This is a genomic window from Mesorhizobium sp. B2-3-7, assembly GCF_006442695.1.
In the GTDB taxonomy this organism is placed as follows: Bacteria; Pseudomonadota; Alphaproteobacteria; order Rhizobiales; family Rhizobiaceae; genus Mesorhizobium.
The window spans coordinates 221,160-278,830 of sequence record NZ_VFVV01000008.1 but is presented as its reverse complement, the minus strand read 5'-3'; the positions used below and the strand labels follow the sequence as shown (position 1 = coordinate 278,830).

Annotated in this window: 47 protein-coding genes and 1 tRNA gene (2 of these 48 cut by a window edge); 31 read left to right on the top strand and 17 right to left on the bottom strand. The window is 62.2% G+C overall.

Annotation, left to right across the window (positions count from 1 at the left end):
• Window positions 1-41 carry the 5' end (the start) of a GNAT family protein gene (locus FJ940_RS18010; protein ID WP_140657381.1) on the bottom strand. Its footprint begins 646 nt before the window's first position, so only the first 41 of its 687 coding nucleotides appear in the window; its start codon is at window positions 39-41; the stop codon falls past the left edge of the window.
• Window positions 42-124: 83 nt separating this feature from the next.
• On the opposite strand from FJ940_RS18010, the gene FJ940_RS18005 reads away from it, so the two are divergent.
• Window positions 125-1,309, top strand: coding sequence for a pyridoxal phosphate-dependent aminotransferase (locus FJ940_RS18005; RefSeq protein ID WP_140657379.1), 1,185 nt, complete (start codon window positions 125-127; stop codon window positions 1,307-1,309).
• A 148-nt stretch (window positions 1,310-1,457) separates the two neighbouring features.
• Window positions 1,458-1,832, top strand: a complete 375-nt coding sequence (locus tag FJ940_RS18000; RefSeq protein WP_140566217.1) for a YciI family protein — start codon at window positions 1,458-1,460, stop codon at window positions 1,830-1,832.
• An 83-nt stretch (window positions 1,833-1,915) separates the two neighbouring features.
• Here the strand turns inward: FJ940_RS18000 and FJ940_RS17995 are convergent, their stop codons facing one another.
• From FJ940_RS17995 to FJ940_RS17985, 3 genes are all read right to left on the bottom strand, one after another.
• A complete protein-coding gene (locus tag FJ940_RS17995; protein WP_140513668.1) occupies window positions 1,916-2,668 on the bottom strand; it encodes an SDR family oxidoreductase in 753 nt (250 codons plus the stop codon).
• 483 nt (window positions 2,669-3,151) lie between these two features.
• Complete coding sequence (locus tag FJ940_RS17990) at window positions 3,152-3,892, bottom strand: tellurite resistance TerB family protein (RefSeq protein ID WP_140650205.1); 741 nt, start codon at window positions 3,890-3,892, stop codon at window positions 3,152-3,154.
• A 116-nt stretch (window positions 3,893-4,008) separates the two neighbouring features.
• The gene (locus tag FJ940_RS17985) at window positions 4,009-4,938 is read right to left on the bottom strand and encodes a rhodanese-related sulfurtransferase (protein WP_140657377.1); all 930 of its coding nucleotides are present in this window, start codon (window positions 4,936-4,938) and stop codon (window positions 4,009-4,011) included.
• Window positions 4,939-5,125: 187 nt separating this feature from the next.
• Between FJ940_RS17985 and FJ940_RS17980 the strand changes: the two genes are divergently transcribed.
• Window positions 5,126-5,764, top strand: a complete 639-nt coding sequence (locus FJ940_RS17980) for a 2-dehydro-3-deoxy-phosphogluconate aldolase (protein WP_140657375.1) — start codon at window positions 5,126-5,128, stop codon at window positions 5,762-5,764.
• A 12-nt stretch (window positions 5,765-5,776) separates the two neighbouring features.
• Here FJ940_RS17980 and FJ940_RS17975 read toward each other — a convergent pair whose 3' ends face one another.
• Window positions 5,777-6,535, bottom strand: a complete 759-nt coding sequence (locus FJ940_RS17975; RefSeq protein ID WP_140657373.1) for an SDR family oxidoreductase — start codon at window positions 6,533-6,535, stop codon at window positions 5,777-5,779.
• Between the two features lie 219 nt (window positions 6,536-6,754).
• Between FJ940_RS17975 and FJ940_RS17970 the strand changes: the two genes are divergently transcribed.
• Complete coding sequence (locus FJ940_RS17970; protein ID WP_140556570.1) at window positions 6,755-7,648, top strand: AraC family transcriptional regulator; 894 nt, start codon at window positions 6,755-6,757, stop codon at window positions 7,646-7,648.
• A gap of 86 nt (window positions 7,649-7,734) precedes the next feature.
• Here the strand turns inward: FJ940_RS17970 and FJ940_RS28505 are convergent, their stop codons facing one another.
• From FJ940_RS28505 to FJ940_RS17960, 3 genes are all read right to left on the bottom strand, one after another.
• Window positions 7,735-7,911, bottom strand: coding sequence for a hypothetical protein (locus tag FJ940_RS28505; protein WP_181165230.1), 177 nt, complete (start codon window positions 7,909-7,911; stop codon window positions 7,735-7,737).
• A 195-nt stretch (window positions 7,912-8,106) separates the two neighbouring features.
• Window positions 8,107-9,930 carry a DUF882 domain-containing protein gene (locus tag FJ940_RS17965; protein WP_181167712.1) on the bottom strand — a complete coding sequence of 608 codons (1,824 nt, stop codon included), beginning with the start codon at window positions 9,928-9,930 and terminating at the stop codon, window positions 8,107-8,109.
• A 469-nt stretch (window positions 9,931-10,399) separates the two neighbouring features.
• Window positions 10,400-11,935: a sigma-54 dependent transcriptional regulator gene (locus tag FJ940_RS17960; protein ID WP_140657371.1), complete on the bottom strand. Its 1,536-nt coding sequence runs from the start codon at window positions 11,933-11,935 to the stop codon at window positions 10,400-10,402.
• 169 nt (window positions 11,936-12,104) lie between these two features.
• Between FJ940_RS17960 and FJ940_RS17955 the strand changes: the two genes are divergently transcribed.
• From FJ940_RS17955 to FJ940_RS17900, 12 genes are all read left to right on the top strand, one after another.
• On the top strand, window positions 12,105-13,943 hold the full coding sequence (locus tag FJ940_RS17955) for a M3 family oligoendopeptidase (RefSeq protein WP_181167290.1): 1,839 nt from the start codon (window positions 12,105-12,107) through the stop codon (window positions 13,941-13,943).
• 374 nt (window positions 13,944-14,317) lie between these two features.
• Window positions 14,318-15,043: a proton-conducting membrane transporter gene (locus FJ940_RS17950; RefSeq protein WP_140657369.1), complete on the top strand. Its 726-nt coding sequence runs from the start codon at window positions 14,318-14,320 to the stop codon at window positions 15,041-15,043.
• Window positions 15,044-15,237: 194 nt separating this feature from the next.
• On the top strand, window positions 15,238-16,383 hold the full coding sequence (locus FJ940_RS17945; RefSeq protein ID WP_140657367.1) for an aminodeoxychorismate synthase component I: 1,146 nt from the start codon (window positions 15,238-15,240) through the stop codon (window positions 16,381-16,383).
• Window positions 16,332-16,994: an aminotransferase class IV family protein gene (locus tag FJ940_RS17940; RefSeq protein ID WP_140513677.1), complete on the top strand. Its 663-nt coding sequence runs from the start codon at window positions 16,332-16,334 to the stop codon at window positions 16,992-16,994. Before FJ940_RS17945 ends, FJ940_RS17940 begins: the two co-directional genes overlap by 52 nt.
• Window positions 16,995-16,997: 3 nt before the next feature.
• A complete protein-coding gene (locus FJ940_RS17935) occupies window positions 16,998-17,921 on the top strand; it encodes a DUF3445 domain-containing protein (protein WP_140657365.1) in 924 nt (307 codons plus the stop codon).
• Window positions 17,922-18,030: 109 nt separating this feature from the next.
• Window positions 18,031-19,476, top strand: coding sequence for a homospermidine synthase (locus FJ940_RS17930; protein ID WP_140522394.1), 1,446 nt, complete (start codon window positions 18,031-18,033; stop codon window positions 19,474-19,476).
• 186 nt (window positions 19,477-19,662) lie between these two features.
• On the top strand, window positions 19,663-20,040 hold the full coding sequence (locus FJ940_RS17925) for a hypothetical protein (RefSeq protein WP_140496275.1): 378 nt from the start codon (window positions 19,663-19,665) through the stop codon (window positions 20,038-20,040).
• Between the two features lie 204 nt (window positions 20,041-20,244).
• Complete coding sequence (locus FJ940_RS17920; RefSeq protein ID WP_140657363.1) at window positions 20,245-22,269, top strand: bifunctional metallophosphatase/5'-nucleotidase; 2,025 nt, start codon at window positions 20,245-20,247, stop codon at window positions 22,267-22,269.
• A 134-nt stretch (window positions 22,270-22,403) separates the two neighbouring features.
• Window positions 22,404-23,468, top strand: coding sequence for a ferrochelatase (gene hemH, locus FJ940_RS17915; protein ID WP_140657361.1), 1,065 nt, complete (start codon window positions 22,404-22,406; stop codon window positions 23,466-23,468).
• A 55-nt stretch (window positions 23,469-23,523) separates the two neighbouring features.
• The gene (locus tag FJ940_RS17910; protein ID WP_140657359.1) at window positions 23,524-24,768 is read left to right on the top strand and encodes an FAD-binding oxidoreductase; all 1,245 of its coding nucleotides are present in this window, start codon (window positions 23,524-23,526) and stop codon (window positions 24,766-24,768) included.
• 89 nt (window positions 24,769-24,857) lie between these two features.
• Window positions 24,858-25,808 carry an SPFH domain-containing protein gene (locus FJ940_RS17905; protein ID WP_140624323.1) on the top strand — a complete coding sequence of 317 codons (951 nt, stop codon included), beginning with the start codon at window positions 24,858-24,860 and terminating at the stop codon, window positions 25,806-25,808.
• Between the two features lie 24 nt (window positions 25,809-25,832).
• Window positions 25,833-26,297 (top strand): NfeD family protein, encoded by a 465-nt coding sequence (locus FJ940_RS17900; protein WP_140496280.1) that lies wholly within the window; start codon window positions 25,833-25,835, stop codon window positions 26,295-26,297.
• Window positions 26,298-26,411: 114 nt separating this feature from the next.
• On the opposite strand, the gene FJ940_RS17895 is transcribed toward FJ940_RS17900, so the two are convergent.
• Window positions 26,412-27,413 carry a KpsF/GutQ family sugar-phosphate isomerase gene (locus FJ940_RS17895; RefSeq protein ID WP_140496281.1) on the bottom strand — a complete coding sequence of 334 codons (1,002 nt, stop codon included), beginning with the start codon at window positions 27,411-27,413 and terminating at the stop codon, window positions 26,412-26,414.
• A gap of 227 nt (window positions 27,414-27,640) precedes the next feature.
• On the opposite strand from FJ940_RS17895, the gene FJ940_RS17890 reads away from it, so the two are divergent.
• Window positions 27,641-29,416, top strand: coding sequence for an outer membrane beta-barrel protein (locus tag FJ940_RS17890; protein WP_181171780.1), 1,776 nt, complete (start codon window positions 27,641-27,643; stop codon window positions 29,414-29,416).
• Between the two features lie 56 nt (window positions 29,417-29,472).
• On the opposite strand, the gene galU is transcribed toward FJ940_RS17890, so the two are convergent.
• On the bottom strand, window positions 29,473-30,387 hold the full coding sequence (gene galU, locus FJ940_RS17885) for a UTP--glucose-1-phosphate uridylyltransferase GalU (protein ID WP_181168598.1): 915 nt from the start codon (window positions 30,385-30,387) through the stop codon (window positions 29,473-29,475).
• 201 nt (window positions 30,388-30,588) lie between these two features.
• Here galU and FJ940_RS17880 point away from each other — a divergent pair, with 201 nt between their 5' ends.
• Together FJ940_RS17880 and FJ940_RS17875 are read left to right on the top strand one after the other, a co-directional pair.
• Window positions 30,589-31,812 carry a lytic murein transglycosylase gene (locus FJ940_RS17880; RefSeq protein WP_140496283.1) on the top strand — a complete coding sequence of 408 codons (1,224 nt, stop codon included), beginning with the start codon at window positions 30,589-30,591 and terminating at the stop codon, window positions 31,810-31,812.
• Window positions 31,813-31,839: 27 nt separating this feature from the next.
• A complete protein-coding gene (locus tag FJ940_RS17875; RefSeq protein ID WP_140657357.1) occupies window positions 31,840-33,069 on the top strand; it encodes a DUF459 domain-containing protein in 1,230 nt (409 codons plus the stop codon).
• A 154-nt stretch (window positions 33,070-33,223) separates the two neighbouring features.
• Here the strand turns inward: FJ940_RS17875 and FJ940_RS17870 are convergent, their stop codons facing one another.
• Window positions 33,224-34,678, bottom strand: a complete 1,455-nt coding sequence (locus FJ940_RS17870; protein WP_140522407.1) for a glutamate synthase subunit beta — start codon at window positions 34,676-34,678, stop codon at window positions 33,224-33,226.
• A 142-nt stretch (window positions 34,679-34,820) separates the two neighbouring features.
• Entirely contained in the window at window positions 34,821-39,545 is a 4,725-nt protein-coding gene (gene gltB / locus FJ940_RS17865; protein WP_140657355.1) for a glutamate synthase large subunit, read from the bottom strand.
• Window positions 39,546-40,018: 473 nt separating this feature from the next.
• Between gltB and FJ940_RS17860 the strand changes: the two genes are divergently transcribed.
• A complete protein-coding gene (locus tag FJ940_RS17860; protein WP_140513688.1) occupies window positions 40,019-41,071 on the top strand; it encodes a low specificity L-threonine aldolase in 1,053 nt (350 codons plus the stop codon).
• 73 nt (window positions 41,072-41,144) lie between these two features.
• Here FJ940_RS17860 and FJ940_RS17855 read toward each other — a convergent pair whose 3' ends face one another.
• Window positions 41,145-41,612: an Hsp20 family protein gene (locus tag FJ940_RS17855; protein ID WP_140496288.1), complete on the bottom strand. Its 468-nt coding sequence runs from the start codon at window positions 41,610-41,612 to the stop codon at window positions 41,145-41,147.
• 469 nt (window positions 41,613-42,081) lie between these two features.
• Here FJ940_RS17855 and FJ940_RS17850 point away from each other — a divergent pair, with 469 nt between their 5' ends.
• Both FJ940_RS17850 and FJ940_RS17845 read left to right on the top strand, forming a co-directional pair.
• A complete protein-coding gene (locus FJ940_RS17850; protein WP_140566186.1) occupies window positions 42,082-43,062 on the top strand; it encodes an alpha/beta hydrolase in 981 nt (326 codons plus the stop codon).
• Window positions 43,063-43,367: 305 nt separating this feature from the next.
• On the top strand, window positions 43,368-43,811 hold the full coding sequence (locus FJ940_RS17845) for a hypothetical protein (RefSeq protein WP_140513690.1): 444 nt from the start codon (window positions 43,368-43,370) through the stop codon (window positions 43,809-43,811).
• A 24-nt stretch (window positions 43,812-43,835) separates the two neighbouring features.
• Here FJ940_RS17845 and hisN read toward each other — a convergent pair whose 3' ends face one another.
• Window positions 43,836-44,609, bottom strand: coding sequence for a histidinol-phosphatase (hisN, locus tag FJ940_RS17840; RefSeq protein WP_140513691.1), 774 nt, complete (start codon window positions 44,607-44,609; stop codon window positions 43,836-43,838).
• Between the two features lie 382 nt (window positions 44,610-44,991).
• A complete protein-coding gene (locus FJ940_RS17835; protein ID WP_140556542.1) occupies window positions 44,992-45,933 on the bottom strand; it encodes an N-formylglutamate amidohydrolase in 942 nt (313 codons plus the stop codon).
• A gap of 164 nt (window positions 45,934-46,097) precedes the next feature.
• Here FJ940_RS17835 and FJ940_RS17830 point away from each other — a divergent pair, with 164 nt between their 5' ends.
• The 4 genes from FJ940_RS17830 (at window position 46,098) to FJ940_RS28815 (ending at window position 47,756) form a co-directional block, all read left to right on the top strand.
• The gene (locus FJ940_RS17830; RefSeq protein ID WP_006199474.1) at window positions 46,098-46,460 is read left to right on the top strand and encodes a response regulator; all 363 of its coding nucleotides are present in this window, start codon (window positions 46,098-46,100) and stop codon (window positions 46,458-46,460) included.
• Window positions 46,461-46,576: 116 nt separating this feature from the next.
• Window positions 46,577-46,651, top strand: a tRNA-Val gene (locus FJ940_RS17825).
• Between the two features lie 100 nt (window positions 46,652-46,751).
• Window positions 46,752-47,132: a hypothetical protein gene (locus FJ940_RS28820; protein WP_246671032.1), complete on the top strand. Its 381-nt coding sequence runs from the start codon at window positions 46,752-46,754 to the stop codon at window positions 47,130-47,132.
• Window positions 47,133-47,147: 15 nt separating this feature from the next.
• Entirely contained in the window at window positions 47,148-47,756 is a 609-nt protein-coding gene (locus tag FJ940_RS28815; protein WP_246671043.1) for a site-specific integrase, read from the top strand.
• A 193-nt stretch (window positions 47,757-47,949) separates the two neighbouring features.
• On the opposite strand, the gene FJ940_RS17815 is transcribed toward FJ940_RS28815, so the two are convergent.
• The gene (locus tag FJ940_RS17815; RefSeq protein WP_140657354.1) at window positions 47,950-49,866 is read right to left on the bottom strand and encodes a hypothetical protein; all 1,917 of its coding nucleotides are present in this window, start codon (window positions 49,864-49,866) and stop codon (window positions 47,950-47,952) included.
• A 102-nt stretch (window positions 49,867-49,968) separates the two neighbouring features.
• A complete protein-coding gene (locus FJ940_RS17810) occupies window positions 49,969-50,685 on the bottom strand; it encodes a hypothetical protein (RefSeq protein WP_140657352.1) in 717 nt (238 codons plus the stop codon).
• 172 nt (window positions 50,686-50,857) lie between these two features.
• Between FJ940_RS17810 and FJ940_RS17805 the strand changes: the two genes are divergently transcribed.
• The 5 genes from FJ940_RS17805 to FJ940_RS17785 form a co-directional block, all read left to right on the top strand.
• Window positions 50,858-51,415 carry a recombinase family protein gene (locus tag FJ940_RS17805; protein WP_140657350.1) on the top strand — a complete coding sequence of 186 codons (558 nt, stop codon included), beginning with the start codon at window positions 50,858-50,860 and terminating at the stop codon, window positions 51,413-51,415.
• A gap of 155 nt (window positions 51,416-51,570) precedes the next feature.
• Window positions 51,571-53,202: a radical SAM protein gene (locus tag FJ940_RS17800; RefSeq protein WP_140657348.1), complete on the top strand. Its 1,632-nt coding sequence runs from the start codon at window positions 51,571-51,573 to the stop codon at window positions 53,200-53,202.
• Between the two features lie 449 nt (window positions 53,203-53,651).
• A complete protein-coding gene (locus FJ940_RS17795; protein WP_246671034.1) occupies window positions 53,652-54,695 on the top strand; it encodes a hypothetical protein in 1,044 nt (347 codons plus the stop codon).
• Between the two features lie 108 nt (window positions 54,696-54,803).
• Window positions 54,804-55,826: a ParB N-terminal domain-containing protein gene (locus FJ940_RS17790; protein ID WP_140657343.1), complete on the top strand. Its 1,023-nt coding sequence runs from the start codon at window positions 54,804-54,806 to the stop codon at window positions 55,824-55,826.
• A 422-nt stretch (window positions 55,827-56,248) separates the two neighbouring features.
• Window positions 56,249-57,671, top strand: partial view of a DEAD/DEAH box helicase gene (locus tag FJ940_RS17785; protein WP_140657341.1) — the 5' portion only. It continues 74 nt past the right edge of the window; the window shows 1,423 of its 1,497 coding nt (coding positions 1-1,423); its start codon is at window positions 56,249-56,251; its stop codon lies off the right edge, out of view.

Sequence of the window (57,671 nt, the reverse complement as noted above, 5' to 3'; positions counted from 1 at the left end):
GGGCGCGGACGCGGTTGCCAGTCCTTGAGATTTTCCGACACCGAAAGCTCCAATCCGTTTGACTTTTGCGGGCCGAAGCTCACAAAAACGCAACCGCATAGCAAGAACCACACGGACGGGAAAAATGCTCCACACGATTTCGGCCTTCGATCGTCTCGGCGAGGAAAACGCCTTCGCCGTGCTCGCGAGGGCCACGGCACTCGCCCAACAAGGCCGCGACATCGTCAATCTCGGCATCGGCCAGCCCGACTTCAAGACGCCGCAGCACATTGTCGAGGCGGCGATCAAGGCGCTGCGCGACGGCCACCACGGCTACACGCCGGCGAACGGCCTGTTGGCGACGCGCGAGGCGGTGGTGCGCCGCACGCTGACCACGACCGGGGTCGAGGTATCGCCCGAGGCGGTGATGATCCTGCCCGGCGGCAAGCCGACCATGTTCGCCGCCATCCTGATGTTCGGCGAGCCCGGCGCCGAGATCCTCTATCCCGATCCCGGCTTTCCCATCTATCGCTCTATGATCGAGTTCACCGGTGCGGCACCCATCCCCGTGCCGATGCGCGAGGAGAACGGCTTTGCCTTCTCGGCCGAGGAGACGCTGGCGCTGATCACCTCTAAGACGCGGCTCCTGATCCTCAACTCGCCGGCCAACCCGACCGGCGGCGTCACACCGCGCGCCGAGATCGAGAAGTTGGTCAAGGGACTGGAGGCACATCCGCGGGTGGCCATCCTTTCCGACGAAATCTACGACGTGATGACCTATGACGGCGAAAAACACTGCTCGCTGCTCGGGTTTCCCGAAATCCGCGACCGGCTGATCGTGCTCAACGGCTGGTCGAAGACCTGGGCGATGACCGGTTGGCGCATGGGCTGGTCGATCTGGCCGAACGGCGACAAGGGCGCCCATCTCTACGACAAGGTGCGCAAGCTGGCGGTCAATTGCTGGTCCTGCGTTAACGCGCCGAGCCAGTTTGCCGGCATCGCGGCCATCGACGGCCCGCAGGACGACGTCGACAAGATGATGCGCGCCTTCGATCGCCGCAGGAAGATCGTGGTCGAGGGACTGAACGCCCTGCCAAACATATCCTGCATCACGCCCAAGGGCGCCTTCTATGCCTTCCCCAACGTGTCGAAGACCGGCTGGAAGGCGAAGCAACTGGCCTCGGCCCTGCTCGATGACGCCGGCGTGGCGTTGATCGGCGGCCCCGATTTCGGCATTCTCGGCGAGGGCTATGTCAGGCTCTCCTACGCCAATTCCGAGGAGAACATTTTGCGCGCGCTGGACAGGATCGGAGCGTTCCTGGCCAAGTGAGGCCTCCGGCGTTCGCCGCGAGTCCGCATCGATTGCCGCTGGCGGCATGGCAATGTCATGATGCGTCGGGAGGCGCATGGCCAAAGACTGTGCCTGCGTGCGGGGAGCCGCTACGATCGTTGGATCAGGATCGAAATGGGGTGCCTCGATGTTTTATGCAATTCTTGCCTATCACGTGGAAGACGCGATCAAGGCACTGACGCCGCAGGAAGATGCGGCACTGATGACCGACCTGCTCAATATCCACGACGGGCTCTATGCGAACGGCAGCCTCGGCCCCTCGGCGCGGCTTGGAGCGACCCAGTCGGCCTGCACCTTGCGCGGACCCGGCGACGGGATCGTCATCGACGGCCCCTTCGCCGAGACCAAGGAACAGCTTCTCGGCCTCTATGTCGTCGATTGCGCCAAGCGCGATGACGCGATCGCCATCGCGCGCGATCTGCGCCGCGTCAACCCGACCGCCGTCTACGAGATCCGCCCGATCGCGCTCTATCTGCCGGGCGTGGCGCTGGCAGGCACCTAAAGCAACTCCAGAAAGCGCGTAGAGGTTTCCGGGAAAAGCGCGTAGCGCTTTCCCTTGGGAATTGCGCAAAAATAAAGGCTTGGTCAGCCTCTGCCCACGAACGGCATCTTGGTCGCCATCACGGTCATGAACAGCACATTGGCCTCGAGCGGCAGGCTGGCCATGTGGACGACGGCGTCGGCCACGTGCTGGACGTCCATCACCGCTTCGGCGGCAATGGAGCCGTTGGCCTGTGGCACGCCGACCGTCATCGGTTGCGCCATGTCGGTCAGCGCATTGCCGATGTCGATCTGGCCGCAGGCGATGTCGTAGGGGCGGCCGTCGAGCGCCAGCGTCTTGGTCAGCCCGGTGATGGCATGCTTGGTCGCGGTATAGGGCACCGATCCCGGGCGCGGCGCGTAGGCCGAGATGGAGCCGTTGTTGATGATGCGGCCGCCCATCGGTTTCTGCTTGCGCATGGCGCGGAAGGCCGCGCGGGCGCACAGGAACGAACCGGTGAGGTTTACGCCCACAATATCGTTCCACACCTCGACCGGGATCTCGTCGATCGGCGCCGACTTGTAGCCCATGCCGGCATTGTTGAAGAGCAGGTCGACGCGGCCGAACGCCTCCGCCACCGTCTCGAACAAATCATCGACCTCGCCGGGCTTGCTGATGTCGCAGGCGACAGCCAGTGCCTTGGCATCCGTCTGCTCGGCCGCGGCGATCGCCTCGTCCAGCAGCGCCTTCCGGCGTCCGCAGAACACGGTGTTCCAGCCGGCTTTGAGCAGCGCGGTGGCGACGCTCTTGCCGATGCCCGTGCCGGCGCCGGTGACGATGGCGGTTTTTTCGGTCATGGCAGATATCCTCCGGCTGCGCCGCGTTTTGCTCGACTGATTTTCAGGTGGTCCAGGGACAAAAGGCATCGCAAATGACGGCGGCGATGGCAAGCGGGACACTGGTATCCAGGGCAACGAATCCAAGCTGACAGGTCTCTTCGGGCCTTCGACCGCGCGCTGTCGAGGGAGCATTGAACGGAAAACCCGCCTGTGCGGCGGGTCCCTGGCGCAACTCAGCACCATAACCAAATATCTACCATAGTTGCCTTCACCCAGTCAAGGAAAAAATTCCTATCAAAGGTTCGGAGCCTGGCCGGGTGCCGAAAAGTACAATTCATTTTGGGAGAAGCCCGGAGGGCCGACAAAAAGGGCGGTCATTGGCGACCGCCCTGATCTGGACCGGACTTGGGAGGAGGAAAGCCGATCCGACTGTCTAGAATCATGCGCTTCCTGGGTTAACGAGAGGTTAACGCCACGAAGGCCCGCCTGTTCCGTTTTGGCCTACCAGCGTGGATTGGGTGAGGTCCCGGCCTTGGCAGCCGGCACTTTGGCCGCCGAAACCGTTGCCTCGACATGGTCGATCAGCGCATCCGGCAGGCCGAGCCGGCCCGCGAGCAGATCGAGATAGCCGCGCTCGGCGCGTGTGTCGGGATCGATTGTAAGGCGCGACGCGGTGTAGAGCTCAAGCTTCTGCGCGTCGGTCTTGGCGCCGGCCACCAGCGTGTCGAGGTCGAGCGGGTTCTCCAGCTCCGCCATCAGGAATTTTTCCGCATCGGAACCGATCCCCGCGAGGCTCAGCTTGCCGGCGATCTTCTTGCGCTCCTCATCGTCGACATGGCCGTCGGCCTTGGCCGCCGAGATCATCGCCCGCACCAGGGTCAGCGTGAATTCGTCCTCGCCCTGCGGCGCTTGCGACGGGTGGAACGCAGTGTCCTTCGGCGGCGGCAGCAATTCCGGTTCGCCGGCCGCCGGCGCCTGCTCGGGTGCATTGCCGGCCTTGTAGTTCTGGTAGGCCTTGTAGGCGAGGCCGCCGATCGCTGCCAACCCACCGAGCTTGACGGCGGCACCGGTGACCTGGCGCCCGGCGCCGGTTCCAAGCAGCACCGCGGCCAGCGCGCCCGCCGCAAGAGGATTGTCCTTGGCCATCTGCACCGCCTGTCCGGCCTTGTCGCGGACCGTGCCGCCGGTGCCGGGAATTTGCGAGCCGAGCAGATCGTCGAGAAGCTTCTTGGGATCGAACATCAATGCCTCCAGGATTGCCCGGCCGAACGGGCAGGTTTCGAACGCCGAAGACGTAGGTCCCGAAACCTGGCATTGCAATGACGGGCGGCCGCTTTGCCCCGGCCCAGGCGCCTTGATCAGGACCCGATATGCGGTCCCCTGCCCCGCGCCTGCGCCAGCTCGACCTGCCGCTGGCGCTCGGCATAGCGCTGGCGGTCGTCGTCCGACCGAGCGTCGAAACAACGCGGGCAGGAGACGCCGGCGGCAAATTTCGGCGATGTCAGCTCGTCCAAGGTCAGTGGATGCCGGCAGGCGCGGCACAGCTCGGCGTCGCCCTCGGCGAGGCCGTGCGACACCGAAACCCGTTCGTCGAAGACGAAGCATTCGCCTTGCCACAGGCTGTCTTCGGCCGGCACCTCTTCGAGGTATTTCAGGATGCCGCCCTTGAGATGGAACACCTCCTCGAGACCGAGCGACCTGACATAGGCCGTCGCCTTCTCGCAGCGTATGCCGCCAGTGCAGAACATGGCGACCTTGCGGCCTTCCAGTTCCGCGCGGTGCTCTTCCACCCAGGCCGGGAATTCGCGAAAGCTCGCGGTCGCCGGATCGATGGCGCCCTTGAAGGTGCCGATCGACACTTCGTAGGCGTTGCGCGTGTCGATGACGATCGTGTCGGGTTGGGAAATCAGCGCGTTCCAGTCGGCCGGCGCGACATAGGTGCCGGCACTCTTCGCCGGGTCAATGTCTTCGACACCCATGGTGACGATCTCGCGTTTCAGCCGCACCTTCATGCGGTGGAAGGGCATTTGCGCGGCGCTGCTGTATTTCACCTCGAGGCCGGACAGCCCGTCGATGGTTTCGAGATGTTCGATCAGTTCGGCAATCGCCGCATCGCTGCCGGCGACCGTGCCGTTGATGCCTTCATGCGCCAGAAGCAGCGTACCCCTGATGCCGCGCCCACAGCAGAAGGCAGCCAGTGGCGCCCGCAGCGCCTGGAAGGCGTCGAGCCGGGCAAATTTGTAGAGCGCGGCGACGCGGACAGGCTGGGATGGCGCGGACGGTGTCATTGCCAGAGCAACTAGACGCTCGTAAAAGCCGTTTCAAGGTGAAACGGGTTTGACGGCCTGTCATGGTCCTGTTCCGGAAGAGCCCGTAAGCTACCCGGCGTGCGTGACATCACGACACGCCCGGTTGCGTGGACAGGAAAATATCAGTCTGCTAATCGGTTGAATTGACAACGATATGGAGAAGAAGATGCCTAGCAAGACCGAAAAACTCCTGTCGCTGCTCAATGGCCAGCCGGTCATCCCGGTGCTGAAGATCGCTGAAGTTGCCAATGCCGTGCCCTTGGCCCGCGCTTTGGCGCGCGGCGGCCTGCCGGCGATCGAGATCACGCTCAGGACCGCGGATGCGCTGGAAGCGATCCGACGCGTGGCGGGCGAGGTCGAGGAAGCCATCGTCGGTGCCGGCACCATTCTGGATGCGCGCCAGTTTGACGAGGCGGCCGCCGCCGGCTCGCAATTCATCGTCAGCCCGGGCATAACCCGCGAGCTTCTGGCCGGCGCCGCCGACAGCGAGGTTCCGCTGCTGCCCGGCGCCATCACCCCCGGCGAGATCATGGCCGCGCGCGAAGCAGGCTTGCGCTTCCTGAAGTTCTTCCCGGCCGAGCAGTCGGGCGGCATCGCCTCGCTGAAGGCATTCGCCTCGCCGCTCGCCGATGTGAAATTCTGCCCGACCGGCGGCATCACCGGCAAGAACGCGGCCGACTATCTCAGCCTGCCCAATGTTATCTGCGTCGGCGGCTCCTGGGTTGCCCCCGACGACATGGTCAAGGCCGGCAGGTGGGACGAGATCGAAGCTCTCGCACGCGCCGCGAGCAAGCTCACCGGATAAGCGCTTTCGCGTTCACCAGCGCAGCGGGCCATTCTCGTCGAAATAGCCGGCGGTCGGACCATCGGCATCGAGCGTCGCCAGGCGCACGATGATCTCGGCTGCCTGCTGCACCGTGCGACCGCCCCTGTGCCCGTTGAGATCGGTCGCGGTGTAGCCGGGAGCAGCCGCATTCACCTTGATGCCGCGCGGCGCGAGCTCCCTGGCGAACGCCACCGTAATCGCGTTGAGCGCCGTCTTGGAGCTGCCATAGCCCATTATGTTGGGCGACTGGTTTTCGCCTGTTGCGTCCTGCGCGCGTGCGATCGAGCCGATATAGCTGCTCACCATGACGATGCGGCCGGCGGGCGATGCCAGCAAGAGCGGCAGGAATGCCTGGGTGACCCGGATCGGGCCGAAGACGTTGACATCATAGGTGGCCTTGATGTCGGCGATGTTCTCCCGGCTCGGCGGCAGCTCATAGCGCTCGTCGGGGCCGAGCGCGTCGACATATCCAGGAGCAATGCCGGCATTGTTGACCAGCACGTCGAGGCTGGTTGCCCGCGCCGCGACGGTCCTGGCGGCGACCGCCGCGCTTTCGTCATCGACGACGTCGAGTTCGAGCCACTCGACGTCGAGCCCTTCGTTGCGCAGCGCCTGTGCCGCCTCAGCGCCGCGTTCAGCGTCGCGGGCGCCGAGCCAGACCTTGAATCCTGTCGCCGCCAGGCGCCGTGCGGTCTCCAGGCCGATGCCCTTGTTGGCGCCGGTCACTAGCGCGCGCTTCGATGTCGTCATATCCAAATCTCCTTTGTGGAGGCCTGATGCATGTCGCCTGGAAGTGGCCCCGGTCCGGGAGAACGACATGCATAAACAAAGGCCCAAGACGCGTCGCCAAACGCGGCGCGCCTTAGAGATGGCGGATTGCCGCCCGCCTGGCGCGCCGAAAACTCTCTTGCTCTTGCCTGATCCTCTCACCTGGTTGCGCGGCCCACGCGGATCGGCAATGCTGAAACGATGAGAGAAGCGCTGCTGGAATTGATCGCCATCGCCGGCCGCCATGCGCATGGGCGGCGGACAAGGACGGCGATCCCTCGCGTTACGATCGGCCGCAGCGAGGTCCCGACGCCGCCGATGCCCGAGCTTTGTCAGCCGACGGCGCTGTTCGTGCTGCAAGGCACGAAATCGGTGCTGATCGGCGAGCGCACGCTTCGTTATCAAGCCGGCAGCTATTTCGTCTACGCGGTCGAGACACCCGCCACCAGCCAGCTGATCGAGGCGAGTATCGCGCATCCCTATGTGGCCATCGGTTTCGCCCTCGATGTCAAGGCGATCGCAGCCCTGCTCATCGAGCACGAGCCGGCCGTCGGTGGCGACGATTTCATGACCTACCTGGCCAATGACGACCTGCTCGACGCGTGGCGCCGGATGCTGCGGCTGCTCGACAGGCCCGCCGAGATTCCCGTGCTCGCTCCCCTGCTCGAGCGCGAGATATTGTTTCGCCTGTTGCAAGGCCCGCAAGGCGCGAAGTTGCGCCAGCTCGCCGGCGCCGACAGCCGCTTGTCACAGATCCGCCGGGCGACCGCCTGGATCCGGGCTCACTATGACGAGCCTATCGAGGTGCGGCGGTTGGCCGAGCTCGCCAATATGAGCAGCGCTGCGTTTCATCGCCACTTCAAGGCGGCGACGGCGATGAGCCCGATCCAGTACCAGAAGCAGGTCCGCCTGCTGGAGGCCCGCCACCTGCTGCTGGCCCAGCCGGGAAACGCCGCGCGGGTTGCCTTTACCGTGGGCTATGAAAGCGCTTCGCAGTTCAGCCGGGAGTATGCGCGTCAGTTCGGGTTGCCGCCTGCACGCGATGCCGCGCGGCTTCTGGCGCGGGGCGAAGCGGCCGCGCTGGACATCGACTGAACCATCCCGGGCGGCACGAAAAAGCCCGGCCGGCTTGCGCCGATCGGGCTAGTCTGGTGCCATGATAGTCAGTGGTGTCTTGGCGGTCAGTTGCAGACCCTGACCTTCTCGACCGCCTTGTGGCGATGCTTCCAATGCGTGACCATCTTGGTCCGGCAGTGATGCTTGCCATTTTTGATGATCACGGTTTCGGCTTGCGAGGGAGCAAAAGCCGCCGATGCCGCCACCAGCGCCAGGACGGATGCCAACAGGATCTTCTTCATGAATATTCCCGGGGTTGGAACGCAGCCATTCTAGCCGGGAAACAGGCAGCTTTTACCTTTTCACGAGAAGTTCAGGCACCCGTGATCCCGCGGGGCCGGGGCCGGCTTCATGCATGCCGGTTGTGCCCGCACACAGCCGGCTGACAACGAAAAGCCGCGCCGGTTGCCCGGCGCGGCTTTCGGAATGCCCGGTCTTTACTTCGTCTGGAAGCGCGCGACGGACAGGAATTTTACGGCATTGCCGGTGAAACGGTTGGCATCCGCCATCTGGTCGCCCTGCTGGAAGCCGGCCGTGTAGACCTCGCTCGGCGGCGTGTGGACCACGTTGTAGGCGTAGCCCGGCGCCGTCGTGGCGCTCGAAACCGTCGCGACATTCTCGCCGCTGGTCAGCGCCCAGCGGGCGGCCTGCGGTGCGGCGGCAACCACGATGGCCTTGGGACCGGGTTTCAGGTCGCGGGCGGTGGCTCTGGCCTCCTTGCGGGTCGTCTTCACGCCGGCGCCGATCGCGGCGACCGGATCGGAACCGGCAGCGCGGGCGACGACGGCCTCGCGCGGCGATGCGGCATCGACGCCGGACGGGTCGTTGAAAGCCGAACGAGGCTCGGACAACGACGCAACCCGATAATAGTCAGCCTGCACGGGAAGCGCCTCGGCCTCGTCGAGCACGGCCTTGACCGCATCGGGCTTGACCGCATCGGGCTTGGCCGCATCGATATTGGTCATATCCGGCCGCGCGCTCGGCAGCACCGAGAAGGCATCGGTCGCGGTCTTGCCACGCTCGGCCGTCTCGGCCAGCGCCATCAGCACATCCTTGCTGGGCGCAGGCGCCAGCACCGCCGGCAACGTGTGTTCGGGGCGCCATGTCGGCAAAGGTATGTTGTTGGCGGCAACCTGCGCTGCATCGGCGGCGACCGCCGAGGGATCAGCCTTGCCGAAAGGCATATTCGCCGGCGTCTGCACGGTTGCCACGGTCTGTTCGGTGCTGGCCGTCGCATCCGCCATGCCGAAGGGAACATTTTCAGGCGGCTGCGCGCCGACATCGACTTTCGGCCGCGGCGCGAAATCGGGCAGCGGGATGCTGCGTGCCGGCAACGCCGCGATGATCGTCTCGGGCGTATCCTTTTCCGGCTCCGGGGCCTCCTCGGCGACCTGCGGGATCTCGGCGCGCTTGGCGTTCTCGGGCGCCACGATCGCGATCCCCGGCAGGGTGTCGCTCTTGGCGGTGCTCGCCGGTGCCGGCTTCACGCTTCTCGGCTTGGGCGCCGGCTCCGCGGATGCGACATCGGCGCTGTCGTCGGCCTCGTCGTCGCCGCCGCCGAAAAAGGCAGCCAGCAGTCCGCCGGACCTCTTGGAACCGCCGCCGGCGCTGGCCAGCTCGATGGCGGCGCCGCCGGAACCCTTGCGTGCCTTGTATGAGGCAAGCGCCTGCTCAAAGCCGGGCAGCGGCCGGCCGTCGCTCGGCACGTGCAGCGTCTTGCCGTTCGGGAACAGGCTCACCAGCTCCTGTCGGCTGATGCCGGGCCAATGGCGCACATTGCCGACGTCCATGTGGACGAACGGCGAACCGGATCTCGGATAGTAGCCGACGCCGCCGCCCTGCATCTTGAGCCCGATATTGCGCAGCTTCTTCAGCGGCACGCCCGGAATGTAGAAGTCCATCGCCTTGCCGAGCATGTGCTGGCTCTTCTCGGCGACGCCCTTGCTGCGGCTGCGCAGCATCGAGTTCGTCGACGGCGAGCGATAGCCGCAAACCACCTGGATATAGTCGGTGGCGCCGCTTTCCCGATAGGCTTCCCAGACCAGGTCCAGCAGGCGCGGGTCCATCTTGGTCGGCTCGTTGCGGCGCCAGTCGCGCAGGATGATGTTGATCTTCCTCAGCCCGGCCTGATCGTAACGGCCGTTGCGCTTGTAGACGATCTCCGCCTTCTCGTGCGTGTGGAGGTGGTAGAGCTTCAGAGAACGGACTTCGGCGCTGGCGCCGGTTGCGGCAGCGGCAAGAAAACCAAATGCGACAATCATGGCCGCCAGCCACTTCGGCCAGACGCTCAAATGATAGTGCCGCCCGTTTGTGTGTCGTTCGATTCTGTTCAAATCAAAAGGCCTTGCAGGCTGCCGTTTGTCCCCGGATTTGCCCAAACGGACGTGTCGTTGTCACATCCGAATATCGATCCTAATGGTTAATCATCGCTTATTGAAGCCGAAATGCGGTAAGACCGTGGCGATATCCCGCCAAAAATTGTCCACAAGGTTTCTTGGTAAACCGCTGGTTTAGATCATGATTCCTCGTTTGGTCGAAACACGATCTGTTACCGTTAGCCTTAATGCGTGAACGGGACCGTCGGGGACGTCGCCATCGGCGCGCCACACTCCGGTCCAGTCAATGCACCGGCGACATGATGGCAGCGCAAGCTGGTCCCGGCCTTGCGTGACCGCACTCGGGCCGACCGCTCTCAGGCCGGACATCGGGCGGCTGTGCGCGATAGCGCCCTCAGGAAGCGAGCCGGTCGAGCCTGCCGGTTTCCGGATCGATGCCGTATTCCTTGAGCTTGCGGTAAAGCGTCGAGCGGCCGATGCCGAGGCGGCGGGCGACTTCGCTCATCTGGCCGTTGTAGTGATCGATGGCGAGCTTGATCATCTCCAGTTCGACATCCGCCAGGGCGCGCACATTGCCGCGTTCGTCGAGCGCGCGCAGCGTGCCGAAGCGTGGCTGAAGCCGCATCGGCGATTCGGGTTCGGCAGCCGAAACGCCCTCGCCGGCCAGCGCCCGCTCATCGCGCGGTTCGACAGCCAAGAGCGGCCCGGCCGGCGCGATGTCCACATCGAGGCGGACCGTGCCCTCCACCTGGGCGCGGATTTGCGGGAAATCCTCGACGCCGAGCACATCGCCTTCGCACAGCACCGAGGCGCGGAAGACGGCATTTTCCAGCTGCCGGATATTGCCGGGCCAGTCATAGGCCTGGAGCACGGCGAGCGCCGCCGCCGAAATGCCCCGCAGGCGATGGCGCGGGTCCGCCGGAGCCACCTTCTCCATGAAATGTGCGACCAGATCGGGAATGTCGTCGCGGCGGTTCCGCAGGGGCGGCACATAGATCGGGTAGACGTTGAGCCGGTAGAACAGGTCCTCGCGGAACTTGCCGTCCTTGACCTGCTGCAGGAGATTGCGGTGCGTCGCCGAAATCAGCCTGATGTCGACCCGGACCGTGGCGCGGCCGCCGACCGGATCGACCTCGCCATCCTGGACGGCGCGCAGCAGCTTGACCTGCACGTCGAGCGGCAGGTCGCCGATCTCGTCCAGGAACAGCGTGCCCGAATGCGCTTCGACGAATTTGCCGGTGTGCTTCTCCGTAGCTCCGGTGAACGAGCCCTTCTCATGGCCGAACAGGATCGATTCGACCAGATTGTCGGGAATGGCGCCGCAATTGACGGTGACGAAAGGTTTCGAGCGGCGGTCGCCGCTGCCCTGTATGGCGCGCGCCACCAGTTCCTTGCCGACGCCGGATTCGCCCTCGATCAGGATCGGGATGTTGGATGCCGCCGCTTTCTGGCCGAGGCGGATCACCTTGTCCATGGCGGGACTGTGCGTGATCATGTCCCTGAAGGTCAGCAGCCCGCCGCGCCGGCGCGACGTGCGCTTGACCTCGCCTTCGACAGCCTCGACCTTGAGCGCGTTGGCGATCGAGGCCTGCAGCCTGTCGGGAGAGGCCGGCTTGACGACGAAGTCGAAGGCGCCGTGGCGCATCGCCGAAACCACGGTCTCGATGCCGCCCTGGGCGGTCTGCACGATGACCGGGATGGTGATGCCGCGCTCGCGCATCGCCTTGAGCACGCCGATGCCATCGAGATCGGGCATGACCAGGTCAAGGATGACCACCGACACGTCGCGGGCGCCGGGTCCGTCGAGGGCGTCGAGGCCGGCAGCGCCCCCGTCGACCACGATTGCGGTGTGGCCGAACCGCGTCACCGCCGCCTCGAGCAGCCGGCGCTGCACGGGATCGTCATCGACTATGAGTATGGAACCTGTCATGACTGTCTTGAGCCGCCCGCCTGATATCCCCATGGACCATCTTGGCACAGGGTTCTAAATAAGGTTTCAAAAAACCCGGTGAACGAATTCCTTAGGATTTGACCGGCTTCTCCGTTCTCCTTGATTCTGGCCCTGGCCCGGCCACTTGATTCAAAAGAAGGTATTGTCGATGCGCGTGATGTTTGATCGGCGGCTTGCGGCGCCAGCTTCCGGTCAGGGCGCCGCCGAGCTTGGCGATCTGCCGGAATGGAATCTTACCGACCTCTATGCGGGCATGGAGGCGCCGGAGTTGAAGCGCGACATCGCCAAAGCCGCCGCCGATGCGATCGCCTTCGAGAGCCGCTGGAAGGGCACGCTGGCCGCCGAGGCCGAGCGCGGCAGCGCAGGCAGGCTGGGCGAGGCGCTTGTCGCCTATGAGGCTCTGGAAGAGCTGATCGGCCGCATCGTCTCCTATGCCGGCCTCATCTACGCCGGCAACACCGCCGATCCGCAGCGCGCCAAGCTCTATGGCGACATCCAGGAGAAGATGACCGACGCCAGCGCGCATCTTCTGTTCTTCGCGCTCGAACTGAACCTGATCGACGACGCGGCCATCGAGGGCGCGCTCGCCGCCGACCCCGCCTTCGGTCATTACCGGCCCTGGGTGCTCGATCTGCGCCTGGACAAGCCCTATCAGCTCGAGGATCGCGTCGAGCAGCTGTTCCACGAGAAGTCGATCACCGGGCGCGGCGCCTGGAACCGGCTGTTCGACGAGACTATGACGGACCTGCGCTTCGACGTCGACGGCGAGGAGCTGACGCTGGAACCGGCCCTGAACCGATTGCAGGATGCCGACGGCGAGGTGCGACGCCGCGCCTCCGAGGCGCTCGCCCAGACCTTCCGGAGGAATTTGCGCACCTTCACGCTGGTCACCAACACGCTGGCCAAGGACAAGGAAATCTCGGACCGCTGGCGCGGTTTCGAGGACATCGCCGATTCACGCCATCTCGCCAACCGCGTCGAGCGCGGTGTGGTCGATGCGCTGGCTTCGGCGGTGCGCGAGGCCTATCCGCGCCTGTCACACCGCTATTACCGGATGAAGGCGCGCTGGCTGGGCATGGAGGTGATGAACCACTGGGACCGCAACGCGCCGTTGCCGGAGACGCCGCAGGCGGTGATTGGCTGGGACGAGGCCAGGAACACGGTGCTGTCCGCCTATCAGCGCTTCTCGCCCGAGATGGCCGAGATCGCGCGGACTTTCTTCGACCGCAACTGGATCGACGCGCCGGTGCGCCCAGGCAAATCCCCCGGCGCCTTCGCCCATCCGACCGTGCCTTCGGCGCACCCCTACGTACTGCTCAACTACATGGGCAAGCCGCGCGATGTGATGACGCTGGCGCATGAGCTTGGCCATGGCGTGCATCAGGTGCTGGCCGGCGGCCAGGGCGCGCTGATGGCCTCGACGCCGCTGACGCTGGCCGAGACGGCGTCCGTTTTCGGCGAGATGCTGACCTTCCGCTCGTTGCTCGAGCAGACCACCGACAGGCGCGAGCGCAAGGCCATGCTCGCCCAGAAGGTCGAGGACATGATCAACACGGTCGTGCGCCAGATCGCCTTCTACGAATTCGAGCGCAAGGTGCATGCGGAGCGCCGCAACGGCGAACTGACATCCGACAGGCTCGGCCAATTCTGGCTGGAGGTGCAGGCGGAAAGTCTGGGCCCGGCGATAAAGTTGCGCGACGGCTACGAAGTCTTCTGGACCTACATCCCGCACTTCATCCATTCGCCCTTCTACGTCTACGCCTATGCGTTCGGCGACTGTCTGGTGAACTCGCTCTACGCGGTCTACCAGAACGCCGAGCGCGGCTTCCAGGACAAATATTTCGAGATGCTGCGCGCCGGCGGCACCAAGCATCATTCGCAGCTTCTGGCGCCTTTCGGCCTCGATGCCACCGATCCCGCCTTCTGGCAGATCGGGCTTGGCGTGATCAGCGGCTTGATCGACGAGCTGGAAGCGCTCGACAACTGAGGCGTCTTCTGTACGTCGTCCCCACCTGCTCAGAACAGTTTAGCCGGAATGCATATTGGGCCCACACTATTCTTGGTCTAAATATCTGTTCTTGAATAACTCTCTTTCGTAGTTTTCCCATAGCTTTCCGGAAGCTCTATGATAGCCTCCCCGCCAAGCTCAGCCGGAGCATGCGGGTCGGGCGGGGAAGTCTCAGCCGATCGCGGCGTTCCGGTGCACGCGACGACGGCCATTGGCCATGGCTTGCAAAGCCGACGCCGACGGCTCGACTGAGGCCGGCTGTTCCGCAGGCGGCGGAACCATCATCGAGTAGTCCTTCGCCGAAGGTCATTAAGTCCAATGCCGCGGCAGACGGATCTGACTGGAGAGAGACAATGGGCACTTTTTTCTACATGCTCCTGGCGTTCCTTGTGGGTGTGCTGGTTGGCTGGTTCATCTGGGGACGCTTGCGCGGTGAACTCGACAGCTTGCGCGGCGATCTCGACCGCACACGCAGCGAGCGCGACCGGCTGCGGGCCGACAGCGATCGCCTGACCGGCGAGTTGGATGCCTGTGGGCGCACCCGCGCCGACCTCGAGCGCCGGCTGCGCGAGGCCTCGACCGGCTCCGGCCCGGCAAAGGCGGCGGCGCCGGCGCCGGCCGCCTTGATGTCGACGCCCACCCCTGCCAAATCCGCTCCGGCGGCCAAGCCGGCGCCCAGGAAGCCGGCTGCGGCCAAGGCCGCTTCCAGCGCCGCGAAGACTGGCGCGCCGAAGGCCGCTGCCGCCAAGGCGGCACCCAAGGCCAGCGCGGCGCCCAGGAAGGCGGCACCGGCGAAGGCCGCGCCGGCCAAGGCGGCTTCCGGCAAACCCGACAATCTGCGCCGGCTGATCGGTATCGGCCCGGTCAACGAGAAGCTGCTCAGGGCACAAGGCGTCACCAGCTTTGCCCAGATCGCCGCCTGGACAGCCGCTGATATCAAGCGGATCGAGGACGTCATGAATTTCGACGGCCGTATCGCGCGCGAGCGCTGGATCGAGCAGGCCAAGCTGCTCGCCGCCGGCAACGAGGCGGAATTCGCCAGGCAGTTTCCGTCGGCTGGAACCGCCAGCAACACCTGAGCGACAGGGCAGATCCGACGATTGCGGCCGGCGGCGCGAACGAAGCGCCGCCGGTTTGCTTTTGGCCGCAAGGTCTGCCCACGGATCGGGCGACAGGTCGGGTTTAAGTGGCAAGGTGCCGCTCCCTCGATTGCGCGCGGCTGCCCCCCCATATAGAGCCATCATTGGCTTCATCGATCCACGCCCCGAGTTCCATGCCCCTGCCCGCCGCAATTTTCCGCAATGACGAAAGCGCGCGCCAGCTCGTTTTCGACCGACCGGACGACATCATCACGGCGCACGAGGCCCGGGATTTCCCGGCCGCACTGGAGGCGGCCCAGGCCGCTCATGACGCCGGCAAATGGCTTGCCGGCTATTTCTCATACGAGGCGGGCTACCTGCTGGAGCCGAAGCTGGTTCCGTTGCTGCCGGCCGGGCGCCGCGCCCCGCTGGTCTGCCTGGGCGTCTTTGACGCGCCGGTGCAAGAGCCGGTGCCGCCCCGCAAGGCGGCGGCGACCAACGGCCCGATCTTCGATGCAAGGGCGACATGGTCGTTCGAGGATTACGAGAAGCGGTTCTCGCGGCTGCACCGGCACATCAGGCAAGGCGACTGCTACCAGGGCAACCTGACCTTCCCGGTGCATGCGCAATGGTCGGGCGATCCGCTCGCCGCCTTCGACGCGCTGACCGAACGCCAGCCGGTGAAATATGGTGCCCTGGTTTCGCTTGGCGATCCGGTCGTGCTGTCGCGCTCACCCGAACTGTTCTTCGAGATCGACGCCCAGGGCATGGTCGAGACCCATCCGATGAAAGGCACGGCGCCGCGTGGTGCGACGGAAGCCGACGACGAGCGCCAGAAAACCTTCCTGCGCAATGATGAGAAGAACCAGGCCGAGAACCGGATGATCGTCGACCTGCTTCGCAACGACATCTCGCTGATCAGCGAGGTCGGTACGCTGGAAGTGCCAGAGCTGTTCCGCATCGAGACCTATCCGACCGTCCACCAGATGGTGAGCGACGTCAGGGCGAAGCTGCTGCCGGGCCTCACGATCCGCCAGATTTTTGCAGCGCTGTTTCCCTGCGGCTCCATCACCGGCGCGCCGAAAATCCGCGCCATGGAGATCCTGCATGACCTTGAAGGCACGCCCCGCGATGTCTATTGCGGCGCCATCGGCTGGATCGCGCCCGGCGGCACGATGCGCTTTTCCGTGGCGATCCGCACCATCTCGCTCTTTCCCGGCGGCGAGGCCGTCTACAATGTCGGCGGCGGCATCGTCTTCGATTCAACCGCGCAGGAGGAGTATCAGGAGTGTCTCTTGAAAGCCCGCTTCGCGACGGGAACGCCGCCGGTTTCGAATTGATCGAGACCATGCGCTGGGAGCCGCCCATGGGCTTCCTGCGCTTCGAGCGGCATCTGGCGCGCCTCTATGGTTCGGCGGCCGAACTCGGTTTTGCCTGCGACCCGCAAAGGATCGGCGACGTGTTGGGCAAGGCTGTCGACGGCGCGTGCAACGCCTTGCGCACGCGCCTGGCTTTGGCGCGCAGTGGCGACACGGCCGCCTCGGTCCAGCCCTATGAGCCGCTCGCCGCCGATAAGGTCTGGACGCTGCGGCTGGCGCGCACGAGGCTCGATTCGAACGACATGCTGCTGCGCCACAAGACCAGCCACCGGCAGGTCTACGCGCATGCCCGCGCCGAATACCTCATCACCCAGGCCGACGAAGTGCTGTTGGCCAACGAGCGTGGCGAGATGTGCGAAGGCACCATCACCAATGTCTTCGCCGATTTCGGCGACGGCATGCTTTTGACGCCCCGCCTCGATTGCGGGCTGCTGCCTGGCGTATTGCGCGGCGCGCTTCTGGATGAAGGCCGCGCCCGCGAGGCGATCTACAGCTTTGACGACTTGAAATCCGCCAGGGCGCTCTATGTCGGCAATTCACTGCGCGGCTTGATCCCGGCAAAACTGATCTGAAGCATGACATCGCTGCCCACCCACACGCCCTATGATGGCTCGTCCAAGCTGTTCACCATCGGGCTGAAGCCGCTTGCCCTGGCCGACTGGATCGAAGTCGACGAACATCTCCTGCCGTTCCTCGCCGAGAAGCAGCGGCTCTATGCCGAAATGCCCGGCACCGTGTTCGTCGAGGAAGACGGCACGCGCGATGCCCAGCGCGAAGTGCTCGACCTGCTCGAAGCGCACTTGCCGCGGGCATTTCCCGAGACCCATCGGCGTGCCAGTGGCGGGGTCGAGGTGATCGGCGCCGCCGGCAATCCCGAGGGCGACTTCGCCAAGGCGCCGCTTGTCGCGGCCTCGCTGCTCGTCCAGGAAGACCTGATCCTGATGCGCCGCGGCGAAGACGGCTGGCGGCTCGCCGCCGGCTCGCTCTGCTTTCCCTCGTCCTGGTCGCTGCTCGAAAAATTCGGCAAGCCGTTGCAGCAGATCCATGCGCCCGTGCCGGGTTTTGGCCCTGGCACGCGGCCGGCCGAGCTGATCAACCGCATGTTCGACGGCCTCCAGGGCCAGGCCGTGGAGCGCTACAACTGGTCGATTCAATCGGGCGATGCGCTCTACCATCCGCTATCCAATGTCGAGCGAATCGAGCGCGCCGCCAGCCGCCCGTCGCGATTTGCCGATGGCGACGCCAATGCCCACGCCTTCATCCGCGTCGAGCGGCAGACGCTTCGAAAATTGCCCGTCTCGGGCGACATCCTATTCACCATCCGCATTCATCTCGACCCGCTGGCGGCGTTGGCGCATCACCCCGACCGGGCAACGCTGGCTCCGGCTTTCGCTGCCCAGCTCGAAGCGCTCGCCATCGCCCAGCTCGATTACAAGGGCTTGACATCAGACCGCGACCGGCTGGTCAGCGTCCTTAACCAAATGGCGAACGCCGCCTGACCGGCGGTTGGCGCTTTTCACTGGTTTATGACAATGATCTGTGATGTAGCGCATGCCCGTTGGGCGAGAATGCCCGGGTTTGCACCTGTCTGAAGGAGTGCTCGATAAAATGGCGAATGAAAACTGGCCCGTTTACGGTGAGATCACCGGCCCTGTGGTGATGATCGGCTTCGGCTCGATCGGACGGGGCACGCTGCCGCTGATCGAGCGCCATTTCAAGTTCGACAAATCGCGCATGACGGTCATCGACCCGCTCGGCACCGACCGCGCGCTGCTCGACGAGCGCGGCATCACCTTCATGCAGGATGCGGTGACCGAGAAGAATTACAAGAAGCTCCTGACCCCGCTTCTGACCAATGGCGGCGGCCAGGGTTTTTGCGTCAACCTGTCGGTCGACACCGGCTCGGTGGATCTGATGCGACTCTGCCGCAAGCTCGGCGTGCTCTACATCGACACGGTCGTCGAGCCATGGCTCGGTTTCTACTTCGATGCCGAGGCCGACAATGCCAGCCGCACCAACTATGCGTTGCGCGAGTCGCTGCTCAAGGAAAAGCACGACAAGCCCGGCGGCGCGACCGCGGTCTCCACCTGCGGCGCCAATCCAGGCATGGTCTCGTGGTTCGTCAAGCAGGCATTGGTCAACCTGGCCACCGATCTCGGCCTCGAGTTTTCGGAACCCGCGCAGGAAGACCGCGAGGGCTGGGCGAAGCTCATGAGGAAGGCGGGCGTCAAGGGCATCCACATCGCCGAGCGCGACACCCAGCGCACCAAGAAGCCGAAGCCGATGGACGTGTTCTGGAACACCTGGTCGGTCGAGGGCTTCATCTCCGAGGGCCTGCAGCCCGCCGAACTCGGCTGGGGCACGCATGAGAAATGGATGCCCAAGAACGGCAAGAAACACAAGCATGGTTCCAAGGCTGCAATCTATCTGGAGCAGCCCGGCGCCAACACGCGCGTGCGCTCGTGGTGCCCGACACCAGGTGCGCAATACGGCTTCCTGGTGACCCACAACGAGGCGATCTCGATCGCCGACTTCTTCACCGTGCGCTCCAAAAAGGGCAAGGTTCAGTACCGCCCGACCTGCCACTACGCCTATCATCCCTGCAACGACGCGGTGCTGTCGCTGCATGAAATGTTCGGCGCCGCCGGCAAGGCGCAACCGGTACACCATGTGCTGGACGAAAACGAACTGGTCGATGGCGTCGACGAGCTCGGCGTGCTGCTCTACGGCCATGACAAGAACGCCTACTGGTACGGCTCGCAACTGTCGCTCGCCGAAGCGCGCAAGCTGGCGCCTTACCAGAACGCCACCGGCATGCAGGTCACCTCGGCGGTTCTGGCCGGCATGGTCTGGGCGCTGGAGAACCCCGAGGCCGGCATCGTCGAGGCCGACGAGATGAACTACAAGCGCTGTCTGGACGTGCAGTCGCAATATCTCGGACCGGTGAAGGGCTATTATACCGACTGGACACCGCTCGATAATCGGCCCGGCCTGTTTCCGGAGGACCTCGACCGGAACGACCCGTGGCAATTCCGCAACATCCTGGTGCGATAGCGTCGCGCCAAGCATGCCTCACTGCCTTGCAATCGCCCGGAAATCGGGCGATTGAAGGATGCGGACGGGAGCAAGCCGCGTCCATCTGGACGCATGAACTGCGCTCTTGAAACTTGGATGCATGCACCGTGCTTTCCGAAAGTCGTTTTCCGATTTCGGGCCGACGGGCGAGGAGAGGATTTTTACATGACCATTGCGCGCAAGATTCTTTCGATGAGTGTTGCGGCGGCCACGATGGTGGGGCTGGCCGCTTGTGCAACCAGCGGTCCCGACGAGCCGTCGATAGGGGCCGCGCCGAAGGGCGTCGAAGGCTCCTGGATCGACGCCAAGGGCACCGGTCTCTCGACCTTTGCCGGCGGAACCTTCACCACGGTAGCGACCGATACCGGCCAGAAGCTGTCCGACGGCACCTATACGATGACCGGCGCCACTTCGGTCGAGATCCACGGTACCTCGCTGATCCGGCAGACTCCGGTGAGCTTCAACTGCTTGCTGGTGTCCACCAGCCAGCTCAACTGCACCAGCGGCTCCGGCCAGAATTTCGTGCTGACCCGGCGCGCCTGAACCGACCGGCATTCAGACCTCCAAAGGACGGCGGCCAATGGCCGCCGTCCTTTTTTGTGCCCCGCAGAGATCAACGGGGTTTTGCCCCGATTTCCCCTTGCATGCTCCGGAACGCGATGGGAACATGGCTGAAAAAGCCGGCTGTTATAGACCGGTCAAGCAAGAGCGCTAAACGGCTCTGATCAGCCTATCCGGGAGACGAAGATGAAGAAGCTTGCCGCCATTGCCGCCCTTTCCGCGTCGACGCTGGGCCTGTCGGCCGGCGCATCTTTTGCCGATTACACGCTGAATATCCTGCACATCAACGACTGGCACAGCCGCATCGAAAGCAACAACAAATACGAATCCACCTGCTCGGCCGACGAGGAGACAAAGGGCGAATGCGTCGGCGGCGCCGGCCGGCTGGTCACGGCGATCGCGCAGGAGCGCAAGAAGCTGGAAGGCCAGAACGTGCTGTTGCTCAGCGCCGGCGACAATTTCCAGGGTTCGCTGTTCTACACGACTTACAAGGGCAAGGCCGAAGGCGAGTTCCTCAACGACATGAAGTTCGATGCCATGGCGCTCGGCAACCATGAATTCGACGACGGCGAAACGGCATTGGCGCCGTTCCTCGACATGATCAAGTTCCCCGTGCTCGGCGCCAATGTGAAAGCCAACGCGCAGTCCAAGCTCGGTGACCGCGTCAAGCCGTCCATCGTCGTCGAGGTCGGCGGCCAGAAGATCGGCATCATCGGCGCCGTCACCAACGATACGCCCGAACTCGCCACTCCCGGCCCCAACATCGCCATCGAGGACGACGTCAAGTCGATCACGGCCGAGGTCGAGAAGCTGAAGGGAGAGGGCGTCAACAAGATCATTGCCGTGACCCATATCGGCTACAACAGGGAGCGCGATGTCATAGCGAAGATCCCGGGCGTCGACGTGGTCGTCGGCGGCCACAGCCATACGCTTTTATCCAACACCGATCCGAAGGCGGCAGGCCCCTATCCGACCATGGTCGACAATCCGGACGGCTACAAGGTACCGGTCGTGCAGGCGGCGTCCTATTCGAAATATCTCGGCGAGTTCAAGATCGTGTTCGACGACAATGGCGTCGTCAAGTCGGCGAGCGGCGACCCGATCCTCCTCGACAAGTCGATCACGCCCGATCCCGCCGTGCTCGCCCGCATCAAGGAGCTCGGCGCGCCGATCGAAGCGCTGAAGAACAAGGAAGTGGCCGAGACGACCGACGTCATCGACGGCAGCCGCGAGAGCTGCCGCGCCCGCGAATGCGCGATGGGCAATCTCGTCTCCGACGCCATCCTCGACCGCGTCAAGGGACAGGGCGTCGAGATCGTCATCTCCAATGGCGGCGGCCTGCGCGCCTCGATCGACAAGGGCACCGTCACCATGGGCGAGGTGCTGACCGTGCTGCCCTTCCAGAACACGCTGGCGACCTTCCAGATCTCGGGCAAGGACCTGGTTGCCGGGCTCGAAAGCGGCCTCAGCCAGGTCGAGGACGGCGCCGGCCGCTTCCCGCAGGTGGCCGGCCTGAAATACGCCTTCGACAAATCCGCCCCGGCCAATGCCGGCCGCGTCAAGTCTGTCGAGGTGATGGAGAACGGCGCCTGGACGCCGCTCAATCCCGACAAGGACTATCTGGTCGCCACCAACAACTATGTCCGCCAGGGCGGCGACGGCTACAAGGTTTTCGCCGAAAAGGCCAAGAACGCCTATGATTACGGCCCCGGCCTCGAACAGGTGGTCGCCGACTATCTCGGCGCGCACCGGCCCTACACGCCCAAGCTCGACGGCCGCATCACCGAGATCGCCGCGACGACAGCGGCCGCGCCTGCGGCGGAGCCCGCCAAGCCAGCCGAAGCAATGCCCGATCTGCCTGCCAACTCCGGCGATATCGCCAACACGCCGCCGGCCGTGTCGACCGAGGCCGCGCCTGCGCCCGCACCGGCAACGCCTGCCGCTCCGGCAACGCCAGCACCTGCGGAACCGGCAAAGCCTGCCGAAGCCGCCCCTGCCCCGGCAACACCCGCGCCGGCTGAGCCGGCAAAGCCCGCCGAGGCCGCACCGGCCGAAACCAGCCATGTCATCGTCGCCGGCGATACCTATTGGGACCTGGCAAAGAAGGCCTATGGCGACGGCACCAGGTGGAAAGTCATTTCCGAAGCCAACAAGGGCTACGAGCCGCGCCGGCTTCCGGTCGGCGCCACCTTGACCATACCGCCGAGGTAACCGCCTTCGCCTTTGCGCGCAGGGACACCCGCCCGAAACAGGGCGGGCGTCCTGTTTTTGGTAAGGTGCGGCCAGACGCTGCATTGAAAAGCAGCGCCGCATCGCTACTTTCGCGCCGTGTTCGGAGACCCGCAATGCCGCCTTCCATCCCTGTCGACGCCAAGCCCGCGAGGACCGTGGGACCGAGACGGGCCGGACATTCGCCGGCCAAGGCGGGCAAGGTCGGCGTCATGCTGGTCAATCTCGGCACGCCGGACGGCACCGATTTCAGGCCGATGTGGCGCTATCTCCGCGAATTCCTGTCCGACCCACGCGTCATCGAACTCAACAAGGCGATCTGGTATCCGATCCTCTACGGCCTCGTGCTGACCACGCGACCGAAGAAGTCGGGCGCCAACTATGCCAGGATCTGGAATCGCGAGAACAACGAGTCGCCGCTGCGCACCTATACCCGCGCCCAGGCCGAGAAGCTGACCGTGGCATTGCGCGACCTGCCCGACGTGGTCGTCGGCTGGGCGATGCGCTACGGCAATCCCTCGACCGCGAGCGTCGCCGAAAGCCTGGTCGCGCAGGGCTGCGACCGCATCCTGACCTTTCCGCTCTATCCGCAATATTCGGCCACCACCACGGCGACTGCCAATGACCAGTTGTTCCGGGCGCTGATGAAGATGCGTGCGGCGCCTGCCGTCCGCAGCGTGCCGCCCTATTATGCCGAACCGGTCTATATCGAGGCGCTCGCCCATTCGATCGAACGGCATCTGGCCAGCCTCGATTTCGAACCGGAGGTGGTCATCACCTCCTATCACGGCATCCCGAAACCCTATTCCGACAAAGGCGATCCTTACCGCGCGCATTGCCTCGAGACGACACGGCTGCTGCGCGAGAGGCTCGGCTGGAACGAGAAGAAGCTGATCACCACCTTCCAGTCGCGCTTCGGCGCACAGGAATGGCTGCAGCCCTACACCGACAAGACGGTGGAGAAACTGGCCAAGGATGGCGTGAAATCGATCGCCATCGTCAACCCCGGCTTTTCCGTCGACTGCATCGAAACGCTGGACGAGATCGGCCGCGAGGCGGCGGAAACCTTCCATCATGCCGGCGGCGGAAGATTCGCGCACATCCCCTGCCTCAACGACAGTCCCGAAGGCATGGCGGTGATCGAGGCGATGGTGCGGCGCGAACTGTCCGGCTGGATCTGAACCCGGGAACAATGGACGTTCCGGGGCGTTGAGGCGCGCCCTCCGGAGACCATCGATGCCCCGCAAGCTCGACCTCAGAAGCGGCCGGCCAGTCTGGTCCGCCTATCGGGCACCCGCTGTCCCGACAAGCGCTCTGACCCGTGACGCCAAGGCCGATGTGCTGGTGATAGGCATGGGCATCAGCGGCGCCATGATCGCAGAAGCGCTGACGGCTGACGGCCATTCGGTGGTCTGCATCGACCGGCGCGGCCCGCTGAGAGGGTCGACGTCGGCGACCACCGCCCTGGTGCAGTTCGAGATCGACCAGCCGCTGACGGCACTCGGCAGGATGATCGGCAAGGCCTCGGCGGAACAGGCCTGGCGGCGCTCGCGTCTGGCCGTTTCCAACCTTGCCGGCCGCATAGCCGAGCTCTCCATCAACTGCCGCCTGAGCCGCGCCCCCTCCCTCTATCTGGCCGGTACCGTGCTCGGCCCATCGCAGTTGCGTGACGAGACCGAGGCGCGGCGACAGGCGGGCATCGCCGCGACCTATCTCGCCCCTGCGCCGCTGGCTGCGCGATTCGGCATCGAGCGCGACGGCGCCATCCTCAGCCATGGCAACATCGCGCTCGATCCGCGCAAACTGACCGCCGGATTGCTGCTGAAGGCGCTGGAGCGCAAGGCGCGCCTCTACGCCCCGGTCGAGGCGACCGCGATCGAAGACAGCGCCAAGGAGGTCGTCGTCGCCACCAGGGGCGGCCCCATAATCAGCGCGCAGCACGTCCTGCTCGCGACCGGCTACGAGTTGACCGACATCGTGCCGGCAGCCGCCCACCGCGTCATCTCGACATGGGCCATCGCCACACGCCCGCAGCCGCGAAAGATCTGGCCGGACGCGGCCCTCATCTGGGAAGCGTCGGACCCCTATCTTTATGCAAGGGCGACAGCCGACGGCAGGGTGATCTGCGGCGGCGAAGACGAGGATTTTATCGACAAGGAACGGCGTGACGCGTTGATCGCCGGCAAGAGCCTGAGACTGGCCAGGAAGCTCGGCCGCCTGTTCCCGGATCTGGACACCAGGCCCGATTTTGCCTGGACCGGCTCCTTCGGCACCACAACCACCGGCCTGCCCTATATCGGCGCCATCCCTGGGCATCCGCGCATCCAGGCCGTGATGGGCTATGGCGGCAACGGCATCGCCTTCTCGCAAATCGCATCCGAAATCGTTTCTGCCGCCATCGCCGGATCGGAAGATACGGACGCAAGCCTGTTCGCCTTCAGCCACCGGCAGCAGCGGCACAAACAATCCCTCATCACCTGATTGTAACGTTGTTGAAACACACTTAAGTGTTTGCTGAAGCCGGCTGCGGGAGAATGGCTCCCATGGCTTGCCTCTTGAGGGAGAGCCAAATGGATTTCAGTGGTTTCGATATCGCGATTATTGTTCTGGTCGCTCTTGTCGTGCTGGTGCTGTTCAAAGGCATAAAGACAATCCCGCAAGGCTACAATTATACGGTCGAACGCTTTGGCCGTTACACGAAAACGCTGTCGCCAGGCCTCAACCTCATCGTGCCGTTCATCGATCGCATCGGCGCCAAGTTGAACATGATGGAGCAGGTGCTCGACGTCCCGAGCCAGGAGATCATCACCCGCGACAACGCCATCGTCGGCGTCGACGGCATCGCCTTTTTCCAGATCCTCAACGCGGCGCAGGCGGCCTACCAGGTTTCCGGCCTGCAGAACGCCATCCTCAACCTGACCATGACCAACATCCGCACCGTGATGGGCTCGATGGATCTCGACGAGCTGCTGTCGAACCGCGACGCGATCAACGAGCGCCTGCTGCGCGTGGTCGACGAAGCGGCCCATCCCTGGGGCATCAAGATCACCCGCGTCGAGATCAAGGATATCAATCCGCCCGCCAACCTGATCGAATCGATGGGCCGGCAGATGACGGCCGAACGCAACAAACGCGCGCAGATCCTTGCCGCCGAAGGCCTCAAGCAGTCGCAGATCCTCGAGGCCGAAGGCCGCAAGGAAGCCGCCTTCCGCGATGCCGAGGCACGCGAGCGCTCCGCCGAAGCGGAAGCCCGCGCCACGCAAGTGGTGTCGGAAGCGATCTCCAAGGGAGATGTGCAGGCGCTCAACTACTTCGTCGCCCAGAAATACACCGAAGCGCTGGGCAAGATCGGTTCGGCCACCAACAGCAAGATCGTGCTGATGCCTTTCGAAGCGTCGTCGCTGATCGGCTCGCTGGGCGGCATCGGCGAGATCGCCAGGGAAGTATTCAAGGGCGACGGGCCGGCCGGCACGCAACGGCAGGTCTCACGACCTCCGGTCGTCAGGCCGAGCGACAACTAATGCCTTTGTGAGTGGATCAAAACCATGATCGACCGCATCGTTTCCGAACTCGGCCCGTGGAACTGGATGGTTCTGGGCTTCGTGCTTTTGGCGATGGAAATCATCGCACCGGGCATCTTCATGTTGTGGACCGGCATCGCCGCGCTGATCGTGGGCGCGGTATCGCTGCTGGTCTGGGATGCGGCCAGCTGGACCTGGCAGGTCCAAGTGCTCGTCTTCCTCGCGCTGTCGCTGGTCTCGGCATTGGTCGGCAAGAAACTCATCGGCGGACGCGACGAGCCGACCGACCAGCCGCTGCTCAACCGCCGTGGGGCGCAGATGATCGGCAGGATGGCGACGCTGGCCGAGCCGATCCGCGACGGCCGCGGCCGCATCAAGCTCGGCGACACGCTGTGGCGCGTCTCTGGCCCTGACCTGCCGGCCGGCACCCAGGTGCGCGTCACCGGAGCCGCCGACACCGATCTCGAACTGACCGTCGAGCGAGTGTGAAACCGGCTCCGCTCTAGCGCAATTCCAGGAAAAGTGTGTACGGTTTTCCGTCCGGAATTGTGCAGAAACAAAGAGATAGAGCAGTTCGCCGTTTCCGTGAAACGGTGAACTGCCCTACGCAGCGCCGATGCGCAAAAGATCGTGCAGGTGGACGAGCCCGACGGGCTTGTTGCCCTCCACCACCATCAGGCTGGTGATGGCTGAATTGTTGATCGTCTGCAGTGCGGTCGCCACCAGCGTGTCCGGCGCCGCGGTCTTGGGAGATCTCGTCATCACCTGATCGACGGTCATCGCCGTCAGGTTGCTGCCTATGTGACGCCTGATGTCGCCATCGGTGACGATGCCGATCAGCGCGCCGTCGGCGGCGGTGACCGCCACGCAGCCGAAGCCCTTGCGCGACAACTCCAGGATCGCGTCCTGCATGCCGGTGCCCGAAACGACCAGCGGCAATCTCTCGCCGACATGCATGATCTCGCGGATCTGCATCAGGTTGGCGCCGAGCTGGCCGCCGGGATGGAAGGTGCGGAAATGATCGGGCGTGAAACCCCGCGCCTCGAGCAGGGCGATCGCCAGTGCGTCGCCCATCACCAGTTGCAGCAGTGCCGATGTCGTCGGCGCCAGGCCATGCGGGCAGGCTTCCGGCGCACGCGGCAGCAAAAGCACGACATCGGCGGCGCGCGCCAGCGCCGATGTCTCACCGGACGTGATTGCAATGAGCGGGATGGAGAAGCGCCTGGAATAGGCGACGATGCCCATCATCTCCTTGCTTTCGCCCGACCATGACATGGCGATGATGGCATCGTCCCTGGCGATCATGCCGAGATCGCCGTGATTGGCTTCAGCGGGGTGGACGAAAAAGGCCGGCGTTCCGGTCGAGGCCAGGGTCGCGGCGATCTTCGAGCCGATATGGCCGCTTTTGCCGACGCCGGTGACGATGACCCGGCCTTCGATCCTCGAGATCATGTCGACCGCTTCGGCAAAGGGCTTCGCCAGCCCGTTTTCGAGCGCCTCGGCCAGCGCTGCCACTCCCGCCTGTTCGGTCGCCACCGTTCTTAGCGCCGAAGCGATCGAGGCCTGTCTGTCCAACGGCTTCTTGTCGAGGGATCGCGCATCCATGGCCGATGCGATTAGCGCTTTGTGCCGCGCCTGTCCAACGGAAATGCCTCCCCCGACCGTCTAGGAGAGCGGTTCGAATGAACGAAGCGCAAGGTCACGAATGTCGAGGCCTGGAACAATGAGCGCTTGGAAAAGCAATCGCCCCCCGCCTCAACCCTCCGTTAACCATCCCCATTTACGGTTCGGTAAGTATGGCGCGCGCTCGCGCCGCGCAAGCAGTGGTGGCGATGTCCGGGGCCCAGTCAGAAAAGACGAGAAGGCGAAAGAGCAAGGCTGCCTGCGCCTTGCTGCTGGCGACCAGCATCTTCGGCCTGCCGCGACCGACGCTGTCCTTCGCCCAGGAAACGGAGCTGCGCGGCGAGGTCTCGGAATCGGCGATCCTGTCCGACCAGCAGCGCAAAGCGAGACTGGCCGCCATAGCCGGTCAGGGTCAACAGCAGCCAGCGAATGCCGCCGGTCAGGACGACACGCCGTCGCGCACCTATCTGCCCGCCAGCGCCGGCGCTGCTCCTGACGATAGCGGTGCCGCCTCGCCCACTGGCAGCATCTTCGACCCGCCGGCGGCCGGTGACGACGTGACCGCCGACAATCCGCCTCCGCCCAAACCACGCCGGCCATCGGCCACCGGGCAGGCCAATGCGGACAAGGCCGCCGACAGGGCGAAGACAAAGAAAAAGAACACCACCGCGACGACCGACGCGACCACGACCGCCAGCACGGCCGACGATGCCGACGCCACCGTCACCGGCACCGACCAGGAGACCGCCAACCGCCGCGCCGTCACGATCGACAGCGTCGACCGGCAGCAGCTCGATCCGGGCGCCGAACGCACCGCTTCCATCGAAGGGCAGAAGAAGAAAATCGAGGACGATCCGTTCGCCGCTCCAGGCATCAAATGGGGCTCCTTCGTCATAAGGCCGACGCTGGAGCAGGGCCTGACCGCCACCTCGAACGGCGATTCCAGCAGTGCCGGCAAAGCGGCGCTGCTGTCCGAGACGGCACTGCGCTTTTCCGCCGCCTCCGACTGGCGCGAGAACTCCGCGACCATTGACGGTTATGGCCTCTTCCGCGAGACCGTCTCGGGCTACCCGGTTCACAATGAGCAAGGCCGCATCGAAGGCCAGCTCAATGTCGACCTCGACAACGAGCAACGCGCCGTCGCCAAGCTCGGTTACGAGGCCGTGCCGGAATCGGCCTCGTCGCCCGACGCCATTGCAGGCGTCAGCAAGCAACCGCTGCGCCAGACCATCGACGGCAGCCTCGGCATCGAAAAGGACGTCGGCAAGGCGCAATACACTTTGACCGGCGCGGTCTCGCACGACTTCTATGGCGACGCCAAGCTTTCTGACGACACCTCGCTGTCGCAGAAGGATCGTAACTCCACGCTTTATACGGCGACCTTGCGCACCGGCTACGAAATCTCCCCTGCCCTTACGCCTTTCACCGAAATCGAGCTCGGGCGCAGGGCCTATGATCAACGCTTCGACAATGAAGGCTTCGAGCGTTCATCAACGCGGCTTGGTGCCCGCGCCGGCCTCGAGCTCGACATGGGCGAGAAGCTCGCCGGCGAGTTCTCGGCCGGCTGGCTGCGGGAAGCGATCGACGACGACCGCCTGGGGGCGATCGCGGGTGCCACCGTGGACGCCGACCTGAAATGGTCGCCCGAACGCGGCACCACGATCGGCCTGACCGGGCGGACCACGGTCGAGCCCACGACCACCGCAGGTGAAAGCGGCGACATCCTCTATTCCGGCCGCCTCACGGCCGAACGCCAGATCCGCGCCAACCTGACCGGCAATGCCGCGCTGGGCCTGGACTGGCGCGATTATATCGGCATAGACGGCCATGACAGGGTGCTGAGCGCCGAAGCCGGGCTGACATGGTGGCTGAACCGCTATGCCGGCCTCACCACCCGCGCCAGGACCGAGAAGCTCACCAGCAACCTGCCTGGCCGCGACTACACCGCCAACAGCATCTATCTCGGCGTGAAGGTGCAGCGGTAAGCGCGGGCCGCTAAGCTGCGTGCCGCATCCGAGACATCGGCCAGACAGCGCCTCCCTTAAAGCGCCGCCACAACGTGCTCCGAAGGCGCCATCTCGTCGAGAAGCCTGCGGATAACGCCGGCCATGCTCTGGTTCATGTCGTTGCGCCAGAGCGCGAAGGCCACATTGGCCTCGACGAACCCTTCCGGCGATCCGCAATCGAAGGTGCGGCCCTGAAAGTGGTAGCCGTAGAAGGGCTGCTGCTTCTCCAGCTTCAGCATTGCGTCCGTGAGCTGGATCTCGTTTCCGGCGCCCTTCTCCTGGCCTTCGAGGATTTTGAAAATCTCGGGCTGCAATATGTAGCGGCCATTGATGTAGAGATTGGAGGGCGCGGTGCCGGTCTTCGGCTTTTCCACCATCTCGGTGATGCGGAAGCCATGATGGGTGGCTTCGCCCCGGCCGACGATGCCGTATTTATGGGTCTCGGCGGGATCGCATTCCTGAACCGCGATAATGTTGTTGCCGGTCTCGGCATAGAGGTCGACCATGTCCCTCATGCAGCTCTTTTCCGACTGCATGATCATGTCGGGCAACAAGAGCGCGAACGGCTCGTCGCCGACCAGTTCGCGCGCGCACCAGACGGCATGGCCAAGTCCGAGCGGCACCTGCTGGCGAGTGAAGCTGGTCTGTCCCGGCCCGGGCTGCAGCCGCTGCAGCCTGGCGAGCTGGTCGTCCTTGCCGCGCTGGGCGAGCGTGTCATAGAGCTCGAACTGGATATCGAAGTGATCCTCGATGACCGCCTTGTTGCGCCCGGTGACGAAGATGAAATGCTCGATGCCTGCCTCGCGCGCCTCGTCCACCACGTATTGGATGACGGGCCGGTCGACGACGGTAAGCATTTCCTTGGGGACGGCCTTGGTGGCCGGGAGAAACCGCGTGCCGAGACCTGCGACCGGGAAAACTGCCTTGCGAACTCTCTTCATGCCTTCAATTATCCGTTTGCAGGCCGGCTCCGCAATCCCGCGCCGCGACATTTTCACGCCGGAATTGAGGATTATCGGGCGAATGAAGGGAAACTTGCACCGGTAGAAGCATCGAGGCGCCTTTTCGTTCCAGGGGCGGCCTATGGTAAACCAATTCCTAACCTGGTTCGGCGATGAATGGTCTTTCCCAAGACGGAGAAGGAGGAAAAGATGTCCGTTCGCAATGCCGCAAAGCGTTTCACCAGCGTCATGACGGCCGCCAGCCTCTCGCTCGCCATGCTGATGCCTGCCGGGCCGGCCTTCGCCGATGCCGGCTTCCGGCAATGGGTCGCCGGCTTCCGCGCCACCGCGGTGCAGGGGGGCGTTTCCGGCGCCGTCTATGACCGCGCCTTCAGGGGCATCGACGAACCCGATCCGGTGGTGCTGGAAAAAGCCCGAACCCAGCCGGAATTCACCGCGCCCGCCTGGGATTATTTCGACAACCGCGTCCACGACCAGTCGGTCGCGGTCGGCCAGCAGATGGCCAGGAAATGGAAGCCGTGGCTGGACAGGATCGAGGCGAGGTTCGGCGTTGACCGCAACGTCCTGCTGGCCATCTGGTCGATGGAATCCAACTATGGCGAGATCCTCAAGCGCGACGACATCATGCGCAATGTCGTCCGCTCGCTGGCGACCCTGGCCTATGGCGATCAGAAGCGGTCGAAATATGCCCGCACGCAACTGGTCGCCGCACTGAAGATCCTCCAGACCGGCGACATCGACGAGAGCCACCTCATGGGTTCCTGGGCGGGCGCCATGGGCCAGACCCAGTTCATCCCGACCAGCTACCAGCACTATGCCGTGGACATGGACGGCAACGGCAAGCGCGACATCTGGAATTCCATTCCCGATGCCTTGGCGACATCAGCCAATCTGCTCAAGAAGAATGGCTGGCAGGCCGGCAAGACCTGGGGCTACGAGGTGGCCTTGCCGGCCGGCAAGCTGCCCGCAGGCTCCAGGACGCTGGCGCAATGGCAGGCGCTCGGCGTGGTCAGGGCGAGCGGCAAGCCGTTCAGGAACCTCAGCGACAAGGCGACGTTGAAAGTACCGGATGGCCGCGGCGGCCCCGCTTTCCTGATGATCAGGAATTTCTCGGTCATCAAGGCCTACAACAATGCCGACAAATACGCGCTTGCCGTTGGTCTTCTTGCCGACGAGATCGCCGGTTCCACCGGCCTCGTACAGGACTGGAAACGGCCTTTCACCAAGCTGACGTTCGAGGAAAGGCAGGAATTGCAGAAGCGGCTCTCCCAGCACGGCCTTTATGACGGCAAATTCGACGGCAAGATCGGCGACGGGTCGAAGTCGGCCATCATGGCCTATCAGGCAAAGGTCGGCTTGACCCAGGACGGCTATCCGAGCATGGAAGTGCTAAAATGGCTCAGGCAAAAATAGGGCCTGTCATGAACTGAGGAGGAGCGATTGGCTTGGGCTGCGCGCATCGGGACGTTCGTTCTCCGCATGCTGGTGCTGTTCCTGGCCGTCGCCGTGCTCGCCGTCGCCATGGCAGGCGCCTTCCATGCGCCCGCCATGGCGCAGGAGCAGCAAAGCCGCGGCTGGTCATTGCGTGACCTTCTGTTCCCGCGCCGCAGCGAGCGGATCGAGCCGCCGCTGGACATCCAGAAACCAAGGCCCAGGCCCAAGGCAAAAAAGCCGCGCGCGCCGCGTCCGCCCGCGGAACCGGAAATCCCGATCGCCGAGAAGGCGCCGGACGCCCGGGTCGTCCTGGTGGTCGGCGATTTCATGGCGGCCGGGCTCGCCGAAGGTCTAGACACCGCCTTTGCCGAGAATACCGGCGTCAGGATCGTCGTTCGCTCCAATGGCTCGTCGGGCTTCGTGCGCGATGATTTCTACAATTGGCCAGAACAGATCAAATCATTGATAGAGACCGAAAAGCCCGCCGCCGTGGTCGTGATGCTCGGTTCCAACGACCGCCAGCCGATGAAGGTGGGGGATGTGCGCGAGCAGCCCCGTTCCGAGAGCTGGACCAAGGAATACGAACGTCGCACCGAAGCGTTCGGCAAGGCCATCGCCACGGCCAAGGTGCCTTTCCTGTGGGTCGGCATGCCGGCGTTCAGGGTTTCGAAGATGACATCCGACATGCTCGCCTTCAACGACATCTACCGTCAGGCGGCCGAAAGCCATGGCGGCGAATTCGTCGATATCTGGGATGGATTCGTCGACGAGAACGGCGCCTTCGTCACCAGTGGCCCCGACATCAACGGCCAGCCCGTGCGGCTGCGCTCCGATGACGGCATCAACATGTCGAAGGCCGGCAAGCGCAAGCTCGCCTTCTATACCGAAAAGCCGTTGATGAAGGTCCTGGGCCTGGCCGCGCCGGGAAGCGTCGCCCCGACCGCTGCTCCTGCCGGCGCGCCGGTCGAGGCGCCGGCGCCGGCCGCCGCTCCCATCGTCATTGACCGCACCGCGCCGATGCTGCTCAGCGATCCGGCGCTCGACGGCGGCACGGAACTGCTCGGCGCCGGACCGCCCGCGAAGGCCAACCCGGGCCTGCCCGGCGAAAAACTGGTGGTCGAGGGCAAGGCGCCGGTGGCTTCGCCCGGCCGCGCCGACGATTTCGCCTGGCCGCCGAAGACAAATCCGGCAGCCGCGGCCGCCGCGGCTGGCACGACGACGGCCATCACTCCTTAGCAGCGCGGAGGGCCGAAACCGGTTTTCGGAACTCGCTGCTGCGAGCCATAGGATGGCGTTTTCAAGAACCGGAGCGAGCGTATTTTTTGGGTACGGGAGCACCGGAAGCGCAGAAAACGCCTTATGGCCGCAGCAGTAGAGTTTCCAAACGGGCTCAGCGGGGCAGGACGCTCGAACCCATCAATGCCTCGTCGATCGAACGCGCCGCCTGCCGACCCTCGCGGATCGCCCAGACCACCAGCGACTGGCCGCGGCGCACGTCACCCGCGGCATAGAGCCTGTCGACGCTGGTCCGGTAGTCGCGGTCATTGGCCTCGACATTGCGGGAGCGTCGGCTGTCGGTGACGATCTTCATCTCCCCTTCGAGCTCCGACACCACGCCGGCCATGGCCGGCCCGGCAAAGCCGATGGCGATGAAGGCGAGATCGGCGCGGATGACGAACTCGGTGCCGACGATCGGTCGGCGCTTGTCGTCGACCTCGCAGCATTTGACACCGGTCAGCTGGCCTTCCTCGCCGATGAATTCGAGTGTCGCCACCTGGAATTCGCGCTCGGCGCCCTCGGCCTGCGAGGAGGAGGTGCGCATCTTGGTCGCCCAGTAGGGCCAGACGGCGAGCTTGTCTTCCTTCTCCGGCGGCTGCGGACGGATGTCGAGCTGCGTGACGCGCACGGCGCCTTGGCGGAAGGCGGTGCCGACGCAGTCGGAAGCGGTATCGCCGCCGCCGACGACGACGACATGCTGGCCGCTGGCGATGATCGGGTGCGACGGCCACGCCACCGACTGGATCGGCTCGCCGCCGACACGCCGGTTCTGCTGCACTAGGTAGGGCATCGCGTCATAGACGCCGCCGAGATCGTCGCCGGGGATGTTGGCCGCACGCGGAGTCTCGGATCCGCCGCAATAGAGCACCGCGTCATGTTCGGCGAGCAGTTCGGCCACGGGTTTGTCGATGCCGACATTGACGCCGCAATGGAAGGTCACGCCTTCGCCCTGCATCTGCTCGATGCGGCGATCGATATAGTGCTTCTCGATCTTGAAGTCGGGAATGCCATAGCGCATCAGCCCGCCTGGCCGGCTTTCGCGTTCGTAGACATGGACATCATGGCCGGCGCGGCCGAGCTGCTGGGCGGCGGCCATGCCGGCCGGGCCGGAGCCGATGACGGCGACGCGCTTGCCCGTCTTCCTCTCCGGCGGATAGGGCCTGATATGGCCGGTCTCGTAGGCCTTGTCGGCGATCGCCTGCTCGACCGTCTTGATGGCCACCGGAATGTCCTCGAGGTTCAGCGTGCAGGCTTCCTCGCAAGGCGCGGGGCAGATGCGGCCGGTGAATTCGGGGAAATTGTTGGTCGAATGCAGGTTGCGGATCGCATTGTCCCAGTCCCTGTTATAGACGAGGTCGTTCCAGTCCGGGATCTGGTTGTGGATCGGGCAGCCGGTCGGCCCGTGACAGAACGGGATGCCGCAGTCCATGCAGCGCGCGGCCTGTTTCTCGACCTCCTTGTCCGACATCGGCAGCGTAAACTCGCGGAAATGCCGGATGCGGTCGGAGGCCGGCTGGTACTTGTGCACCTGCCGGTCGATCTCGAGAAAGCCTGTTACCTTGCCCATAGTCCAGTTCCTGCTGTCCAGATGGTGCGGTTTTCGCCGCACCCGTTAACCTCTTCAGGCAGCCGTGGCAACCTTCCGCGAGAGGTCAAATTATCAGTGACATGGAGCCGGGAAGCCTGGGCTTCCCGGCCTTTGCGAAGATCTATTCGGCCGCCACGCTCATGCGCATGCGTTCCATCTCGATCAGCGCGCGGCGGTATTCGACCGGCATGATCTTGCGGAATTTCGGCCGGAACGCCGCCCAATTGTCGAGGATCTCGCGGCCGCGCACCGAACCCGTATAGTGCACGTGGTTCGAGATCAGCTGATAGAGCCGCTCCTCGTCATGGCTGGTCATGTCACCCGAGACGTCGACGCGGCCCTTGTGGTCGAGGTCGCCGCCATGATGCAGCAGCTTTTCCATCAGGTCGTCTTCTTCCGGCACCGGCTCCAGCTCGACCATGGCCATGTTGCAGCGCTCGGCGAAATCGCCCGCCTCGTCCAGCACATAGGCAACGCCGCCCGACATGCCGGCGGCGAAGTTGCGGCCGGTCTTGCCGATGACGACGACGATGCCACCGGTCATGTATTCGCAGCCATGGTCGCCGACGCCCTCGACGACGGTGACGACGCCCGAGTTGCGCACCGCGAAGCGCTCGCCGGCGACACCGGCAAAATAAGCCTCGCCTTCGGTAGCGCCATAGAGCACCGTGTTGCCGACGATGATGGACTCGGCCGCGACGATCTTGGCTTCATCCGGCGGCCGGATGACGATGCGGCCGCCCGACAGGCCCTTGCCGACATAGTCGTTGCCGGCGCCGACCAGCTCGAAGGAGATGCCGCGCGCCAGGAAGGCGCCGAAGGACTGGCCGGCGGTCCCGGTCAGCTTCACCTGGATCGTATCCTCGCGCAGGCCCTTGTGCTTGAAGCGCTTGGCGACCTCGCCCGACAGCATGGCGCCCGCCGAACGATCGACATTGCGGATGTCGACCTCGATCTTGACCGGCTGCTTGGCCTCCAGTGCCGGCTTGGCCAGCTCGATCAGCTTGCGGTCGAGCACGTCGTCGATCGGGTGCTTCTGCCGCTCGGTCCAGTGCACCGCCTCATGTGGCGCATCGGGCTTGTAGAACATCCTCGAGAAGTCGAGCCCGCGCGCCTTCCAATGCTGGATCACGTCGCGCTTTTCCAGGAGATCGGCGTCGCCGATGATCTGGTCGATATGGGTGAAGCCCATTTCGGCAAGCAGTCCGCGCACCTCTTCAGCGACATAGAAGAAGAAGTTGATGACGTGCTCGGGCGTGCCCTTGAAGCGCTTGCGCAGCACCGGATCCTGCGTCGCCACGCCGACCGGGCAGGTGTTGAGATGGCATTTGCGCATCATGATGCAGCCGGCCGCGATCAGCGGCGCGGTCGAGAAGCCGAACTCGTCGGCGCCGAGCAGCGCGCCGATGATGACGTCGCGGCCTGTGCGCAATCCGCCATCGACCTGCAGCGCCACGCGCGACCTGAGACCGTTGAGCACCAGCGTCTGGTGCGTCTCGGCAAGGCCCATCTCCCACGGGCTGCCGGCATGCTTGAGCGACGTCAGCGGCGAGGCACCCGTGCCGCCATCGTAGCCCGAGATGGTGATGTGGTCGGCGCGCGCCTTGGCGACGCCCGCCGCGACCGTGCCGACCCCGACCTCCGACACCAGCTTGACCGAAATGTCGGCCGCCGGGTTGACGTTCTTCAGATCGTAGATCAGCTGCGCCAGATCCTCGATCGAATAGATGTCGTGATGCGGCGGCGGCGAGATCAGGCCGACGCCGGGCGTCGAGTGCCGGACCTTGGCGATGGTGGCGTCGACCTTGTGGCCGGGCAACTGGCCGCCCTCGCCGGGCTTGGCGCCTTGCGCCACCTTGATCTGCATGACGTCGGAGTTGACGAGATATTCGGCCGTCACGCCGAACCGTCCGGAAGCGATCTGCTTGATCGCCGAACGTTCGGGGTTCTTGCCGCCGCCGGGCAGCGGCAGATAGCGGTCTGCCTCCTCGCCGCCCTCGCCAGTGTTCGACTTGCCGCCGATGGCGTTCATGGCGCGCGCCAGCGTCGTATGCGCTTCCCTGGAGATCGAGCCGAACGACATCGCGCCGGTCGAGAAACGCTTGACGATCTCGGCCGCGGGCATGACGTCGTCGAGCGCGACCTTCTTGCGGCCGGTATCTTCCGCCAGCTTGATCTTGAACAGGCCACGAATGGTCTGCGCGCGCGCCGTCTCGCTGTCGATCTGCGCGGAATACTCCTTGAAGGTCTCCCAGGACCCCTGGCGCACGGCGTGCTGCAAGGTGGCGACCGCGTCGGGCGACCACATATGCGCCTCGCCGCGCATCCGGAACAGATATTCGCCGCCGACATCCAGGCTGTTGCGCAGCACCGGATCGTTGCCGAAACCATCCGTATGGCGCCTGAAGGTCTCCTCGGCGATCTCGTCCAGCCCGACGCCTTCGATCAGCGTGGCGGTGCCGGTGAAATACTTCTCCACGAAATCGGTCTTCAGCCCGATCGCGTCGAAGATCTGCGCGCCGCAATAGGACTGGTAGGTCGAGATGCCCATCTTCGACATCACCTTGAGGATGCCCTTGCCGATCGACTTGATGTAGCGCGACACGACTTCGTAGGCGTCGACCTCTTCCGGCAATTCGCCGCGCTTGTGCATGTCGAGCAGCGTGTCGAAGGCGAGATAGGGATTGATCGCTTCGGCGCCGTAGCCGGCAAGACAGCAGAAATGATGCACTTCGCGCGGCTCGCCGGATTCCACGACGAGCCCGACCGAAGTACGCAGCCCCTTGCGGATCAGATGATGATGCACCGCGGCCGTGGCCAGAAGCGCGGGAATGGCGATGCGGTCCGGCCCGAGCTGGCGGTCGGACAGGATGATGATGTTGTAGCCGCCGGCGACCGCCGCTTCCGCCCGCTCGCACAGCCGATCGATGGCGCCCTGCATGCCGGCCGCGCCCTCGATCGAGGCATAGGTGATGTCGATCGTCTTGGTGTCGAACCGATCCTCGGTGTGGCCGATGGAGCGGATCTTTTCGAGATCGCCATTGGTCAGGATCGGCTGGCGCACTTCCAGCCGCTTGCGGCGCGAACTGCCGACCAGGTCGAAAATGTTGGGCCGCGGGCCGATGAAGGACACCAGGCTCATCACCAGTTCCTCGCGGATCGGATCGATCGGCGGATTGGTGACCTGGGCGAAGTTCTGCTTGAAATAGGTGTAGAGCAGCTTCGATCTGTCCGACATCGCCGAGATCGGCGTGTCGGTGCCCATCGAACCGACGGCTTCCTGGCCTGTGGTGGCCATCGGCGACATCAAGAGCTTGGTGTCTTCCTGGGTGTAGCCGAACGCCTGCTGGCGGTCGAGCAGGCTGACATCCTTGCGCAGCGCGCGCGGCTCGACCGGCTTCAGGTCCTCCAGGATGAGCTGCGTATTGGCGAGCCAGGTCTTGTAGGGATGCCTGGTGGCGATCTCCGACTTGATCTCCTCGTCGGAAACGATGCGGCCCTTGGCAAGATCGATCAAGAGCATGCGGCCGGGCTGCAGCCGCCACTTCTGGACGATCTTTTCCTCCGGCACAGGCAGCGCGCCGGCCTCCGACGCCATGATGACCCGGTCGTCGTCGGTGACGATGTAGCGCGCTGGCCGCAAGCCGTTGCGGTCGAGCGTGGCGCCGATCTGGCGCCCGTCGGTGAAGGCGACCGCGGCGGGCCCGTCCCACGGCTCCATCAGCGCCGCGTGGTATTCGTAGAAGGCCTTGCGGTCGGCGTCCATGAGCTTGTTGCCGGCCCAGGCTTCCGGGATCAGCATCATCATGGCGTGGCTGAGGCTGTATCCGCCCTGGAACAGGAACTCGAGCGCATTGTCGAAACATGCGGTGTCGGACTGGCCCTCATAGGAGATCGGCCAGAGCTTGGAGATGTTGTTGCCGAACAGCTCCGAATCCACCGACGCCTGGCGCGCCGCCATCCAGTTGTTGTTGCCGCGCACGGTGTTGATCTCGCCATTGTGCGCGACCATGCGATAGGGATGCGCCAGCTTCCACGAGGGGAAGGTGTTGGTGGAGAAGCGCTGGTGGACCAGGATCAGCGCCGTTTCGAAGCGCGGATCGGACAGGTCCTTGTAATAGGCTCCGACCTGATAGGCCAGGAACATGCCCTTGTAGACGATGGTGCGCGCCGACAGCGACACGCAGTAGGCGCCGATGTCCTTGTTGTCGTTCTCGGCGTAGATGCGGCCCGATATGACCTTGCGCAGCAGATAGAGCCTGGCCTCGTACTCCTCGTCGTCGGGAATGTCGGCCGTGCGTCCGATGAAGACCTGCCGGTGGAACGGCTCGGATGCCACGATATCCGGGGCCTTGGAGAGCGACGAATTGTCGACCGGCACGTCACGGAAGCCGAGCAGCGGCAGCCCCTCGGACTGCGCCGATTCGGCAATGATGTCCTCGACATGGGCGCGCAGCGCGGCATCCTGCGGCATGAACCAATGGCCGACGCCATACTGCCCCGCCGGCGGCAGCTCGACGCCCTGCGCGGCCATCTCCTCGCGGAAGAAGCCGTCGGGAATCTGCACCAGCACGCCCGCGCCGTCGCCCATCAGCGGATCGGCGCCGACGGCGCCGCGATGCGTCAGGTTTTCGAGCATGGAAAGCCCGTCCTCGACGATCGTGTGCGACTTCGCGCCCTTCATGTTGACGATGAAGCCGACACCGCAGGCATCGTGCTCGTTGCGGGGATCGTAAAGGCCCTGGGCGGTCAAACCGGTGCGGCGGGTATTGGCCAGGGTTTTGACGGCTGCCGCTTTCGTCTGCGCGGCCTTGCCGTTCGTCGCAGCGTGCGTCAATTCCGTCATCGTCCTGTCCTCCATTCCGCGTCCTTGCGGGCGCTGGTTTGCCTCGGGAAGCGCATTGCTTCCCCTTCATCCTTACGGCACGTCTTGCGAAATCCTTGCCGAACCATGCGGCTCGCCGCGCGGTTCGCATCCGGTATCGTACAGGCCAGAGCACGGCCGTCCACCTGTCGCTCGCGGCAAAAGCCGGAGAGGCTTAGAATACGCCAATCCAGCCTGTTTTGCGCGACAAAATAAGACAGCACTACTGTCCTAAATTTTTATGGCAGAAAAGCCGGGCGCATACAAGACCGATTCACAAAAAACTTCGGCGTTCCGCGACACAAAGTTTCGTGAAATACCCGCTAAACGCAAGCTTCCGTCCCTGCCGGTTTTCGGCAGTTCGCTGGCTTTACCCGTTTTCTGGCGTCTGGCCCTTGCGAGCCAGCCATGAAACCGGTCAAGGTTGCAGCGATTTTCCCAGCACAGGCAGATGCATGTTCTTCGCTTCCGACAATTGGGCAGGCGCCCACCCCAACATCGCCTCCGGTCTCTCGGCCCACGCCGGCGGCTTTTCCACTGCCTATGGCGATGGCGCGCTCGACCAGGCCGTCTGCCAGCGCTTCAGCGAAATCTTCGAACGCGAGGTTGCGGTGTTCTTCGTGGCCACCGGCACCGCCGCCAATTCGCTGGCGCTGACCGCCTACAACAAGCCCGGCGGCATTTCCTTCGCTCATCGCGAATCGCATGTCATCGAAGATGAGTGCGGCGCACCGGAATATTTCTCCGGCGGCTCGCGGCTGCATGCCGTCGATGGCGCGCTGGGCCGGATCGATCCGCACAATCTGGAAACGGCGATCGGCCGTTTCGCCGGCGAGGTGGTCCATTGGGGCCGGCCGATGGCGGTCTCGATCACCCAGTCGACGGAGGTCGGCACGGTCTACGGCCTGCATGACATCGCCGCGATCTCGGCCATCGCGCGGCAACATTCCGTGCCATTGCATATGGACGGCGCCCGCTTTGCCAATGCACTGGTCGCGCTCGACACGACGCCCGCCGAAATGACCTGGAAAAGTGGCGTCGACATACTGTCTTTCGGCGGCACCAAGAACGGCTGCTGGTGCGCCGAGGCGATCGTGCTGTTCGATCTCGAGCGTGCCCGGGAATTGGCCTTCCTGCGCAAGCGCGCCGCCCAGCTGTTTTCCAAATCGCGCTTTATCGCGGCACAGTTCGAGGCTTATTTCCGCGACGGCCTGTGGCTCGACACCGCCAGGCACGCCAATGCCATGGCTGCCCGCCTTGCCGCGGCGATCGAGGATTCCCAGACGGCGAAACTGGCTTGGCTGCCGCAAGCGAACGAGGTTTTCGCGGTGATGAAAAAGGCTGAAGCCGACAGGCTGCAGGCGGCGGGTGCTGTTTTCTACGACTGGCACAAGCCGCATGGCTTCGAAGGCCATATCGGCGAGGACGAATTGCTTTATCGCTTCGTCACCAGTTTTGCGACGACGTCAGAGGAAGTCGACCGCTTTGGCCAGTTGATCGCCGGGTAATTGCTGTTCCCGGCAAATAAAAAAGAAGCGGCGCCTTTCGGCGCCGCTTCCGTCTCGGGAGGAGACTTAGGGATTACGCAGCGGTCTTGGCCTCGATCTGCTTGGCCTTGGCCGGAGCCGAAGTGATCGCGATCTTGCGCGGCTTCAGTTCCTCGGGGATGTTGCGCTTCAGGTCGACAAAGAGCAGGCCGTTCTTCAGCGTGGCGCCCACGACCTCGACGTGGTCGGCAAGCTGGAAGCGGCGCTCGAAGGCCCTGGAGGCAATGCCGCGATAGAGCAGTTCGGAACCCTCGCCGGTGCCCTCATCCTTGCGCTCGCCTTTCACGGTCAGCACATTGCGGTGGGCCTCGATCGAGATCTCCTCGTCCGAGAAGCCGGCGACAGCCATCGAGATGCGGTAGGCATCCTCACCGGTGCGCTCGATATTGTAGGGCGGATAGGTCTGCGCGCCATCGGGCTGCGCAAGGGAATCAAGCATGGTGAAGAGACGGTCGAAGCCGACGGTCGAGCGATAGAGCGGGGAAAAATCAACGTGACGCATGGTGTGTTCTCCTGTTGAGCAACAAGGTTTGCGTTTGGCCGGTGCGAAACCCGTGAGCGGCGTTCCGGTTTGACCAGCGGCCCCGACATTGGCGGCCGCAATCCACATTTGGGGAGCGGGCAAAGCCATTTCAAGATTTTGCCTCCCGGCAAAAATCGAGGATGAACGGCAGATGAACCGGCGCTTTTGCGCGCGTTCAGACAGCCGCCGCTAGACTGCTCTCGACATCAAGGACAAGCGGCGCCGGATTTGCATGGACCGGGCGCCGCGACGAGGCCGAACCGGGTGCAACGTCCCTTCCTCCCGGATCGACAGGGGCCGGAAGCGCGCTCATAGCGGCTTCCGGCCTTCCCTGTTGCCGATCCGACGCTCCCGGAATTCCTTTGCTTTTGGCCCATGGACGGCTATCAACCTTGGCGAGGCCGGCCACGACAGGCAGGCATGCGAGACGCCGAGCACGAAGCGCCGAATGACGGATCTCCCTTTTCACGAAACTCCCCTTTTTCATGAAACTGAGGGCAACCCGCGACCGGAAAACGCCACCGGCGGCTTTTTCACCGCACGCGACGGCAAGAAGATACGCTATGGCCTGTTCGCCGCGGTCGCCCGCCCGATGAAGGGCACCGTGGTGCTGCTGTCCGGCCGCAACGAGTGCATCGAGAAATATTTCGAAACCATTCGCGATCTTGCGGCGCGCGGTTTTGGCGTCGCCACGCTTGACTGGCGCGGCCAAGGCGACTCCGACCGGCTGATCCGCGATCGCCAGCGCGGCTATATCAGGTCCTTCCGCGACCACACGGCCGACCTTGAACAGTTCTTCGAGGAGATCGTGCTGCCGGACTGCCGCGGGCCGTACTACATCCTTGCCCATTCGGCCGGCGCCGTGATCACGCTGCTTGCTTCGCCCTCCATGGTCAACCGCGTGCGGCGCATGGTGCTGATCGCGCCGTTCTTCACCTTGCCCGACCTGCCCGTCTCGATCCGGACGGTCCGCCGCGTCTGTTCGCTGTTTTGTGCCCTGGGCCTTGGCCGGCTTTACGCCGCCTGGGGGCCGCGGCCGAAGGTTACCGCTCCCTTCGACACCAACAAGGTAACGACGGATCCGGAACGCTACCGCCGCAACACCAAGATCTACGAGGATCACCCGCAACTGGCGCTTGGCGGCCCGACGATCCGCTGGCTGAGAGCGGCTGCCGAAGCCGCGGAAGCGGTAAGCGATCCCGAATTCATGGCCCGCATCCGGGTCCCCCTGCTGGTCATCGCCGCCGGTGCCGATCAGGTCGTCTCGACCAAGGCCGTGGAAGCCTATGCCAGGCGTCTGCGCCTCGGCTCGCTGCTCATGATCGACGGCGCGCGTCACGAGATCCTGCAGGAGGCCGACATCTACCGCGAGCAATTCCTCGCCGCCTTCGACGCTTTCATTCCCGGCAGCGACGACCCGACGGCCTGATGGCGCGTATTGCCGAGACCGGAGCCGGTCCGGCGCCGGCTCATGCCTGGTTGGCGAAATTCCATAATCCGGTTGGCCCCCCAGGTCGCCCCGCTATCCGCCGACAACGCCCATTCCCAGCACGCCGTCTTGCACGGATCAATGTCGGACGATGATCGCGCCGACGCCTCGGCAGGTTTAACGGCTATGCATGCTTCTCAATTCGGCCGTTCGGCCGGAGACAGCTCGACGCCTGGTTCCCGTTCCGGCGCCGGGCGCTAGTTACCGTCCGCAGAGGTCAGTCGACGGGATCGGGAGGAGCGGTCATGAACGCATCGGGCACGCTGCCACGCCAGGGCCATCGCCTGCTGCAGCTCGGCATCGCCCTCCTGCTGTTTTCGTCATTCGAAGGGTTCGCCATCCCATACCTCGCCGCACCGCGGCTCGGATTGTCGGTTCACACGCTCAGCGCCTTGCAGGGCGTCCTGCTGCTGGTTTTGGGTCTCGTCTGGTCCAGGCTCAATCTTGGCGTCGCGATGTCGCGGATTGCGTTCTGGTTCCTGATCTATTCAGCCTTGGCCATCCTGGCAGCCTATGTGATGGCCAGCCTCTGGGGAGCCGGCAACGAGACGATGCCGCTGGCGGCCGGAGCCGCGCATGGAAGCGCCTTTCAGGAATACGCGATCAAAGGCATCGCCTATTCGTCCGCGCCGACCGGCCTCATCGCTTTCGCGCTCATTCTATGGGGCCTGCGTCTCTCAGACGCCTAAAGCGCATCGCGGCGAAACGGATGCTCAGCCGCGCAGGGCCGCCATCGCCGCTGCATGGAGCTCGGGCGTCGCCGCCGCCAATATATCGCCGCCATTCTCGGCCGGCCCGCCGTCGAAGGTGGTGACCACGCCGCCCGCCTTCTCGATGATGGGGATCAACGCCACGATGTCATAGGGCTTCAGTCCGGGATCGGCGACGATGTCGACGCTTCCCGCGGCGACCATGGCGAAGGCGTAGCAGTCGGTGCCATAGCGAGCGAGTTGCACCTGCCTCTCGAACTGGTCGTAGCGCAGGCGCGCCTCGCCCTTGAACAGCGCCGGCGTCGTGGTGAACAGCGTTGCTTCAGCAAGGCTCGTCGTCTTGCGCGTGACCAGTTTTCGCGGCCCGCCCGGCCCCTCATAATGAGAACCGGAAGCGTTAGCGTAGAAGAGCTCGCCGGTGAAGGGCTGCGACATCAATCCGGCAACGGCATCGCCCTCCACCGTCAATCCGACCAGCGTCCCCCACACCGGCAGGCCGGAGATGAAAGCGCGCGTGCCGTCGATCGGATCGATCACCCAGACATGCCTGCTGGAAATATTCTCGCTTCCGTGTTCCTCGCCGAGAATGCCATGGTCCGGATATTGCGCCGATATCAGCGCCCGGATGGCACGCTCGGCTTCGCGATCGGCTTCGGTGACTGGATCGAAGCTGCCCTTTTCCTTGTTGGCGACCGCGCCCTGGCTGCGGAAGCGCGGCAAGGTTTCCGCTGCCGCCGCCTGCGCGATGCGGCGCATGAAATCGATGCTGATGTCCAACTGATTCTCCCGCATTGCAGCATGGCCGAGCCCACGTGTGCCGCCAGTTCCGCGCCAAGACAAGGGTGTTCCAGGATTTTTCGCCGCGCCGACTGTTGCCAGAATAACACGCCGGCGCCACCGAAGCGCAATTTCCACATCACTCTGAATTAAAAAAGCCGGTAGGTCGCTTGACATTTGTGCAGCGCACCATACCCTTGATCTCGGACAGGGTTTCCTGTCCATGCCCTCCTTGGGCGTTTCCTCCCTAGACTTCGACCGTATCGTGCGAACGATGCGGTCTTTTTTTCGCCGCCAGTTCCAATCCCCGCCAATCCCGATCCATGTCGCCCAGAACTATGCGGCGGTTGTGGATGGCGCCATCAATGAAACCGGGCTCTGTTCACTCCGCGGCCAGCGGCAGATCCATGAAATGGTGGTCGGGCATGGCCATCAGGTCGGCCGAAAATCGCGCCAGGTCGTCGGCCAGCGCATCGAAGCCCGCCGCTTTCTCGAATGTCCGCTCATTCATATAGAGCCCGCGATTGACCTCGATCTGCAGCGCATGGAGATGGCGCGCCGGGCGACCGTAGTGTTCGGTGATGAAGCCGCCGGCATAGGGCTTGTTGTGGGCGACGGTATAGCCCATGGCGTTGAGCAGGCCGATTGCGGTCTCGGTCAATGCCGCGGTGGCCGAGATGCCGAAGCGGTCACCGATGATGAAATCGGGCCGCAGGCCGTTGTCGCCGACGCGGATGCTCGCCGGCATCGAGTGACAGTCGATCAGCACGGCAAAGCCGAAACGCGCGTGGGTTCGCGTCAACAGCCGTTTCAGCGTCTCATGATAGGGTTTGTAGACCGCCTCGATGCGGGCGACCGCTTCGGCCAGCGGAAGGCGGCCGGAGTAGATGTCGAGGCCTTCACCGACCAGCTTCGGAACGGTGCCGAGCCCGCCGGCCACGCGCGCGGAACGGATGTTGCAGAAGGACGGCACCGGCTCGGCGAACATGCGCGGATCGAGTTCCCACGGCTCGCGGTTGACGTCGAGATAGGCACGCGGGAAATTTGCCGCGAGCATCGGCGCGCCAAGCGCCACCGCGCCGCCGAACAGCTCGTCGACATAGCAGTCCTCGGACCGGCGAATGGCGTTGCGGTCCAGCCTCGCCATGGCGAGGAAGCGCTCCGGATAATGTCGCCCGCTGTGGGGTGAGTTGAAGAGGAAGGGGACGCGCTGCTCGGCGCCCGACCGGATTTCGAAGGGGGGAACGACCGAAAAATCCTCGGCTGCCGTCTTCAATTTGAACGAACCCGAAAACACCAATGCATCATAGGATGAAAGTGCCACCTTGAGGGCCGCATGTCCAGCATTTCAGCGCCGGCACCGCCTTTCCGAATGCGGATTATGCTGCGCCTCGTTCACTTGATGTTTACCCTCGCCTCCTCATATACAGGATGGTTAACGGCCCTGCTTTTCGGCAGAGTTCGGGCGGGTGATTCGGACGGGATATCATGGCACGCATTCTTCTGGCGGAAGACGACGACGATATGCGTCGCTTCCTCGTCAAGGCGCTGGAGCGCGCCGGTTACCAGGTCAGCGACTTCGACAACGGCGCCAGTGCCTATGAGCGGCTGCGCGAGGAACCGTTCTCGCTGCTTTTGACCGATATCGTCATGCCGGAGATGGACGGCATCGAGCTGGCCCGCCGCGCCACCGAGATCGATCCCGACCTCAAGGTCATGTTCATCACCGGTTTCGCCGCCGTTGCGCTGAACCCGGATTCCAAGGCGCCGAAAGACGCCAAGGTGCTGTCGAAGCCGTTCCATCTGCGCGACCTCGTCAACGAGGTCGAGAAGATGCTGCAGGCGGCCTGAGCCGTTTTTGCCCAAGGCATCGGCGACTATCGGCCGGTGCGGCAAAACGGAGCCTTCTTTCCCCTTTCCTGCTATTGACGCGCCGGATCAAAAATGGTGTATGCGCGGCTTCGGATGGGCGTGTAGCTCAGCGGGAGAGCACTGCATTGACATTGCAGGGGTCACAGGTTCAATCCCTGTCACGCCCACCATCCAAGCCTCTGGTTTCTCTAAGCAAATCAGACGCCAAGCGTTCCCTAAGACCCTTGAATTCGCTGCTGGTCACACTCTGGTCACAGCAAAGGGTCTGTCATGGCTACAATCCGAAAACACCGGGACAAATATCAAGTTCAGGTTCGCAGGAAGGGTTTCCCACCCATCTCACGCTCGTTCCACAAACTGGCGGACGCCAAGGAATGGGCGAGACACATTGAGACGCAAGCTGATCGCCAAGAACTCGCGCCGAGCCGTAAGGAACTCAAAGGGATCACCTTAGGGGATCTTGTTCGGCGTTACAGCACCGAGGTCGTAGCCTTCAAGAAGGGCGCGGATATCGAAACGATCGTCCTCAATGCCTTCCTGCGACATCCCGTCTGTCGCAAGGACCTGGCCGATCTGAACACGTCGGACTTTGCCTCCTATCGTGATGAGAGGCTCAAGACCATAGCTGCCACATCGCTGAAAAGGCAGTAGGCGCCAGTGAACAACATGTTCGAGCTTGCACGAACCGAATGGAAACTCCCCCTCAAGAACCCCTTGGTAGACCTTTCGCTCAAGACGAATGACAACAGGCGGGAGCGACGGCTCCGCGAAGGCGAGTTGGACAGGTTGGGCGCGGCTGGAGGGAAGACGAGAAACCCCCTAATCCTCCCGGTGATCCACTTTGCCATCGAGACCGCGATGAGGCGCGGCGAAATTCTGAACCTGCGATGGTGCGATATCGACGAAGCGCGGGGAACGGCAATCATTCTGGAGACGAAGAACGGCTACTCACGAACCATTCCGCTAACAGCGGGTGCCCTCGCGGTCCTTAGGACAGTCCCAAAGGGCAAGGAGACCGGTTCTAGGGTGTTTCCCCTATCGGCGCTTGCTCTTCGGCTATGCTGGGATAGGCTCACCCAAAGAGCAGAGATCAATGATCTGAACTTCCACGACCTCCGGCACGAGGCCATATCTCGACTATTCGAGCTTGGTCTTACGGCCCCCGAGGTGGCCTCAATCAGTGGACATCGGGACATGCGGATGCTGTTTAGGTACGCCCATGCCAGCCATGCATCCATTAGGGCTAAGCTGACCGCCGCCTCCAGCGTAGGATGACAAATCGTCCCCTGTCGTCGTGATCCTGATCAGCGAAAAATGTGGGAAGACACAAAGGCAACGAAACCTTCTGTCTTCCCGCAAAATGACCCTCGGGGAATACTCCCGTATGAAGGCGTGTCCCCCGAGACCGCTGGGGACCCCGAGTTCGGTTTTGGTGGACGCTATCTTCCAGTATAGGAGCCACCCACCATTAGGCTTTCAGCAACCAACCGTTCGCGCCCCTGCCGATCTTGCCGTTGTGATGAAAGGTGACACCCATCTCGGCGAGTGTTGCTGTTATGCGATGACCGTTATCACGCAACAGCCGACCGAGGTCCTTCATCTTGGATGAACACCAGCCGAGTTCCGACTTGATCATCCTTACTGAGGTCTCCCCTGAGGGGCGGGACGCCATGAAGGAAATGAGCGGGTCATAGCCATCTGCCAGGCGGACTTTGACCACATCCCCGTCGAGTACGAAATCCCAGGGCAAGACGTTGATGCCCGGCATTTCGGTCGTAATGTCCTTCAGTATCGATGCCCCCTGACGGTTGTCGGGCAGGATGATGTAGATGTCGGCTGAGGGACAGTCACCGTCGGAGTTGATGACCTTGCGGCAGCGGATGCGATTGATCGCCTGCACCACCGAGACCGTTATCTGTTTTTGCTCCATGACTTTGCGGACATCGTCGTATCCCTGCCACGAAGGTGATGCGAACCACTCGTCCTCGGGCAACCCTTGCAAAGCGATAAACGTGCCGACTGCCCAAAGGTCTCCCCGATAAGGAAGCCCCAAGATGATCGCAGTGTCGAAGTCCTGCCAGTCATTCTTACCGTCGATCGCACCGAAGTGGGCTACCTCGTATCGCAAGAAATTGGCGTCCAATGCGAGCGCCTTCGATTCGACCAGCTTGTGGAGGCAAATGAGCACGGATTTCTCCTTGCACGATTTCTCCAGTTCCTTGACGACCCGGGCGACCCTATTGCCGCCCTTCTCTGCCATACTGCTCTTCCCAAGGCCGTTGGCGTAGGCAACATGCAGCCTCACGTTGCGATAGCTCCGTGCCTTTGACGGGATAAGCGGGCGATCGACCCGGTCTCCAAGCAATTCCCAGAGCATGTTGTTCGAGGCGGTGGCATCAAGGACGACAGGACCGGGCAAATCAACCGGGATCAACAACTCCGAATTGTTGATTGTGTCCCAATCGCCCGACCGGTGATAATAGGCCCACTTGCCAAGGATGTTCTCGCAAGATCGCAGCGTGTTGCAGGCTTGCTCGGCAAGGCGATGACGATCCAGCGGGCTATCCTTGCGCAGCATCATCATGTCGAGCGGGAGCCGAGACACCTCCTCGGCGAGGCCCAGCAAGGAATGACTGCCTGACCAGTCGATCTGACTCCCCATCACATCACGCCAGAGCAAACCCTGTTTCTCGTCTGTGCGGTCGAACTCCAGGAATTCCAGAGTACGCTTCAACGACTCGATCGCTTGGACAGCCACGTGGTGTCTGACCCTCATGGGCTGGTCGATCATCGCAACGACGTTGCTGATATCCTGTGCCTTGACCTGATAGTGTTCGACAATGTTCGCAATTGCCTCGTCGATGATCGTGAGGCAACGTCGGCCCCCCTCCCAAATTACAAACTCATCCCACTTACCCTGCTGATTGCGATAGATCGCCTCGACAGCCCTTTGGTATGCAGAATGTGTGATCACCAGCACATCCTTTTCGCTGCACTTCCCCACGCTGACCTTGTTTTCGGAGTGCCGCGCAATCGCAACGGGACCGCCGAACATCTCGTTGATAGACGCCACGATCTCGTCGGCCTGTTCAATCGTTCGGACCACGACCAAAATCCCTGACCGATTGACCAGACAGCTGACCGCGTTCAATTCCGCCATCATGGCGCTGTATACGATGAGCCCTTGGGTCTTGCCGGTGCCCGTTGCCGGTTCAAGCACCCTCCATCGGTGGTCGCTGGCGACGATCGCATTGTTAAAGGTTCTCGCCGTTACCTGCCACAGCTGTTCAAGGGCGTTGCTGAAAGTGTTGCCTAGGACGTCCTCCCAGTGAGTTCTCATGCGACGTGCAAAGTCGATCGGTGCCACGATGTTGTGTGCAGCCATTGGTATTCCTCAGATTTGATTAAGTGCTTGAGGCCGCTTGATGGCGGCATAGGACGCCAAGACAGAGCTTAGCTGTACCTAATAGCGTTACCGATCTAAGTATCAGATTTTGCTGAGATATTCTTCCTCTAGCTTCCGTATGAGGCCCTCACGCTTCCTTTCCGAAACGTAGGTGCGCTCGAACAGCCATACCGGATCATAGGGGTTTGATAATTGTTCAATCCGCCTTGCAATGTCCCGCTCTGCATACCCGGGCAAAATAATATCCGGCGTCTCTCGTATTCTCGTCACCAACGGAAGGAAGCGAGGGTCGTTGGAAGCCCTCCGAGCTGACCCGTCCAGTAGACCGCCCTCCCGCCCAGGGCGAAACATCGGGAGAGCAATCAGACCGACGGTCATCTGTACGTACAGGTCGTCGTTCGCATCAAAAGCAGCCTCTGCCGCCACATAGTTCAGTCGGCGGTCTGAAAGCCTCCGAACCTGTTGCTGCACGTAAGCCAACTTCTCGGCGCCTAGCCGACGTAACTGCCTAGCCGAGACATCTCCCTGTCGCGCGGCTGCGTTAATAGAAGGTGCCTTGAGGTGTTCCCTCAGCCTATCCCTAAAATACTTCAGTCGTCCCTTAGGTCCCCTGTCAAATGTTTCAGCCTCAAGCGGATCGATAACTCGCGCCCACCAGTCGATGATCATGCGGTTGCGAAAAGGGTGGCTGAATGCCGTATCTGCCAGCATGAGTTCGGCGACGTACCCATAGGTGGAACGCCGAACGCGCTGTCGGCGCTTTTTGAGGATGACACGTTTCATCTCCCCAATGCTCATGAAGGCAACTCCCGATGTTCCGGGTCGAAATAGCGAACCATCGGAAAAGCGGCAAGGTCGCTCGGGGGAGGCAGCGTCCAAAAAGGTATAGGTTTTCGGACTTGGTGGTTGACCGTACACTTTGCGTCCTATAACCATGTGTCCTCATTCCTCTAAGAGATAAAGGTACAGCATGGCTATTGTCGGATACGCACGAGTGAGCACTCGCGGTCAAAGCTATGAGACGCAGGCTATAAGGCTGAACGCTAAAGGAGCGGAGAAGATATTCAGCGAAAAGGGGTCAGGTCAGGACGGTCATCGCCCGGAACTGGCTCGGTGCCTTGAGTATCTCCGCGATGGAGACACCCTAATCGTCACGAAACTCGACCGCCTCGCACGTAGTACCTCGGACCTCTATCGGATCATGTCGGCTCTGACGGAAAAAAATGTAGGATTTAAAGTCCTGGACGACGAATTTGTTGATACGACAACCCGGACGGGAAAGCTTGTGCTAGGCGTGCTCGCCCTGATAGCGGAGTTCGAGACCGATATAAGAAAGGAGCGACAATTGGAGGGGATTGCCAAAGCCAAGACAGAAGGCCGAATTGGTGGACGCCCGCGAATCATCGATAACTCCAAACGGGCTTCCATAGGCGAACTGCGTTCGCAGGGTCTAAGTATCCGAAAGATAGCGACCGAGGTGGGACTGTCAAAAACCTCCGTGCAAAAAGCGTTGAGTGCAGACAATTAGGCCCCCACGGGGGGAGCCACATGTTCAGCCTAAGGCAAATAGGCAAGCGAATTTTTTCTAAAAATGTCACACCCACGACGGCGCTACTGCTCGCCAATCATCGGGATCGACATGTCAGATGGTTTCAGATAACGGTGTAATCGCGAGGTGCTGAGATGGCGAACAAGCGCATACTTCTCCTGGAACCGGGCTATAAAAATAAATACCCACCGCTGGGGCTTATGAAAATCGCTCAATATCACGGGCGGCATGGGAAACAGGATCAAGTCACATTCTCTAAGGGGTGCGACAAGGCCCTCTTGTCCCAGGCCTGGGATAGGGTTTACGTGACCACCCTGTTCTCCTTCGAGTACCAGAAAATCAGTGAAACCATCGACTTCGCTATTTCAGCAGCGCAGGGGCAATCTCAACGAGTTTTCGTTGGCGGAATAGCAGCATCCTTGATGCACGAGCGGTTTACCTCAGATGCTCGCTGGCGGGGGGTTCGGTTCATTAAGGGGCTTCTCGACAAGGCCCCCGCCTCATCGCTCCAATTGGACGAATTCGATGGCGATTTCTACGCGAACGACCTTGAAGGGGAGCCCATCGAGGATCTTGTCCCAGATTACGATATACTCGACCAAGTCAGCTACCGATATCCAGTCCGTGACGCATACTTCGCGTATGCATCAAGGGGATGCATTCGTAAATGCTCGTTTTGCGGGGTCCCTAAACTGGAGGGCGCGCAACGAGACTCGGTGTCCCTTCCCAGTTTCGTTAACAAGGTAAATCAGCTCTATGGTGAGCGGCGCGACCTAATTTTGATGGACAACAACGTCGTTGCCTCCGCCCGCTTCAAGGAGATAATAGCAGAAATTCGTGATCTTGGTTTCACCCCAGGAGCAAAGCTAAGGCGTCCGGGAGAGCGACAAGATGCGATCCGGCGCGTCGACTTCAACCAAGGCGTGGATGCCAGAATTCTTTCAAAGGACCCTATGTTCCTTCGAGAGCTGTCATCAATATGCTTGAGTCCGCTTAGGATAGCCTTCGATCATTTGGGCTTGAAAGGTCCATATGAGAAGTCGGTAAGAATTTCTAACGATTTTGGCCTAAACGATCTCAGCAACTACATGCTATATAATTTCCATGACGATCCGAAAGACCTCTTTGAGAGGATGTATCTAAACGTTCGTCTCAACGAAGAACTCGGTATACGTATATACTCCTTTCCGATGCGATACCAACCTACGAACCTTCCCAATCGTTCTCACGTAGGTGAAAAATGGACCCGTTATTACCTACGCTCTATGCAGATCATTTTGCAGGCGACCCACGGTGTGGTCTCCGGTGAACCGCGTTTCTACAAAGCAGCCTTTGGGGAAACCTATTCTGAATTCGAAGAGATTTTATCTAGGCCGCACCATATGATCTTTAATCGCCAATGGTATGAGCGATTTGGCGGAAGGGGCGAGTTAGATGACTACCAACTCGCGATAGGCCGGTTATCCGCCTCCGAAAAAGCAGAGCTGATAGCATTTCTTTCCGAGCGTCCGCCCTCGGAATATAGTCGTGACCTGAGCGAGTTACCACGCGATCTCCGATCTGTGGCACGGTTTTATGTGCCGTTGGCCAAAGGCCAGGAAGCTGAGATCTGGAGACTTCAGAAGGCCGTCTCCGGTCGCTCACAGGGTCCCGACATGCGATTGACTGAGGAGGAGATTGTCGAAGATGCCGGTCTCGATGACGATGGCGTCATGGAGGCTCCCTTGCCCCGTGCTGTTCGGGCACAAAATCGAGTGCTGGCGTGATTATGTTAGCTAAGAGCAATGAAAGAGTTGCGCCGAATCGAGTGGCTGCGCCCTTAATCCAAATTGGCAAGGACGTAATCGAGTTAATTACGTCTGGAATGTACGTCTCGCCAATCACGATCTTCCGCGAGTATGTTCAGAATTCAGCGGACGCGCTAGACGCCGCTCGAGCACAGAACGTCCTTGCCCCCGGACAAGGCCGTGTCTCGATTGCGCTTGACCATACGAAGCGCACGATCACCGTGCGAGACAATGGAACTGGTATTCCGGTCGGCAAAGCGCCCTCAATTCTGCTAGCGATAGGCGCGTCCCCGAAGAGAGGGAGCGAGGCCCGCGGTTTCCGTGGGATTGGGCGGCTGTCGGGCCTAGCATACTGTCGAGAACTTCAATTTCGAACCAAGGCGTTCGGCGAGAATGACATTACCTCAATCCGATGGGATTGCAGGGCTTTGCGCGCACTCCTGATCGAACGAAATAGCCAAGACCTCCAAGCCCTGATTGAGGCTGTCGTCACCGTTGATATTGAGCAATCCGACGACAGTTCTGACCACTTCTTCGAAGTGACGATGCGGGATGTTTCGAGGCATCGTTATGATATTCTTCTAAATGAGAAGATGATCGCCGAATATCTGAGCCAAGTTGCACCTGTACCCTTTCACCCCTCCTTTTCATTCGCGCCCGAGATAGAGCGTCACATTTCTGATTGTGGAGCTAACATTACGGCCGTCGATTTGTACATTGATGATCAGCAGATTTTCCGACCGTACCGCAATGAGATCGGACTCCCTGCCAGCGACAAGTCTCTCCGGGTGCAGGGGATAGAGCTGCTCGATTTTCGCGATGTGGATGGTGGCTTGGCGGCGGTCGGCTGGATAGGTCACCACGAGTATGTCCGGAGCATCCCCTCCAGCCTAAATATTAGAGGAATCAGAGGACGAATCGGCAACGTCCAGATCGGCGATTTCGATTTATTTCAGGATTGCTACAAAGAGCCACGGTTTAACGGGTGGAGCATTGGCGAATTACATATAGTTGATCGGCGTATTTTACCGAATGCGCGAAGAGACAATCTCGAGCTTAACCACCACCATTACAATTTGTTAGCCCAAATGGGTCCGCTGGCCGCGTCTATATCCACAAAGTGCCGAACTTCGTCTGTCTCACGCAATGCCGTTATCGGAATACAAAACGCGATAGAGGGGGCACGCAGGGTGCTAGATGGAAAACCCACTATCGATGCTGGTCTGGCATCCTCTTCGATGGCATCGCTTGCGCGTGTTAGACTGAGACTGAAGGGGGTAGGCGATGAGACGAAGAGACAAGGCTTGCAGTCTGAGATCACTAAGCTGGAGGGCGAACTGAGGGCAATCGACTACAATACGCCCACTCGAATTGTGGCGTTTGACGAAGTCATAGCCCTAGTGTCGAAGCTGGTCACAAACCGAGACCAAGCTAAGAAGCTTAAGGAGGCCCTCCAAAACATTACGGCTTAAGTTCGTCTTGGTAACGATCCCCACAGAACAAGACTGATTCCGAGTTGACGTTCCCCCCAAAGAGAGTCGTTATCCCGTCGGGATCGATTTTTTTCGGGGGGAACGTTTATGCATGTCAGCTCCATACCGGTTGACGCTATTGATCTTGACATTCGGAATCCGCGTATTGCCCACGCTACCGAGGCGCTCGCGGACAACGTAAGCCAGGACTGGATCAAGCTGGCCCTTGGTCATGCAGCCCCCGAGGACGAAGAGCGGGGGACCTCAACGACTTATTCGAGTTTAAAGGCTTCAATCCGCGCATTTCGTACACTTATATCGCCCATCATCGTCACCCCGCTCCCAAATAATCGCTATTTAGTAATCGAGGGGAACACACGTGTTGCCATATATCGTGAGCTAGATGACGAAGGGGCTCCCGGTGACTGGAAAGAAATTCCGGCTGTTATCCAATCTACGATCTTAGAGGAAGGGGAGCACGCAATTCGTTTGCAGGCCCACCTCGTGGGTCCACGGCCTTGGCGCCCATATGCGAAGGCTAAATACCTTCACGATCTGTACATCAATCAAAAGCTATCTATAAATCAAATATTGGACTACTGCGGTGGAACTGCACGGCGCAGGGAGATCGAAGATTATATTTCTGCCTACAAGGATATGCAGGACTCTTATCTGCCGTTAGTCCAAGAGTCCGGGTCTCCGCCTGATTATACCAGGTTTAGCGCATTTGTTGAGCTGCAGGCAATCAAACCAGCACTCGCACGCTCGGGTTACGGTTTATCGGATTTCGCAAAATGGGTTCACGAGACGCGGTTAAACCCACTCCAGACCGTCAGGCAGCTTCCACGGATACTTTCGAACCCGGAAGCAAAAAGGCAGTTCTTAACTCACAATGCTAGAGAGGCCCTGAAGGTACTTGATCAACCGAGTACGCACGCAGTCATTGGGAGTGCGTCCCTGGAGCAGCTGGCAATTGCCCTTACGGTCAGGGTTCGACAGCTCAACTGGCCCGACGTTCAAGCCTTGATCGAGAGGAAGGATGACGCAGCGGCACTCGCCATAGGAACATGTTTCGACGAGTTGCGGTCTCTCGTGCAAACCATTGGTGGCGGTGGTTCACCGGATGTCTGAAGGGGCGGTGCATCGGCGTCTTGTGCAGGTCCTTTCAATGCGCATAAGGCTTGGTCGATCGCAATCCTGGATGTTGTTTGTGGACGGTGGCTCCCGTCTCGATACAGACGGATGCCCACCTTCGCTCGAGCGCGTCCGACCCGACGTGTACGCACGGGAAAACGTCACGAAACACGTCATTATTGGCGAGGCTAAGACTGCCAAAGATCTCGACAACGATCACACGCTGCATCAGTTAGTCGCCTACTTTCAGCATCTGGCGCTACAGCAGTCAGGCGAACTCGTGATGGCCGTTCCATTTCATCTAGCTGGGGCAGCACACCGCCTTTGCAATTTGGCCAGGCGACTCTCGGGGGCACCCACGGTCCCATTTGTCATAACCGGTTGGATGTTTGGGAGCCAGGTGGCTTGCGAGGCGTGGGATGGCTGAGAACTATAGCTTTCGCTTAAAGATCGAACCTTTGCTATCCGCGAAACACCTAGCGTTTCCCTTTCAGGAAGAGGCCGTGAACTTCGTCGCTGAACGCGAATTTTCCGCCATATTCCACGAGCAAGGCTTAGGTAAAACTAAGATCGCGATTGACGTTGGCCTGAAATGGCTCCGTTCAAAAGAAATCGACACCGTACTGATATTCACGAAAAAGGGACTAATCGCGAACTGGCTGCGTGAGTTCTCAATACACACCCATACCAAGCCCTTTGTCCTCACCGAAAGCGGCAAGTCTAACTACTATGTTTTTACGACGCCCGTGCGACTCGTGTTGGCACACTATGAAGTTGCGAAAAAGGAAGAGAAACGGCTTAGGGCTTGGCTGCGCACTCGCCGCGTTGCGGTTTTCTTGGACGAGTCGGTCAAGATCAAGAACCCCGAGGCGGCTTTGACAGAAGCGTTTTTCCGCCTAGCACCAGACTTCAGGAAGCGTGTGATCATGACCGGCACGCCCGCAGCGAATCGGCCATTCGACGTATGGGCCCAGATATTTTTTCTCGATCAGGGAGCCGCATTGGGGAATGACTACAAGCAGTTTCGGAGTGAAACCGACCTTCCTGCAAATCTACACGGGGACGAGGTGGCTCAGCGGCACTACCGGGACAAATTGAGTGCCGTCCATGCGAACCTGAATGCGATTGCTGTTAGAGAAACAAAGGATGGCGGCCGCATATCACTTCCAACAAAGGAATTCGTCCGTATCGATTGCCGATGGGAGGCCAGCCAATTTGAGATGTACCGCCAAGTACGAGAGGACCTTCGTGCGGTAATCCAAAGAGATGGGAAGATAATCGAGGAAAGTCAGGACGCGATCCTTAAGCGCCTTCTCCGGCTCATCCAAATTGCCGCCCAACCGGCTGCTATCGATGAATCCTATCATGCCGAACCTGGAAAATTCTTGGCGCTCTATGATCTCATTTCCGACATAACGCGAGCCGGTGAGAAGGCTATCGTTTTCACTCATTTCAACTTCAACGCCGAGTGGCTTAAAAAGCAGCTGGCCCCGTTCGGTGCCCTTTGCCTCAACGGCAGGATGGCAATGGATGCGCGAAACAACTCGGTGAAATGGTTCCTAGAAAACGCGGATGACAAGGTACTCGTCGCGACCACTGGTGCGGCCAAAGAGGGATTGACTTTGACTGTAGCAAATCACGTGATTTTCTATGACAGGTCCTATAGTCTGGATGATTACCTTCAGGCTCAAGACAGAATCCATAGAGTTTCACAAACTAGAAAATGTTTCGTATACAACCTGATAATGCAGGATTCGATCGACGAATGGATAGACGCCCTGATCGAGCAAAAGAAACTAGCGGCTCAATTGACCCAAGGCGACATCTCTGGCGAAACCTATA

Bases quoted from the DNA above. Each gene is read 5' to 3' on its own strand.
- FJ940_RS18005 (WP_140657379.1), top strand. From the start codon at position 125: ATGCTCCACACGATTTCGGCCTTCGATCGTCTCGGCGAGGAAAACGCC.
- FJ940_RS18000 (WP_140566217.1), top strand. From the start codon at position 1,458: ATGTTTTATGCAATTCTTGCCTATCACGTGGAAGACGCGATCAAGGCA.
- FJ940_RS17995 (WP_140513668.1), bottom strand. From the start codon at position 2,668: ATGACCGAAAAAACCGCCATCGTCACCGGCGCCGGCACGGGCATCGGC.
- FJ940_RS17990 (WP_140650205.1), bottom strand. From the start codon at position 3,892: ATGTTCGATCCCAAGAAGCTTCTCGACGATCTGCTCGGCTCGCAAATT.
- FJ940_RS17985 (WP_140657377.1), bottom strand. From the start codon at position 4,938: ATGACACCGTCCGCGCCATCCCAGCCTGTCCGCGTCGCCGCGCTCTAC.
- FJ940_RS17980 (WP_140657375.1), top strand. From the start codon at position 5,126: ATGCCTAGCAAGACCGAAAAACTCCTGTCGCTGCTCAATGGCCAGCCG.
- FJ940_RS17975 (WP_140657373.1), bottom strand. From the start codon at position 6,535: ATGACGACATCGAAGCGCGCGCTAGTGACCGGCGCCAACAAGGGCATC.
- FJ940_RS17970 (WP_140556570.1), top strand. From the start codon at position 6,755: ATGAGAGAAGCGCTGCTGGAATTGATCGCCATCGCCGGCCGCCATGCG.
- FJ940_RS28505 (WP_181165230.1), bottom strand. From the start codon at position 7,911: ATGAAGAAGATCCTGTTGGCATCCGTCCTGGCGCTGGTGGCGGCATCG.
- FJ940_RS17965 (WP_181167712.1), bottom strand. From the start codon at position 9,930: ATGATTGTCGCATTTGGTTTTCTTGCCGCTGCCGCAACCGGCGCCAGC.
- FJ940_RS17960 (WP_140657371.1), bottom strand. From the start codon at position 11,935: ATGACAGGTTCCATACTCATAGTCGATGACGATCCCGTGCAGCGCCGG.
- FJ940_RS17955 (WP_181167290.1), top strand. From the start codon at position 12,105: ATGCGCGTGATGTTTGATCGGCGGCTTGCGGCGCCAGCTTCCGGTCAG.
- FJ940_RS17950 (WP_140657369.1), top strand. From the start codon at position 14,318: ATGGGCACTTTTTTCTACATGCTCCTGGCGTTCCTTGTGGGTGTGCTG.
- FJ940_RS17945 (WP_140657367.1), top strand. From the start codon at position 15,238: ATGCCCCTGCCCGCCGCAATTTTCCGCAATGACGAAAGCGCGCGCCAG.
- FJ940_RS17935 (WP_140657365.1), top strand. From the start codon at position 16,998: ATGACATCGCTGCCCACCCACACGCCCTATGATGGCTCGTCCAAGCTG.
- FJ940_RS17930 (WP_140522394.1), top strand. From the start codon at position 18,031: ATGGCGAATGAAAACTGGCCCGTTTACGGTGAGATCACCGGCCCTGTG.
- FJ940_RS17925 (WP_140496275.1), top strand. From the start codon at position 19,663: ATGACCATTGCGCGCAAGATTCTTTCGATGAGTGTTGCGGCGGCCACG.
- FJ940_RS17920 (WP_140657363.1), top strand. From the start codon at position 20,245: ATGAAGAAGCTTGCCGCCATTGCCGCCCTTTCCGCGTCGACGCTGGGC.
- hemH (WP_140657361.1), top strand. From the start codon at position 22,404: ATGCCGCCTTCCATCCCTGTCGACGCCAAGCCCGCGAGGACCGTGGGA.
- FJ940_RS17910 (WP_140657359.1), top strand. From the start codon at position 23,524: ATGCCCCGCAAGCTCGACCTCAGAAGCGGCCGGCCAGTCTGGTCCGCC.
- FJ940_RS17905 (WP_140624323.1), top strand. From the start codon at position 24,858: ATGGATTTCAGTGGTTTCGATATCGCGATTATTGTTCTGGTCGCTCTT.
- FJ940_RS17900 (WP_140496280.1), top strand. From the start codon at position 25,833: ATGATCGACCGCATCGTTTCCGAACTCGGCCCGTGGAACTGGATGGTT.
- FJ940_RS17895 (WP_140496281.1), bottom strand. From the start codon at position 27,413: ATGGATGCGCGATCCCTCGACAAGAAGCCGTTGGACAGACAGGCCTCG.
- FJ940_RS17890 (WP_181171780.1), top strand. From the start codon at position 27,641: ATGTCCGGGGCCCAGTCAGAAAAGACGAGAAGGCGAAAGAGCAAGGCT.
- FJ940_RS17880 (WP_140496283.1), top strand. From the start codon at position 30,589: ATGTCCGTTCGCAATGCCGCAAAGCGTTTCACCAGCGTCATGACGGCC.
- FJ940_RS17870 (WP_140522407.1), bottom strand. From the start codon at position 34,678: ATGGGCAAGGTAACAGGCTTTCTCGAGATCGACCGGCAGGTGCACAAG.
- gltB (WP_140657355.1), bottom strand. From the start codon at position 39,545: ATGACGGAATTGACGCACGCTGCGACGAACGGCAAGGCCGCGCAGACG.
- FJ940_RS17860 (WP_140513688.1), top strand. From the start codon at position 40,019: ATGTTCTTCGCTTCCGACAATTGGGCAGGCGCCCACCCCAACATCGCC.
- FJ940_RS17855 (WP_140496288.1), bottom strand. From the start codon at position 41,612: ATGCGTCACGTTGATTTTTCCCCGCTCTATCGCTCGACCGTCGGCTTC.
- FJ940_RS17850 (WP_140566186.1), top strand. From the start codon at position 42,082: ATGACGGATCTCCCTTTTCACGAAACTCCCCTTTTTCATGAAACTGAG.
- FJ940_RS17845 (WP_140513690.1), top strand. From the start codon at position 43,368: ATGAACGCATCGGGCACGCTGCCACGCCAGGGCCATCGCCTGCTGCAG.
- FJ940_RS17830 (WP_006199474.1), top strand. From the start codon at position 46,098: ATGGCACGCATTCTTCTGGCGGAAGACGACGACGATATGCGTCGCTTC.
- FJ940_RS28820 (WP_246671032.1), top strand. From the start codon at position 46,752: ATGGCTACAATCCGAAAACACCGGGACAAATATCAAGTTCAGGTTCGC.
- FJ940_RS28815 (WP_246671043.1), top strand. From the start codon at position 47,148: ATGTTCGAGCTTGCACGAACCGAATGGAAACTCCCCCTCAAGAACCCC.
- FJ940_RS17815 (WP_140657354.1), bottom strand. From the start codon at position 49,866: ATGGCTGCACACAACATCGTGGCACCGATCGACTTTGCACGTCGCATG.
- FJ940_RS17810 (WP_140657352.1), bottom strand. From the start codon at position 50,685: ATGAGCATTGGGGAGATGAAACGTGTCATCCTCAAAAAGCGCCGACAG.
- FJ940_RS17805 (WP_140657350.1), top strand. From the start codon at position 50,858: ATGGCTATTGTCGGATACGCACGAGTGAGCACTCGCGGTCAAAGCTAT.
- FJ940_RS17800 (WP_140657348.1), top strand. From the start codon at position 51,571: ATGGCGAACAAGCGCATACTTCTCCTGGAACCGGGCTATAAAAATAAA.
- FJ940_RS17790 (WP_140657343.1), top strand. From the start codon at position 54,804: ATGCATGTCAGCTCCATACCGGTTGACGCTATTGATCTTGACATTCGG.